The 57671-nt window shown below is 50.8% G+C and carries 46 protein-coding genes and 2 CRISPR repeat arrays (1 of these 48 only partly in view); of the genes, 8 read left to right on the top strand and 38 right to left on the bottom strand.

Annotation, left to right across the window (positions count from 1 at the left end; all coding sequences use genetic code 11):
- Positions 1-58 precede the first annotated feature (58 nt).
- From pncC to mltB, 5 genes are all read right to left on the bottom strand, one after another.
- Complete coding sequence (pncC, locus tag IX31_RS09065; protein WP_034457440.1) at positions 59-568, bottom strand: nicotinamide-nucleotide amidase; 510 nt, start codon at positions 566-568, stop codon at positions 59-61.
- 128 nt (positions 569-696) lie between these two features.
- Entirely contained in the window at positions 697-1575 is an 879-nt protein-coding gene (locus tag IX31_RS09070) for a metal ABC transporter substrate-binding protein (protein ID WP_034457442.1), read from the bottom strand.
- A complete protein-coding gene (locus IX31_RS09075; RefSeq protein WP_034457443.1) occupies positions 1572-2456 on the bottom strand; it encodes a metal ABC transporter permease in 885 nt (294 codons plus the stop codon). The genes IX31_RS09070 and IX31_RS09075 overlap by 4 nt, the downstream gene beginning before the upstream one ends.
- Positions 2453-3145, bottom strand: coding sequence for a metal ABC transporter ATP-binding protein (locus IX31_RS09080; RefSeq protein WP_034459921.1), 693 nt, complete (start codon positions 3143-3145; stop codon positions 2453-2455). Before IX31_RS09080 ends, IX31_RS09075 begins: the two co-directional genes overlap by 4 nt.
- 253 nt (positions 3146-3398) lie before the next feature.
- Entirely contained in the window at positions 3399-4472 is a 1074-nt protein-coding gene (gene mltB / locus IX31_RS09085; RefSeq protein ID WP_034457444.1) for a lytic murein transglycosylase B, read from the bottom strand.
- Between the two features lie 249 nt (positions 4473-4721).
- On the opposite strand from mltB, the gene mutS reads away from it, so the two are divergent.
- Complete coding sequence (gene mutS / locus IX31_RS09090) at positions 4722-7283, top strand: DNA mismatch repair protein MutS (protein ID WP_034457445.1); 2562 nt, start codon at positions 4722-4724, stop codon at positions 7281-7283.
- A gap of 120 nt (positions 7284-7403) precedes the next feature.
- On the opposite strand, the gene rpoS is transcribed toward mutS, so the two are convergent.
- The 12 genes from rpoS to cysD form a co-directional block, all read right to left on the bottom strand.
- The gene (gene rpoS / locus IX31_RS09095) at positions 7404-8396 is read right to left on the bottom strand and encodes an RNA polymerase sigma factor RpoS (RefSeq protein WP_034457446.1); all 993 of its coding nucleotides are present in this window, start codon (positions 8394-8396) and stop codon (positions 7404-7406) included.
- Between the two features lie 120 nt (positions 8397-8516).
- Positions 8517-9596: a murein hydrolase activator NlpD gene (nlpD, locus tag IX31_RS09100; protein ID WP_241767195.1), complete on the bottom strand. Its 1080-nt coding sequence runs from the start codon at positions 9594-9596 to the stop codon at positions 8517-8519.
- 305 nt (positions 9597-9901) lie between these two features.
- Positions 9902-10528 carry a protein-L-isoaspartate(D-aspartate) O-methyltransferase gene (locus IX31_RS09105; RefSeq protein WP_034457448.1) on the bottom strand — a complete coding sequence of 209 codons (627 nt, stop codon included), beginning with the start codon at positions 10526-10528 and terminating at the stop codon, positions 9902-9904.
- Positions 10522-11283 (bottom strand): 5'/3'-nucleotidase SurE, encoded by a 762-nt coding sequence (surE, locus tag IX31_RS09110; protein WP_034457449.1) that lies wholly within the window; start codon positions 11281-11283, stop codon positions 10522-10524. Before surE ends, IX31_RS09105 begins: the two co-directional genes overlap by 7 nt.
- Before the next feature lie 350 nt (positions 11284-11633).
- The gene (gene truD / locus IX31_RS09115) at positions 11634-12680 is read right to left on the bottom strand and encodes a tRNA pseudouridine(13) synthase TruD (protein ID WP_081908654.1); all 1047 of its coding nucleotides are present in this window, start codon (positions 12678-12680) and stop codon (positions 11634-11636) included.
- Positions 12680-13159, bottom strand: coding sequence for a 2-C-methyl-D-erythritol 2,4-cyclodiphosphate synthase (gene ispF / locus IX31_RS09120; protein ID WP_034457451.1), 480 nt, complete (start codon positions 13157-13159; stop codon positions 12680-12682). Before ispF ends, truD begins: the two co-directional genes overlap by 1 nt.
- Positions 13159-13869: a 2-C-methyl-D-erythritol 4-phosphate cytidylyltransferase gene (gene ispD, locus IX31_RS09125; protein ID WP_034457452.1), complete on the bottom strand. Its 711-nt coding sequence runs from the start codon at positions 13867-13869 to the stop codon at positions 13159-13161. Before ispD ends, ispF begins: the two co-directional genes overlap by 1 nt.
- Before the next feature lie 20 nt (positions 13870-13889).
- A complete protein-coding gene (gene ftsB / locus IX31_RS09130) occupies positions 13890-14204 on the bottom strand; it encodes a cell division protein FtsB (protein ID WP_034457454.1) in 315 nt (104 codons plus the stop codon).
- 184 nt (positions 14205-14388) lie between these two features.
- Positions 14389-14712: a DUF3561 family protein gene (locus tag IX31_RS09135; protein WP_034457456.1), complete on the bottom strand. Its 324-nt coding sequence runs from the start codon at positions 14710-14712 to the stop codon at positions 14389-14391.
- A gap of 51 nt (positions 14713-14763) precedes the next feature.
- Positions 14764-15369 carry an adenylyl-sulfate kinase gene (gene cysC / locus IX31_RS09140; RefSeq protein WP_034457458.1) on the bottom strand — a complete coding sequence of 202 codons (606 nt, stop codon included), beginning with the start codon at positions 15367-15369 and terminating at the stop codon, positions 14764-14766.
- Positions 15369-16796, bottom strand: coding sequence for a sulfate adenylyltransferase subunit CysN (cysN, locus tag IX31_RS09145; protein WP_034457460.1), 1428 nt, complete (start codon positions 16794-16796; stop codon positions 15369-15371). The genes cysC and cysN overlap by 1 nt, the downstream gene beginning before the upstream one ends.
- Before the next feature lie 11 nt (positions 16797-16807).
- Entirely contained in the window at positions 16808-17716 is a 909-nt protein-coding gene (cysD, locus tag IX31_RS09150) for a sulfate adenylyltransferase subunit CysD (RefSeq protein ID WP_034457462.1), read from the bottom strand.
- 395 nt (positions 17717-18111) lie between these two features.
- Here cysD and IX31_RS09155 point away from each other — a divergent pair, with 395 nt between their 5' ends.
- On the top strand, positions 18112-19155 hold the full coding sequence (locus IX31_RS09155; RefSeq protein ID WP_034457464.1) for an aminopeptidase: 1044 nt from the start codon (positions 18112-18114) through the stop codon (positions 19153-19155).
- Between the two features lie 229 nt (positions 19156-19384).
- A CRISPR array of direct repeats spans positions 19385-21792; the repeat unit is 29 nt; unit sequence CGGTTTATCCCCGCTGGCGCGGGGAACAC.
- 84 nt (positions 21793-21876) lie between these two features.
- Here IX31_RS09155 and cas2e read toward each other — a convergent pair.
- From cas2e to cysJ, 11 genes are all read right to left on the bottom strand, one after another.
- A complete protein-coding gene (cas2e, locus tag IX31_RS09160; protein ID WP_034457466.1) occupies positions 21877-22170 on the bottom strand; it encodes a type I-E CRISPR-associated endoribonuclease Cas2e in 294 nt (97 codons plus the stop codon).
- A 3-nt stretch (positions 22171-22173) separates the two neighbouring features.
- On the bottom strand, positions 22174-23088 hold the full coding sequence (gene cas1e / locus IX31_RS09165; protein ID WP_034457468.1) for a type I-E CRISPR-associated endonuclease Cas1e: 915 nt from the start codon (positions 23086-23088) through the stop codon (positions 22174-22176).
- 2 nt (positions 23089-23090) lie between these two features.
- On the bottom strand, positions 23091-23744 hold the full coding sequence (cas6e, locus tag IX31_RS09170) for a type I-E CRISPR-associated protein Cas6/Cse3/CasE (protein ID WP_034457470.1): 654 nt from the start codon (positions 23742-23744) through the stop codon (positions 23091-23093).
- The gene (cas5e, locus tag IX31_RS09175) at positions 23744-24478 is read right to left on the bottom strand and encodes a type I-E CRISPR-associated protein Cas5/CasD (protein WP_034457472.1); all 735 of its coding nucleotides are present in this window, start codon (positions 24476-24478) and stop codon (positions 23744-23746) included. Before cas5e ends, cas6e begins: the two co-directional genes overlap by 1 nt.
- Before the next feature lie 9 nt (positions 24479-24487).
- Entirely contained in the window at positions 24488-25543 is a 1056-nt protein-coding gene (cas7e, locus tag IX31_RS09180) for a type I-E CRISPR-associated protein Cas7/Cse4/CasC (RefSeq protein ID WP_034457474.1), read from the bottom strand.
- Positions 25544-25569: 26 nt separating this feature from the next.
- Positions 25570-26169, bottom strand: a complete 600-nt coding sequence (gene casB, locus IX31_RS09185) for a type I-E CRISPR-associated protein Cse2/CasB (RefSeq protein WP_034457476.1) — start codon at positions 26167-26169, stop codon at positions 25570-25572.
- Positions 26162-27724: a type I-E CRISPR-associated protein Cse1/CasA gene (casA, locus tag IX31_RS09190; protein WP_034457478.1), complete on the bottom strand. Its 1563-nt coding sequence runs from the start codon at positions 27722-27724 to the stop codon at positions 26162-26164. The genes casB and casA overlap by 8 nt, the downstream gene beginning before the upstream one ends.
- A gap of 26 nt (positions 27725-27750) precedes the next feature.
- Entirely contained in the window at positions 27751-30405 is a 2655-nt protein-coding gene (locus IX31_RS09195; RefSeq protein ID WP_034457480.1) for a CRISPR-associated helicase/endonuclease Cas3, read from the bottom strand.
- A 203-nt stretch (positions 30406-30608) separates the two neighbouring features.
- Positions 30609-32711: a CRISPR direct-repeat array (repeat unit 29 nt; unit sequence CGGTTTATCCCCACTCGCGTGGGGAACAC).
- A 345-nt stretch (positions 32712-33056) separates the two neighbouring features.
- Positions 33057-33791 carry a phosphoadenosine phosphosulfate reductase gene (cysH, locus tag IX31_RS09200; RefSeq protein WP_034459924.1) on the bottom strand — a complete coding sequence of 245 codons (735 nt, stop codon included), beginning with the start codon at positions 33789-33791 and terminating at the stop codon, positions 33057-33059.
- Between the two features lie 111 nt (positions 33792-33902).
- Positions 33903-35615, bottom strand: coding sequence for an assimilatory sulfite reductase (NADPH) hemoprotein subunit (gene cysI / locus IX31_RS09205; protein ID WP_034457482.1), 1713 nt, complete (start codon positions 35613-35615; stop codon positions 33903-33905).
- Entirely contained in the window at positions 35615-37420 is a 1806-nt protein-coding gene (gene cysJ / locus IX31_RS09210; RefSeq protein WP_034457484.1) for an NADPH-dependent assimilatory sulfite reductase flavoprotein subunit, read from the bottom strand. The genes cysI and cysJ overlap by 1 nt, the downstream gene beginning before the upstream one ends.
- A gap of 426 nt (positions 37421-37846) precedes the next feature.
- Between cysJ and queD the strand changes: the two genes are divergently transcribed.
- A complete protein-coding gene (gene queD / locus IX31_RS09215; protein WP_198528572.1) occupies positions 37847-38209 on the top strand; it encodes a 6-carboxytetrahydropterin synthase QueD in 363 nt (120 codons plus the stop codon).
- Between the two features lie 31 nt (positions 38210-38240).
- Here the strand turns inward: queD and queE are convergent, their stop codons facing one another.
- Positions 38241-38912: a 7-carboxy-7-deazaguanine synthase QueE gene (gene queE / locus IX31_RS09220; protein ID WP_034457486.1), complete on the bottom strand. Its 672-nt coding sequence runs from the start codon at positions 38910-38912 to the stop codon at positions 38241-38243.
- Between the two features lie 271 nt (positions 38913-39183).
- Here queE and IX31_RS09230 point away from each other — a divergent pair, with 271 nt between their 5' ends.
- From IX31_RS09230 to IX31_RS09240, 3 genes are read left to right on the top strand one after another with little or no spacing between them, the layout of a single operon-like run.
- Positions 39184-39897, top strand: a complete 714-nt coding sequence (locus IX31_RS09230; RefSeq protein WP_034457488.1) for a nucleoside recognition domain-containing protein — start codon at positions 39184-39186, stop codon at positions 39895-39897.
- Complete coding sequence (locus tag IX31_RS09235; protein WP_034457489.1) at positions 39890-40357, top strand: YjiG family protein; 468 nt, start codon at positions 39890-39892, stop codon at positions 40355-40357. Before IX31_RS09230 ends, IX31_RS09235 begins: the two co-directional genes overlap by 8 nt.
- A gap of 3 nt (positions 40358-40360) precedes the next feature.
- Entirely contained in the window at positions 40361-41473 is a 1113-nt protein-coding gene (locus IX31_RS09240; RefSeq protein WP_034457490.1) for a M20 family metallopeptidase, read from the top strand.
- A gap of 49 nt (positions 41474-41522) precedes the next feature.
- Here IX31_RS09240 and adhP read toward each other — a convergent pair whose 3' ends face one another.
- From adhP to rlmD, 6 genes are all read right to left on the bottom strand, one after another.
- The gene (gene adhP, locus IX31_RS09245; protein WP_034457491.1) at positions 41523-42539 is read right to left on the bottom strand and encodes an alcohol dehydrogenase AdhP; all 1017 of its coding nucleotides are present in this window, start codon (positions 42537-42539) and stop codon (positions 41523-41525) included.
- Between the two features lie 170 nt (positions 42540-42709).
- The gene (eno, locus tag IX31_RS09250) at positions 42710-44014 is read right to left on the bottom strand and encodes a phosphopyruvate hydratase (protein ID WP_034457492.1); all 1305 of its coding nucleotides are present in this window, start codon (positions 44012-44014) and stop codon (positions 42710-42712) included.
- A gap of 84 nt (positions 44015-44098) precedes the next feature.
- Positions 44099-45739 carry a glutamine hydrolyzing CTP synthase gene (pyrG, locus tag IX31_RS09255; RefSeq protein WP_034457493.1) on the bottom strand — a complete coding sequence of 547 codons (1641 nt, stop codon included), beginning with the start codon at positions 45737-45739 and terminating at the stop codon, positions 44099-44101.
- Positions 45740-45964: 225 nt separating this feature from the next.
- Positions 45965-46756: a nucleoside triphosphate pyrophosphohydrolase gene (gene mazG, locus IX31_RS09260; protein ID WP_034457494.1), complete on the bottom strand. Its 792-nt coding sequence runs from the start codon at positions 46754-46756 to the stop codon at positions 45965-45967.
- Between the two features lie 108 nt (positions 46757-46864).
- A complete protein-coding gene (gene relA, locus IX31_RS09265; protein ID WP_034457496.1) occupies positions 46865-49093 on the bottom strand; it encodes a GTP diphosphokinase in 2229 nt (742 codons plus the stop codon).
- A gap of 56 nt (positions 49094-49149) precedes the next feature.
- Complete coding sequence (rlmD, locus tag IX31_RS09270) at positions 49150-50463, bottom strand: 23S rRNA (uracil(1939)-C(5))-methyltransferase RlmD (protein WP_034457498.1); 1314 nt, start codon at positions 50461-50463, stop codon at positions 49150-49152.
- Positions 50464-50523: 60 nt separating this feature from the next.
- Between rlmD and barA the strand changes: the two genes are divergently transcribed.
- Together barA and IX31_RS09280 are read left to right on the top strand one after the other, a co-directional pair.
- The gene (barA, locus tag IX31_RS09275) at positions 50524-53283 is read left to right on the top strand and encodes a two-component sensor histidine kinase BarA (protein ID WP_034457499.1); all 2760 of its coding nucleotides are present in this window, start codon (positions 50524-50526) and stop codon (positions 53281-53283) included.
- 302 nt (positions 53284-53585) lie between these two features.
- Positions 53586-54848 (top strand): type II restriction enzyme, encoded by a 1263-nt coding sequence (locus IX31_RS09280; RefSeq protein ID WP_034457500.1) that lies wholly within the window; start codon positions 53586-53588, stop codon positions 54846-54848.
- Here IX31_RS09280 and IX31_RS09285 read toward each other — a convergent pair.
- The 3 genes from IX31_RS09285 to IX31_RS09295 all read right to left on the bottom strand — a co-directional run.
- Positions 54826-56019 carry a glycerate kinase gene (locus IX31_RS09285; protein WP_051880657.1) on the bottom strand — a complete coding sequence of 398 codons (1194 nt, stop codon included), beginning with the start codon at positions 56017-56019 and terminating at the stop codon, positions 54826-54828. The two genes, IX31_RS09280 and IX31_RS09285, sit on opposite strands and share 23 nt — an antisense overlap.
- Before the next feature lie 121 nt (positions 56020-56140).
- Entirely contained in the window at positions 56141-57475 is a 1335-nt protein-coding gene (gene gudD, locus IX31_RS09290) for a glucarate dehydratase (RefSeq protein ID WP_034457501.1), read from the bottom strand.
- 28 nt (positions 57476-57503) lie between these two features.
- Positions 57504-57671, bottom strand: partial view of an enolase C-terminal domain-like protein gene (locus tag IX31_RS09295; RefSeq protein ID WP_034457502.1) — the 3' portion only. 1173 nt of this gene lie beyond the right edge of the window; the window shows 168 of its 1341 coding nt (coding positions 1174-1341); the start codon falls outside the window, past its right edge; the stop codon is at positions 57504-57506.

Consider the following 57671-nt stretch of genomic DNA (forward strand, 5'->3'; position numbering starts at 1 on the left):
ACACGAATGCGCCACGCTGCTTACTATGCTGTTTTGTTGTGCCAATTATACTGTATGGTCATACAGTATCAAGCTTATTTTTGAGAAATTCTTCCCACAGGGTTTGCAGCGCGTATTCAGTAGCCTGGCGTCGAACGGCATCACGGTCACCCGCAAAAAGCTGGCAGTGGGCAATGGTGCCATCAACTTTTGAAGCGAAGCCAAACCACACCGTTCCGACAGGTTTTTCTTCACTACCGCCATTTGGCCCGGCAATACCACTGACAGCAACCGCGTAATCCGCAGCGGCCGCATAAAGCGCACCTTGTGCCATTTCACGCACTACGGCTTCACTAACTGCACCATGAGTTTCCAGCGTTCCGCTATCAACACCAATCATTTGGTGCTTAGCCTCATTACTGTAGGTAACAAAACCGCGTTCAAACCAGGCCGAACTGCCTGAAACATCAGTAATCACTTTAGCAATCCAGCCACCGGTGCAGGACTCTGCCGTGGTAACGGTCGCACCGAGTTGCCCGAGTGCTTCGCCAACCTGGTGGCTTAATTGACGCAATGTTTTATCTGTCATGTTGGCTCCGATTGTAGACATAACGCAGGGCTACACGATAGCACTTAACCACTCTTGCAGAGGATTACATTAGAGAACTCGAGGCACTTCCAGAAAAAAGAACGGCCAGCGAATGCTGGCCGATTAAATCACTTCATGCTGTTAGCGATAGTATCCACATTGTGCTTGAACGCCATTTCGTAAGTGCTGGCAGGTCCGTTTGCGGCTGACAGCGCTTCTGGATAAAGTTCACCACCCGGTTGGGCATCACTGGCAGCGGCAATTTGTTTTACCAACCGTGGGTCAGTCTGGTTTTCTATAAAGTAAGTTTTGATGTGTTGATCTTTGAGCTGTTTGATAAGCCCAGCCACGTCACTGGCGTTGGCTTCCGCTTCGGTCGAGAAGCCCACTGGCGCCAGGAAAGTCACACCATATTCCTGGCCAAAATACCCAAATGCATCATGGCTGGTAAGCACTTTACGCTTTGATTTCGCAATAGCTTCAAAGCGCGTTTTCGCCCAACTATCGAGCAGCTTCAGGCGGGTTACATACTCGGAGCCACGGTCATTGATTGCCGCCGCGTCTTGCGGGTCGGCAGCCACCAGCGCCTTCGTAATATTTTGTGCGTAGATTGCGCCATTTTCAGCGCTATTCCAGGCGTGAGGATCGGTAATTTGTTTTCCGTCATCGATCATCTTGCGCGTAGAAATACCTTCGGAGGCAACAATGACTTTGCCTTTATAACCTGATGCGCTGACCAGGCGGTCCATCCACCCTTCCATTCCCAGCCCGCTCACGATAACCACATCGGCTTTGCTTAACGCCACGCTGTCTTGCGGTGACGGTTCAAAGCTATGTGGGTCGCCATCTGGCCCCACCAGACTTTTCACCGTGACATGCTCACCACCGACTTGTTTTGCCATATCCGCCAACACGGTAAAACTGGCAACTACATTGAGGTTTTTCGCCAATGCAGCCTGGCTTGAGCATACCAACACCAATGACATCATCATCCCAAAACGTTTCATTTAATCCCCTTGCTTGTTGTTATCAATCCTCGACAAAGGCTACGAACCAGCCCGCTGCGCGAACCAAAAAGAATCGAGATAAAAAAGCCGACGCTCGCCGTCAGAACAATGGCTGGGCCAGCCGGCAATGCGGCAGCAAAAGACCATGCAAGTCCAATCCAGGCCGACAGCAAACCGCAGACAATAGCGATAAACATCGCCCCAGGCAGGGTTTTCGCCCAGCAGCGTGCCGAAACAGCGGGAAGCATCATCAGACCGACAGACATTAGGGTTCCGAGAATTTGAAACCCGGCGACTAAATTGAGGACTAACAACGCGAGAAATACACCATGAATAAGATGAGGAGCCAGGCGGTTATTGACCTGTAAGAAGCTGCGGTCGAAAGTTTCCATCACCAGCCCACGATATAAACCGGCCAGAATAAGCAACGTCACGCTGGCAATCACGCCAACAAAGATTGTTGACTGGCTATCCACCGCCAGAATGGAACCAAATAGAAGATGAAGTAGATCAACACTGGAACCACGTAATGAAATCAGCGTGACCCCCAACGCCAGCGAGCCAAGATAAAAACCGGCAAAACTGGCATCCTCTTTAAGATTGGTTCGTGAACTCACCAGCCCCGAAATTAGCGCCACCAGCACGCCTGCAACAAAGCCGCCAATTCCCATCGCAACCAACGACATACCGGCCAGTAAATACCCCACAGCAACGCCGGGCAAAATGGCGTGAGACAGCGCATCCCCCACCAGACTCATGCGTCGCAACAGTAAAAAAATCCCCAATGGAGCTGTGCTTATCGATAGTGCAAGGCAGGCGACAAGTGCGCGTCGCATAAAACCGTAAGCAATAAACGGTTCAAAGAAAAAGTGATAAATCATGCCGATAACGCCAGATTGATGCTTGATTTGCAGTAATGGGGCAATACTTCAGCGGTATCGCCCCAATGGAAATGGTCTTGCGTGAGTAACAGAACCTGCGGGAAGTGGCTGCTAACAAGCTCGTTATCGTGCAGCACCGCCATAACTGTCTGGCCCGCCTGATGCATCTGGCAGATAAGCGTCATCAAAAAATCACTGGTTTGCGAATCAACGCCGGTAAAAGGTTCATCAAGTAATACTAATGGCGCGTTTTGTACCAACAGGCGTGCAAACAGCATTCTTTGAAACTGGCCGCCGGAAAGCGTTTCGATGGGTTGCTTGCTTAATGTAGTAAGACCCACACGCTCAATGGCATCAGCTACTCGCAGACGGATTTGGCGATTCAGCGAGGAAAACAGACCTCTGGCGGGCCATGCTCCCATGCAGACCACATCATAAACAGTGGTAGGAAACTGCCTTTCCATTTCAGCAAGTTGTGGCAGCCATGCAATACGTGGACGCCCCTCATTAAAGGACAATTGCCCAGATACTGGTGACTGTAACTTCAGGATCGTCTTGAGAAGGGTCGATTTTCCTGTGCCATTGGCACCGATGATGGCCGTCATACTGCCTTTCACAATAAGGCCGGTTAATGGTGGTGTCACAGCCCTTCCCTGATAACCCAGTACTAACTGATTTAGCGAGATCATGGCAGTGCTATCGCCCAGCGAATAGCCAGCCATAACCCAGCCAGCAGAATTAAGACAGCGCAAAACCGGACAGGCGCGGCCATTGTGAATAGTGTCCGTATAGGAAGCATTGCAGGAAAACCACTTAACTTGATTTGTTATAACATAACATAAACCAAATCAAATGCATTGTAAATTCCTGATCGACGATCAGGAAAAACCTTCATAACAAACGGGAAGTAAACCCCGCCTCAGAATAAGGCGGGGGTAAAGATTACTGGACGCGAGCCAGCGCGACTGCCTGCCCGAGCTGCCAGACCGCCATTGCATAATGCGTGCTGTGGTTATAACGGGTAATTGTGTAGAAGTTCGGCAAACCGTACCAGTACTGGTAGCTATCACCCATATCCAGGCGAAGCAAGCTGGCTTCCTGATGGTTGCCCAGAGAAGCGGTTGGGCTTAAACCAGATTGCGCCAGTGCGGAAACGGAATATTTAGTTTTAAAACCGTTCGCAAGCCCCGGCACTTGGCCGTTGGCGGGAACCGCCACCAAATCACCTTTTACCCAACCATGGCCTTTGAAGTAGTTCGCCACACTGCCGATAGCATCTTCCGGGTCCCAAAGGTTTATATGCCCGTCACCGTTGAAGTCCACCGCGTACTCTTTAAATGCCGAAGGCATAAACTGGCCGTAACCCATCGCCCCAGCGAATGAACCTTTCAATGCAAGCGGGTCATCGCCTTCGTTACGCGCCATCAACAGGAAGGTTTCCAGTTCACCAGAGAAGTATTGTGCACGGCGAGGGTAGGCAAACGAGAGCGTAGCAAGTGCGTCGACAATCCGTGTTTTACCCATTACACGGCCCCAGCGCGTTTCAACACCAATAATGCCAACAATAATTTCTGGCGGCACACCATAAACCTGGAAGGCGCGTTTTAAAGTGTCGTCATATTGATTCCAGAACGCGACGCCATTTTGCACATTATCTGGGGTAATAAATTTGCCGCGATAGCGTAACCATGCACCGTTTGGACCTGCTGGTGGTGCAGTAGTCGGTGCCTGCTGGTCCATTAAGCGCAAGACGTAATCCAGCCGTTTGGCCTGAGAAAGCACTTCGTGCAATTGCTGGCGGTCAAAACCATGCTTATTCACCATTTTATCGATGAATTTCTCAGCTTCTGGATTGTTAGCAAAATCCCCCGTCTGCATAAACACATCATGCTGCGGTTGCAGCAAGAACCCTCCGCCAGGCGTGCCGGTTTGTTGAGGCTGGGTTTCAGTTTTCGGTTTGCTGCTACAGGCGGCGAGCAAAACAATAAGCGGAAGTAACGCAACGGAGTAACGCATGTGTTGGGATATCCATATAGCTAACGACGAATGTGTATTACTTATGGTAAATCAAAATCAGAGCGGTAGTAACAGACTCTGCGAGACGGCGCGAAGTTTTCCTGCCTTTTGGCAATGTGTGATCGCATAGTTATGTGGTGTAATAGCGAAGCTTTTCACGACTAATCAGCTTCATGAGATAATGTGAACACTAACAATAAGAAAAAATCACAATTAACTTTTAATTCAATGGATTAAAAAAGAAAAATTATGAGTACAACAGAAAATTTAGACGCCCACACTCCCATGATGCAGCAGTATCTGCGGCTGAAAGCCCAGCATCCTGAGATCCTGTTGTTCTATCGCATGGGCGACTTTTATGAGTTGTTTTATGACGATGCAAAACGTGCGTCGCAACTGCTCGATATCTCGCTGACTAAACGTGGTGCATCCGCGGGCGAACCCATTCCTATGGCGGGTGTTCCACATCACGCCATCGAAAACTATTTAGCCAAGCTTGTGAATCTGGGTGAATCCGCCGCCATTTGCGAACAGATTGGTGACCCTGCCACCAGTAAAGGTCCAGTCGAGCGCAAAGTGGTGCGTATCGTTACACCTGGCACCATCAGCGATGAAGCGTTACTACAGGAACGCCAGGACAACCTGCTGGCAGCAATCTGGCAAGACGGTAAGGGGTTTGGCTATGCCACTCTCGATATCAGCTCCGGGCGTTTTCGTCTCTCCGAGCCTGAAGATATCGAAACGATGGCCGCCGAACTTCAGCGTACCAATCCTGCTGAACTATTGTATGCGGAAGATTTTGCTGAGACGCGTTTGATTGAAGGTCGCCGTGGCTTGCGCCGTCGCCCGTTATGGGAGTTTGAAATCTCCACCGCACGCCAACAGTTGAATATGCAATTTGGTACGCGCGACCTGATTGGTTTTGGCGTTGAAAATGCCCATCACGCATTGTGTGCCGCGGGCTGCTTGCTGCAATACGTTAAAGATACGCAGCGCACTTCTCTGCCGCATATTCGCTCCGTCACCATGGACCGCCAGCAAGACAGCATCATTATGGATGCAGCAACGCGCCGGAATCTGGAAATAACCCAAAACCTGTCTGGCGGTTTTGAGAACACGCTAGCTTCTGTGCTCGATTGTACCGTCACGCCGATGGGCAGCCGCATGCTTAAACGCTGGCTGCATATGCCGATTCGCAATATCGACGTGCTGCAAAAACGCCAGCAGACCATTGCAGCCTTACAAGAGCGTACCGCTGAAATCCAGCCGGTGCTGCGTCAAGTTGGCGATCTGGAACGTATTCTGGCACGCCTGGCATTACGCACTGCGCGTCCACGCGATTTAGCGCGTATGCGCCACGCTTTCCAACAACTGCCTGAATTACGTGAAATGCTGGCCGACGTGCCAACAGAGTATGTGCAGACGTTGCGTGAAAATATGGGTGAGTTCACTGAGCTGCGTGAATTACTTGAACGCGCTGTTGTGGAAACACCACCGGTGCTGGTGCGCGATGGTGGCGTGATTGCTCCGGGATATCACGAAGAGCTTGATGAGTGGCGTGCGCTGGCTGACGGCGCAACGGATTATCTTGATAGGCTGGAAATCCGTGAGCGTGAAAAATTGGGGCTGGATACGCTGAAAGTCGGTTTTAACGGCGTGCATGGTTATTACATCCAGATTAGCCGCAGCCAGAGTCATCACGCGCCAATTCATTACGTGCGCCGTCAGACGCTGAAAAATGCCGAACGCTATATTATTCCTGAGCTTAAAGAGTACGAAGACAAAGTTCTCACGTCGAAAGGCAAAGCTCTTGCACTGGAAAAACAGCTCTACGATCAGTTGTTCGATACGCTGTTGCCGCATCTTGAAGCGTTGCAGCAAAGCGCTACTGCACTGGCAGAACTGGATGTTCTGGTTAACCTTGCAGAGCGTGCTTACAGCCTGAATTACACCTGTCCGCAACTGACCGATAAACCGGGGATTAAAGTTGTTGATGGTCGTCATCCCGTCGTTGAGCAGGTTCTTAGCGAGCCGTTTATTGCTAACCCGCTAAGTCTCGCACCACAACGCCGAATGCTAATTATTACTGGCCCAAATATGGGTGGTAAAAGTACCTATATGCGCCAGTCCGCCTTGATTGTGCTGCTTGCCTACATCGGCAGTTTTGTTCCAGCACAGCAGGCAGAAATCGGGCCAATCGACCGTATTTTCACACGCGTCGGCGCGGCTGACGATCTGGCTTCCGGGCGTTCAACCTTTATGGTCGAGATGACCGAGACGGCTAATATTCTGCATAACGCCACCGAGAACAGCCTGGTGCTGATGGATGAAATTGGTCGCGGGACTTCCACATACGATGGTCTGTCATTGGCCTGGGCGTGTGCCGAAAGCCTGGCTAATCGCATCAAAGCGCTGACCCTGTTTGCAACACACTATTTTGAGCTGACCACGCTGCCAGAAAAAATGGAAGGTGTGGCAAACGTGCATCTTGATGCTATCGAACACGGAGACACCATCGCCTTTATGCACAGCGTACAAGACGGTGCGGCGAGTAAAAGTTATGGTCTGGCCGTTGCGGCGCTGGCAGGTGTGCCAAAAGATGTGATTAAACGTGCACGCCAAAAACTACGTGAACTGGAGACGATATCTAACAATACCGCAGCCACCCAGGTTGATGGCACGCAGATGTCATTGCTGTCAGTTTCCGAGGAAACCTCGCCTGCGGTAGAAGCACTGGAAGCGTTAGACCCTGATTCGCTGTCGCCAAGACAGGCACTGGAGTGGATTTATCGTTTGAAGAGTTTGGTGTAGAAGTGTCGGATCGACCGACGAGATAGCGGCTACAGGGCGGATAAGCGTAGCGTCATCCGCCCTGAAAAAGGCATAAAAAAAGCGGCGACCTTAGTCACCGCTTTTTATTTGAAGAGTCGATTATTCGCGGAACAACGCTTCGATATTCAGCCCTTGAGTCTGCAAAATCTCACGCAGACGACGCAGACCTTCTACCTGAATCTGGCGAACACGCTCACGAGTCAGACCAATTTCGCGGCCAACATCTTCGAGTGTTGCAGCTTCATAGCCTAACAGGCCAAAACGACGAGCCAGTACTTCACGCTGTTTAGCGTTCAGTTCAAACAACCACTTCACGATGCTCTGTTTCATATCATCGTCTTGCGTGGTGTCTTCCGGGCCGTTGTCTTTCTCGTCAGCCAGAATGTCCAGCAGCGCTTTTTCAGAGTCACCACCCAGCGGGGTGTCTACTGAAGTAATACGCTCGTTGAGGCGCAGCATACGGCTGACATCATCAACAGGTTTATCCAGTTGCTCAGCAATCTCTTCCGCACTCGGCTCATGGTCGAGTTTGTGAGAAAGCTCACGAGCTGTACGCAGATAAACGTTCAGCTCTTTCACGATGTGAATCGGCAACCGAATCGTACGGGTTTGGTTCATGATTGCCCGTTCGATGGTCTGACGAATCCACCATGTTGCGTATGTTGAGAAACGGAACCCACGCTCTGGGTCAAACTTCTCAACAGCACGGATCAGCCCCAGATTCCCCTCTTCAATCAGGTCCAGCAAAGCCAGACCACGATTGCTATAACGACGGGCAATCTTAACCACCAGACGCAAGTTACTTTCGATCATGCGTCGACGAGAAGAAATATCACCACGCAGTGCGCGGCGGGCAAAATACACCTCTTCTTCGGCTGTTAATAATGGGGAATAACCAATCTCCCCAAGATAAAGCTGAGTTGCGTCAAGCACACGCTGAGTGGCCCCTTGTGACAACAACTCCTCTTCGGCTATGTCGTTATCACTGGGTTCCTCTTCTACGAGGGCTTTTTCGTCAAAGACCTCAACTCCATTCTCATCATATTCCGCGTCTTCATTTAACTCGTTAACTTTCAGCGTATTCTGACTCATAAGGTGGCTCCTACCCGTGATCCCTGGGCAAAGCACCTGGCACTTCATTCTTTAAGTCACATCTGCGTTACCGCGTTGATGCCACTTAAATCACTCTGCGCAGCTAAGTACTTTGCCGGCTTATCGCTGCGGTAAATAACGCAGCGGGTTGACGGATTTCCCCTTGTAACGAATTTCAAAATGTAAACGTGTTGAACTGGTTCCGGTGCTACCCATGGTAGCTATCTTCTGCCCCGCCGTGATTTCTTGTTGTTCCCGGACCAGCATTGTATCGTTATGGGCGTAGGCACTCAGGTAATCATCATTGTGTTTAATGATGATCAAATTACCGTAACCACGCAGCGCGTTACCTGCATACACCACTCGCCCTGAGGCAGTAGCAACAACAGCCTGGCCTTTGCTGCCTGCGATATCGATCCCTTTATTGCCACCTTCGGTAGCAGAGAAGTTCTCAATAATCTTGCCTTCAGTCGGCCAGCGCCAGGTTGAAATTGGCGCGCTATCGGACGTGCTGCTGGCAGTTGGTACGGTAGTCGTAGAGCTAACCACAGGTGCCGTAACCGGTGCTGTGACGACAGTCGCAGTACCTTTATTATTCGGCAACATTTTGTTAGCACTTTGTTCACCTGAGTCCTCAGAATACGTAATTACTGGCTTGGAAGCAACCACCGTGGTGGTATTTTGCGCAGCGATAGGCGCAACGCCTTGTGCGCTAGCATCTGCGGTGGTCACAGCATTTCCGCCGGTAATTGGCGTACCAGTAGAACTGCCAACTTGTAGGGTCTGTCCCACTTCTAAGCCATACGGGGCGGGGACATTGTTACGTTGCGCAAGATCACGAAAATCGTTGCCGGTTATCCACGCAATATAGAAAAGTGTGTCGCCACGTTTAACTGTATACGTGCTGCCGCCGGTATAGCTACCTTTAGGAATGTTCCCATACTGGCGGTTATAAACGATGTGGCCATTTTCAGTCTGTACTGGCGTTGAAACTACCGGCTGCGTTTGCATCGGTTGAATCATTGGTTGCTGTTGTACAGGCTGAATTTGCGAAGTCTGGCTTTGGGTGGACATTTTCGGTGGCTGGGTAATCAGCATTCCACCGGATGAACTACTACCGGCATTGCTGCTACCACCTACAGAACTGATAGGCGCCTGGCTGTTATTGCTGGTACAGCCAGCTAACCAAAGGCTAACCAGCGACAACGCTGCAATACGGCGTAAAGTAAAAGTTGGGCTTCCCGCGCTCATTTATCCCCCAAGAAAAACAATCATATGCTTATGAAAATACGGCAGAACTGACACTTATACCCATCATCCTTCAAGCTGCAGGGGTGGTTGGCTGTAGACGCTCACCCCAGTGACTTACTTAAGTAAGCTCCTGGGACTCTCATCCTGACCGCCTACCTGCAACTCGAATACTAATGGGTATACAACCAGATACCAAAATTCGCTGCGCGTTACGTTACGCCAAAACCCTTAGAAAAAAACAAGATATTTCCGGGTTATGCCAGCTCGCCCTTCACTAAGGGCACAAAACGAACGGCTTCTACCGTATCAATGACAAATTCCCCATTCTGGCGACGAATACGCTTCAGAAATTGCCGATCTTCGCCTACAGGGAGAACCAAAATTCCGCCTTCATCCAGTTGTGCTAAGAGTTCACTGGGAATCTCCGGCGGTGCTGCCGTAACAATAATAGCGTCAAATGGGCTGCGCGCATGCCAGCCCTGCCAGCCATCACCGTGACGGGTTGAGATATTGTGTAGATCGAGTTGCTTCAAGCGTCGTCTTGCATGCCATTGCAAACCTTTAATGCGTTCAACTGAACAAACATGATGCACCAGATGCGCCAGAATGGCAGTTTGATACCCGGAACCCGTACCAATTTCCAGCACACGACAATCAGGAGTCAGTTCAAGTAACTCGGTCATTCTTGCAACCATGTAAGGCTGCGAGATGGTTTGGCCTGAGCCAATGGGCAATGCCGTGTTTTCCCATGCTTTGTGCTCAAACGCTTCATCGACAAATTTTTCCCGCGGCACCTGTGCAATGGCCTCAAGCACTTTTTCGTCCTTGATACCTTGATTGCGAAGCTGTTCGAGAAGGGTTTGTACGCGTTTGCTTACCATTGCTCGTCCACTCCTGATTTGCTCAACCAGTGGCTAACCACCTCACGAGCGCTGTGAGCGGTTAAGTCGACATGCAACGGCGTGACAGACACATAGCCTTCATCAACCGCAGCGAAATCGGTATCCGGCCCTGCATCAAATTTGTCACCCGGAGGCCCGATCCAATACAGGGTGTTACCGCGTGGATCTTCTTGCGGAATCACTTTATCTGAAGGATGGCGGCTACCACAGCGTGTGACACGAATACCCTTGATTTGATCAAGTGGCAAATCAGGCACATTAATATTTAAAATGCGCCCGGTTCGCAGCGGCTCGCGCATTAGCGCGCGCAGAATCGTACAGGTTACCGCCGCGGCAGTTTCATAATGTTCATGGCCATTAAGAGAAACAGCCAGCGCAGGAAGACCTAAATGGCGCCCTTCCATTGCCGCCGCAACGGTGCCGGAGTAGATAACGTCATCACCCAGATTTGGGCCGGCATTAATCCCGGAAACTACCACATCAGGACCTGGACGCATTAACGCATTAACGCCAAGATAGACACAGTCAGTCGGCGTGCCCATCTGCACGGAAATATCGCCGTTTACAAGAGTGAAAGTACGCAATGAAGATTCGAGCGTCAGTGAGTTTGATGCCCCACTGCGATTACGGTCGGGGGCGACCACCTGCACGTCAGCAAATTCCCTTAGTCGGGTCGCCAACACTTGAATGCCCGGCGCATTAACCCCGTCATCGTTACTCAAAAGTATTCTCATATTAAATTTACAAAGCTTCTTTTATACGAAAAAGATAAAACCACATGTTGGCCCCTGATATCACAACGCTCTGCGCTTTTTTAGACTAAAAACGGCCCAACGTGTTGTTTTATCCCATTCTGCTGATTTTAGTGCACCTGTCATGAATTTGTTGCAGTTTTTGTAACATTCACCACAAAGCCTAACCCAAGAGGTTACTATACAATCCAATGTTGACTAAATCACCTGCTGTGGTCTGAGGATCGCGCCGAAAACAAGAGGTTGTGGGACTTGGAGAAGTAATGTTAATGCGGAGTTTAAAACAAAAAAAAGCGGGTAGTGTCATTACCCGCTATGAATGTGCTCTACCGTTACTCGGCAATATCCGCGTAACCGCCCGGCGCGTTCATTAATTCACGCACGACGCTTGTGGCAAAACTTCCGGCAGGCAACCAGAAATTCAACTCAACGGTGATGTCATCCCACCAGTTCCAGCTCAGTTCTTTAGGCATAACCAGCATCGCGCGGCGGGCCGCTTCAACACGTTCACGCACCAGTAACCCCTGCAAATCTGTTTCACCGGCAACACAATTTTGCTCAAATTCCAGCGCGGCATTTTGTGTACCCCAGGCACCATCACCCGGCAGTGGTGCGGTAATCAGTAGTTCGCCATTATCGACACGGGTTTGCAGCTCAGGCATTTCTTCAGGTGTTGCGACAAACCAGCTACCGCGCCCAGCAAGTTGCAGTGCATCGCCGTCGATAACCTGGTTAAAGTCGGGTTTCTTCAGCCTTTCGCTGACAATCTGGTTAAACATGGCGCTACGAGCTGCGGAGAGATAAAAACTGCGCTTATTACGATCGCGAATAGGCGCATTAGTTTGCGCCCAGCGCACAGCCTGGTGCAGGTTGTTTCCAGCAATACCAAAACGCTGGCTGCCGAAATAATTCGGTACGCCAGCATGTAGAATTGTATTCAGACGCTGTTCAAGCTCAGCACGATCGCTCACTTCACGCAGTACCAGCGTGAAGCTATTACCTTTCAGTGCCCCTAAACGCAATTTACGGCGGTGACGGGCATATTCCAGCACCTGGCAGCCTTCAAGCTCAAACCCGCTCATATCCGGCATCTCTTTACCCGGCAGGCGGACGCAGAACCACTGTTCGGTTACTGCATGCTTGTCTTTCTGCCCGGCAAAGCTCACTTCTCGGGCTGGAACCTTCAGATACTTCGCCAGTGCATCAGCAACAAAACGGGTGTTACAGCCATTTTTCAGGATGCGTAAGAGTAGTTGCTCACCGTCACCATCCGGCCCAAAACCCAGGTCTTCGATAACCACGAAGTCCTCTGGACTGGCTTTGATTAAACCGGTGCCTTGCGGCTTGCCGTGCAGCCAGGTCAGGTTCTGCATATCCATTATTTGCGCGCCTTATGCAGCAGAGCGACAGCTTCGCAAGCGATGCCTTCACCACGACCTGTAAAACCGAGTTTCTCAGTAGTGGTCGCTTTTACGTTCACATCGTCCATATGGCAGCCGAGATCTTCGGCAATAAACACGCGCATCTGTGGGATGTGCGGAGCCATTTTCGGAGCCTGCACAATAATCGTCACATCGACGTTACCCAATGTGTAGCCTTTCGCCTGAATACGACGCCACGCTTCACGTAGCAGTTCACGGCTGTCGGCACCTTTAAATGCCGGATCGGTGTCCGGGAATAATTTGCCGATATCACCCAGCGCGGCAGCACCTAACAAAGCATCCGTTAATGCGTGCAAAGCGACATCGCCATCCGAGTGTGCAAGCAGCCCCTGTTCGAACGGCACACGTACGCCACCAATGATAATTGGCCCAGGGCCACCAAAAGCGTGTACATCAAAACCATGTCCAATACGCATTATTCATTCTCCGTTTGGGTTAACCGCGTGAGGTAAAACTCCGCCAGCGCCAGGTCTTCAGGACGAGTCACTTTAATATTATCGGCGCGGGCGCTAATTAATTCGGGATGGAAGCCACAATACTCAAGAGCCGAGGCTTCATCTGTAATCGAGGCGTGTTCATCAAGTGCGCGCTGCAAGCAGGTTCGCAGTAATTCCAGAGGGAACAGCTGTGGCGTTAAAGCATGCCAAAGGTCTTCGCGATCAACGGTGTGAGCAATCAGGCTTTTGCCTGGCTCTCCGCGCTTCATGGTGTCGCGTACCGGTGCTGCCAGAATGCCGCCGATTTTGCTGGTCTCGGTGATGGCCAACAAACGCGCTAAATCATCCTGATGCAAGCATGGGCGCGCAGCATCATGCACCAGAACCCATTGCGCACTCTGCACGACATTCAGCCCGGCAAGTACCGAGTCAGCACGCTGTGCACCGCCATTTATCACGGTGACATCAGGGTTTGAGGCAAGGGGCAATGAGGCAAACCAGCGGTCGGTCGGGCTAATGGCAACAACGACATGAGCCACGCGAGGGTGAGCCATCAGGCTCGCCACTGCGTGTTCAAGAATAGTTTTATCGCCGATTTTTAGATATTGCTTAGGACATTCCGTTTGCATGCGGCTGCCGATACCTGCTGCCGGCACCACGGCAATTACGTCCGGGGAGGAGTCTGCCATGTAGATTCACTTACGCTTGATTATCGGTTGTTCTGCCCTGTAGTGTTGCCCAGGCGCTTAGAACTATCGGGTACCAGGCGGTAGAAGGTCTCACCTGGTTTAGTCATACTTAATTCGTTACGCGCGCGTTCTTCAATAGCTTCCTGCCCGCCATTAAGATCGTCAATTTCCGCAAACAGCTGATCGTTACGCGCTTTGAGCTTAGCGTTCGTCGCTTGCTGTGCAGTAACGTCGTCACTCACTCGCGTGTAGTCATGTACGCCGTTTTTTCCAAACCACAGCGAATACTGCAGCCAGACCAACAAGGCCAGCAATAGCAGCGTTAGTTTACCCATCCTGCCCCCTGAAAAACGGCACAATCATCGCACAAAATTTTATCGAGCTTCGCTCTGGGCACAAGGCGGCCCTTCGTATTTGCGGCAGAATTTATCACAGAAAGCGCCAACATGCGCGTTTGCAGGTGAGTTAGCGGACATGCAGCCATAAATAGTCTGTTACGGTTTGGCGAATATTTTAAGATTAACCCATCAGCCATAAGAATAGGATGCCGAACATTAGCGTTACGGCAAGCACCGTAGCAATGCAGCTAAAGATCAAACGGCCTTGTAAAAGAGAGTGCAGCGCAATTCCCACAACGACCGCTACAGGCAGCAAAGCGAGGAAAAATGGCCAGGTATAGAGGAAGAAAAACAGCGTGTTAGGGCCATAAATCAGGAAAGGAATACCCAGCGCCAATAGCCATGACAAAAAACCGATAAACGCACCGGCCAATGACCAGGTTGTCTCTTCGGTACCAGGGCTTGCTTCAGCCGATGTAATTGCCATGTTAGTGCCATTGCGCATAACGAATCCGTAAACCCTGCAAGCCAGGCACGTTACGCGCCTGGCAATGTCTTAGGTTTTGATAATAACGTTACGACGCAACAGGTCTAATAATTGGGCTATCAAATTTGTTACTAATTGTTCGCCGTCTAAGTGTATTTCCGGATTCACTGGTGCTTCATAGACTGAGTCAATTCCGGTGAAGTTACGTAACTCACCTGCCCGGGCTTTTTTATACAAACCTTTAGGATCGCGCGCTTCACAAATAGAAAGTGGTGTATCGACAAACACTTCAATAAACCGCCCTTCTCCGACACGATCGCGCACCATCTGGCGCTCAGCCCGATGTGGCGAAATAAAGGCGGTCAACACGACTAATCCCGCATCCACCATCAAGTTGGCAACTTCACCAACACGGCGGATATTTTCTTTACGATCGTCGTCGCTGAAACCCAAATCGCTACACAAACCGTGGCGTACATTGTCACCATCAAGCAAGTAAGTACTCACGCCAAGTTTATGCAGCGCTTCTTCCAGGGCACCAGCCACAGTGGATTTACCCGAACCGGAAAGCCCGGTAAACCACAGTACCGCACCACGGTGCTGATGAAGACTCTCACGTTGCTCAGCCGTTACCGGATGGGCATGCCAGACGACGTTTTCGTCGTGCTCAGCCATTACTTGCCTCCCAGCAAATCACGCGCACCCCAGTGTGGGAAGTGACGACGCACCAGTGCATTCAGTTCCAGCTCAAACGCACTAAACGCTGACGGCTCCTGATAAACCTCTTCTTGTGGCTCACGCACCATGCCAGCGCCCACGGTCACGTTGGTCAGTCGGTCGATGAAAATCAACCCACCAGTGACCGGGTTTTCCTGATACTTATCCAGCACCAGTGGTTCATCGAAGGTTAAATCCACCAGGCCAATGCCGTTTAATGGCAGGCTTTCTACGACACGCTGCGTCAGGCTGTTAATTTCGACCTGGTAATGAATGTTGTCGACACGAGCACGGGTTTTCTTCCCGGCCACTTTAATGTCATAGCTTTGGCCCGGCACCAGCGGTTGTTCTGCCATCCACACCACATCGACTTTTGCTGTCTGCACCGCAGGCTGCGTATCACTGGCATCAACCAGCAAGTCGCCACGGCTGATGTCGATTTCATCTTTGAGCACTAATGTGATGGCTTCACCCGCAGCAGCTTGTTGCAAATCTCCATCAAAAGTGACGATTCGTGCAATGGCAGACTCAACACCCGATGGCAGGACTTTAACGCGTTGCCCAACATTCACGGTGCCTGATGCCAGCGTTCCCGCATAACCACGGAAATCCAGATTTGGGCGGTTGACGTATTGCACAGGGAAACGCATCGGCTGTTGTTCAACGATACGCTTCACTTCTACCGTTTCCAGAAGTTCCAGAAGCGTAGGGCCGGTGTACCACGGCATGTTAGCGCTTTGCGTTGCAACGTTGTCGCCTTCAAGTGCCGAAAGTGGCACAAAGCGAATATCCAGATCGGACGGCAGTTGTTCTGCAAAGGTCAGGTAATCTTGTTTGATCTGCTCGAAACGCTCTTCACTGAAATCGACCAGATCCATTTTATTCACCGCCACCACCAGGTGTTTGATCCCAAGCAGCGTGGAGATAAAACTGTGGCGCCGCGTCTGATCCAGCACGCTTTTACGCGCATCGATCAATAAGATCGCCAGGTCGCATGTTGAAGCACCGGTCGCCATATTGCGGGTGTACTGCTCATGCCCCGGGGTATCGGCAATAATGAATTTACGCTTTTCGGTGGAGAAATAACGGTAAGCCACATCGATAGTAATGCCCTGCTCGCGCTCGGCTTGCAGGCCATCCACCAGCAAGGCCAGATCCAGTTTCTCGCCCTGCGTACCGTGACGTTTGCTGTCAGTATGCAGCGAAGAAAGTTGGTCTTCATAAATCTGGCGCGTGTCATGTAGCAAGCGGCCAATGAGCGTACTTTTGCCGTCATCCACGCTACCGCAGGTCAGAAAACGCAGCAGGCTTTTATTTTGTTGTGCGTGCAGATAGGCTTCAACGCCGCCTTCATCCGCAATTTGTTGTGCAATAGTGGTATTCATCTGGCGGCTCCTTAGAAATAACCCTGGCGTTTTTTAAGCTCCATCGAGCCTGCCTGGTCGCGGTCAATTGCCCGCCCTTGACGTTCACTGGTGGTCGAAACCAGCATCTCTTCGATGATTTCCGGCAATGTCTGCGCGTCGGATTCAACGGCACCGGTCAGCGGCCAGCAGCCCAGGGTACGGAAGCGCACCATTTTCTGCTCAATCACTTCACCAGGTTGTAAATCAATGCGGTCATCGTCAACCATCAGCAACATGCCATCGCGCTCCAGCACCGGACGCGGTGCTGCCAGATACAACGGAACGATTTCGATATTTTCCAGGAAGATGTACTGCCAGATATCCAGTTCGGTCCAGTTTGAAAGTGGGAACACGCGAATGCTCTCACCTTTATTAATCTGGCCGTTGTAGTTGTGCCACAGTTCAGGGCGCTGGTTTTTTGGGTCCCAGCGATGGAAACGGTCACGGAAGGAATAGATACGTTCTTTGGCGCGGGACTTTTCTTCATCACGACGAGCGCCACCAAAAGCGGCATCAAAGCCGTATTTACTCAGAGCCTGCTTCAGCCCCTCAGTTTTCATGATGTCAGTATGTTTTGCGCTGCCATGCACGAATGGGTTGATACCCATCGCCACCCCTTCCGGGTTTTTATGCACTAACAGCTCGAAACCGTAGTTCTTCGCGGTACGGTCACGGAAGTCGTACATCTCGCGGAATTTCCAACCGGTATCAACATGCAGCAACGGGAAAGGAAGCGTACCAGGATAGAAGGCTTTACGAGCCAAATGCAACATCACCGAGGAGTCTTTACCGATGGAATACATCATCACCGGATTGGCAAATTCGGCGGCGACCTCACGGATGATATGGATGCTTTCCGCCTCCAACTGCCGTAAGTGTGTAAGTCGTTTCTGGTCCATAAACATCCCTTAGCCGAGGTTTAGTACGGAGGGTCATAGAACCTCCCAGTAGGCGTGATTATTGCAACCAGTCTGGACACGGACAGCGCGGAGCAACCGCAACGTACACATAGCCCAGGTTCAAAATGGCAAATAAAATCGCCCTAATGGGACAGGTTCTTAGCCCACCGTTTAAAAATTCATTAGAGGGACTATACGGCTGAGGATTATTTGTAATGAAATTACGAATTGGAATGAGTAGTTCCACAAAGGAATAACGCCATAGAAATGCAAATCACAAAATGTGCTGAACCAGCGATTTAACGTGGCTTTCAGAGCAATTGAAATTGTGTAACGCCCATCACAGTTTCATACTATGCGGGCAAAAAATTTTCCTGGTTGAAAGGACCTCCACTATGTTTTCCGCAATGCGCCACTCGCTAACCAGCCTGGCGTTAAGCATTTGCTGTACCTTGCCCGCTGTTGCCAACACAACGCCAATGGGCAAAATTGCCAGTCAACAAACACGCCACATTGCTACGGTATTCCCAGGACGCATGACCGGTAGCCCCTCGGAAATGCTGGCCGCAGACTACATCAAGCAGCAATTTAGCCAGCTTGGTTACCAAAGCGATATTCGCCGCTTTAACACTCGCTATTTGTACACCACCAAAGATGGCCATCAGAGCTGGCATAATGTCAGTGCAAGTTCTGTCATTGCTGCACGTGAAGGAATTGAACCGCAGCAAATCATTATCATGGCGCACCTCGATACCTATTCACCGCTCAGTGATAACGATGTAAATAACAATCTTGGTGGTTTAACGCTGCAAGGTGTTGATGACAACGCTTCAGGGCTAGGCGTTATGCTTGAGCTTGCAACCCGCCTGAAAGATATTCCAACGCGCTATGGCATCCGTTTTATCGCCACCAGTGGTGAAGAAATTGGCAAACTCGGTGCGGAAGATGTTCTTAAGCGTATGAGTGCCAGCGAGAAGAAAAATACATTGCTGGTGATTAATCTCGACAACCTGATTGTCGGCGACAAACTCTATTTCAATAGCGGTAAATCAACACCAACAGCGGTCAGTAAACTGACGCGCGATCGTGCGCTAAAACTGGCGCGCCAGTTGAATGTTAAAGCCACGACTAATCCGGGCCTTAATGCCAAATATCCGAAAGGAACCGGTTGTTGTAGCGATGCTGACGTGTTTGATGAAGCTGGCATTCCCGTGCTTACTGTTGAAGCAACTAACTGGTCACTAGGCAAGAAAGATGGTTATCAGCAACGAGCGAAAAGCAAAGCCTTCCCGGATGGGACAAGTTGGCATAATGGATTATTCGATAACCAACAGTATCTGGATAAGTGGCTACCAACGCGCATCGAGAAACGCAGCCATGATGTGATGCGAGTGATGCTGCCACTGGTGAAAGAGTTGGCGAAAGCGGGGAAAAAGTGAAACAAAAAAGAGGGTGCAATTCACTACTGCATCTTAAAAGTGCCCCATTTCAGACCAAGTACCGCTTTCATTTGAATTAATGCAATAGGCCTCGCTGACAAGCGGTTCCGCTCGCTTTCAGATAAAGCTTCAATTTGCATTTTGGCGGGGTCCATCTGAGCTTTCGCCTTCTCATTTTTAGACGATTTAACCAACATTGCACTAATACCAGAAAAATACTCCCCACAAACAGGTGTTCCCCGCTCGCGCGGGGAACACAAGTCTTTCTGCTTGAAATATGGGTCGCCCATCGGTTTATCCCCGCTGACGCGGGGAACACAAGGCATAACCGGCGGCGTTGCTCATGATTTGCGGTTTATCCCCGCTGGCGCGGGGAACACATTCAGGCGCAGTATCGCGCAGAGGGCATTAACGGTTTATCCCCGCTGGCGCGGGGAACACCATGGCATGATGTACCGGGATAAATTCATCCGCGGTTTATCCCCGCTGGCGCGGGGAACACGACGTATCAACACGCATCAGCAAGACCCGATACGGTTTATCCCCGCTGGCGCGGGGAACACTTCTTTTTGCCCTTCGTTTTGATATAGGTAATCGGTTTATCCCCGCTGGCGCGGGGAACACCTATACATCGACATTAACCGCACGCGCGGCGGCGGTTTATCCCCGCTGGCGCGGGGAACACGAATCCCTGCACGCTCTCACTCATTCCGCTAACGGTTTATCCCCGCTGGCGCGGGGAACACGTGTTTTGAATTAGCGATAAGATCCCCTAGCTCGGTTTATCCCCGCTGGCGCGGGGAACACTTTATCGCTCAAGTGGGTCATGAATCAGGCGGCGGTTTATCCCCGCTGGCGCGGGGAACACGGAGTACGGGCATACGCCCATGTAGCTGATCTCGGTTTATCCCCGCTGGCGCGGGGAACACCAACAAACCTCCTGCCATATTCATTGCGCTATCGGTTTATCCCCGCTGGCGCGGGGAACACGCATTCTCGGATGGTTTTTTCCAACGGGATGCCGGTTTATCCCCGCTGGCGCGGGGAACACGTTAGCCACGCGGAGTGGTGCGATGATAAGCACGGTTTATCCCCGCTGGCGCGGGGAACACTAAGCGTTCGGGTTATGGGGGAATGTATCCCCCGGTTTATCCCCGCTGGCGCGGGGAACACCACTGTTCCGGTACCCGTTCCGTCAGCCCAACCGGTTTATCCCCGCTGGCGCGGGGAACACTTCCTGTAATGTCGTGAGACTCATGCGTCGTCCGGTTTATCCCCGCTGGCGCGGGGAACACGCAAGCCTCGATCACCGTGTCGACGTTGTGCGCGGTTTATCCCCGCTGGCGCGGGGAACACATTATCCCAATCCACGGCACGCTGATTAACCGCGGTTTATCCCCGCTGGCGCGGGGAACACTTTTGGTGTATTCAGAATGCGCAAAGCGCCGCCGGTTTATCCCCGCTGGCGCGGGGAACACAGCCGCAATCACTGACATGGCAGCCATAATCGCGGTTTATCCCCGCTGGCGCGGGGAACACCAGCGCCTGAACTGGATCAACACTTCCCGCCGCGGTTTATCCCCGCTGGCGCGGGGAACACTTCTACAGATAGTTTTCATGACATTTATAGCTCGGTTTATCCCCGCTGGCGCGGGGAACACAGATCTACAGTATTGACGAAGCATTTTGTGACCGGTTTATCCCCGCTGGCGCGGGGAACACGTAGATCCTCAGAAGAAAATTATTGATAGTCCCGGTTTATCCCCGCTGGCGCGGGGAACACGGCTTTATCAGCCACATCGGTCAGATTTTTATCGGTTTATCCCCGCTGGCGCGGGGAACACCAAATTCGAGCGTTCCAATTACGGATAGTGTGCGGTTTATCCCCGCTGGCGCGGGGAACACTATACGATTCTGGCGACACCGTGTCGTTTAACCGGTTTATCCCCGCTGGCGCGGGGAACACCTGAATTGATTGATCCGCCTGCATTTGCTCCGCGGTTTATCCCCGCTGGCGCGGGGAACACGATTTGTTTGTTATTGGTCATATATTCCATTCCGGTTTATCCCCGCTGGCGCGGGGAACACATTACCCGAGCCACCTCCACCGGTTACGCCCCCGGTTTATCCCCGCTGGCGCGGGGAACACCCCTGATTGATGATTTGAGGAACGAGCGCAATCGGTTTATCCCCGCTGGCGCGGGGAACACAAAGCAAGAAAGCACACCGCAAAGATGTAGCGCGGTTTATCCCCGCTGGCGCGGGGAACACACCTGCGCATTAGTCATGCCGAGCTCATGCGCCGGTTTATCCCCGCTGGCGCGGGGAACACGAGCCTCCGGGAAGTGATAAGTAATTTCACATCGGTTTATCCCCGCTGGCGCGGGGAACACATTTGAGCTTTCTAGGTGGCTAGTTATGTTTCCGGTTTATCCCCGCTGGCGCGGGGAACACGGTCACTGGTGTTAGTTGGCTGTGCGTGAGGACGGTTTATCCCCGCTGGCGCGGGGAACACACCTCAACTATAAAGCGTTTAAACCGCGTGGCCGGTTTATCCCCGCTGGCGCGGGGAACACATACTGGAAAGCAGAACCGGGCCACCCAGGGACGGTTTATCCCCGCTGGCGCGGGGAACACTCTAAAACTATATTACTGTTCTAAAAGGAATTTTTAAGACAAAAAAATTCCACCAACTTTTCTTAATTTTTAAAGAACTCTAACTCATTGATTCTCAACGGGGTAAAATGAAACTAACCTAAGCCCATCAAGATCCACCGGCATCCTTCTGTTTTCTCCCCATGTCTGGAAATCAAAACCGGACTCATTGTTAACTGCCCATGCCATAACAACATTTCCCTCATCAGCCAGCATCGTGATTTGCTGCCATATCATTTCGCGCACCTTGCGGGAGGTATCTCCCACGTATACACCTGCTCGAACTTCCAGTAGCCATACCGCAAGCCGTCCGCGCAAACGTGGGGGAACATTTTCCGTGACAATCGTTAACATACTCATACGTCACCCACGGTGCCCAATATCGCCTATTGATGAAGGCTCTGGGATAGCTGGAGGTTGCGAATCTGCAAAAGGAGCGGGAACATCGATTTCGCCCGCAGCAAGCACTTCTTCTATTAGTGGGATGAGCCGCGCCAGTGTTTTTTGGCTGCGGAAAACATCACGACAAGCGAGGCGAACTTCCTTGTCCGGGCTATGAGGTGTTTTTGCTGCGATCTCAAAGGCTACAGGAACTACTCCCTCAAATTTCACGATGTCTGCAATATCATAGACAAATGAAAGTGGTTTACCTGAATGGACAAAACCGATAGCCGGTGCATAACCCGCAGCCAGAATGGCCGCTTCAGTTATTCCATACAAACAGGAAGTAGCGGCGCTGATGCATTGATTTACCACATCCCCTTTCTCCCAGTCTTTAGGATCGTAACGTCGGCCATTCCATTTCACACCATAGCGCTTAGCCAATAACGAATAGGTCTGACGAACTCTGGCACCTTCAATGCCCCGTAACTGTTCGACGGATCGCCTGCTGGGGGCCGGTTCACCAAACCTCAGTTCAAACATCTTACGAACAACTTTCAGGCGCAGATCCTCATCCAGCGCCAGTTTTGCCTGATACAGCAATCGATCCGACCGAGCACCACCCGGCTGGCCACTGGCATACATACGCACTCCGGCTTCACCCACCCAGACGAGCAAAGTGCCCGTGGTTGCGGCCAGACGAACCGCTGCGTGTGAAATTCGCGTGCCAGGTTCCAGCATAATGCAGGCTATCGATCCCACCGGGATATGCGTACGTATCCCGGTTTTGTCGATCAGAACGAAAGCGCCATCCACAACATCTATTTGTCCATATTGCAGAAAGATCATTGAGGTGCGGTCTTTCAGAGGGATGGGTGATAAGGGGATGTAACTCATATTTATCTCCGGCGGATCAACATCAGTCCACAGCCCAGCGCTTTGCTTTTACCCAAGCCGTTCTTTAGCGTCTGCATAAAGAGTGGGGGATTCGTCACCGTCAGGCTTCCCGCAAAATCCACGGTTGTGAACGTAATGGGATGTTCGCCAGATTTACGCACAAAGCGCTGGCGCTGCTGGCCAACAATTTGTATTTCCTGCGCTTCAACAACAAAACCCCCTCTTTCGCCCTGTGCTTTTAGCCACGTAAATGCGGCCTTCTCCTGTAACTCCGCAATTTCATCCGGGGCAGCACCTTGCAATTTAGCCTGGTATTTTGCATCCATTAATACGTCGCTTCGTTTACCGTTGCGCGTCACTACCGGATTGGCCCGCAGGGCAAATGTGAGTTCCATCCCCTCTGCTAATTGCGGATCGAATGGCTTACTGCTGATGGAAAACAATGAGTCTTCGGCAAAAGGAGCGACATCCGAGAGCAGATAAAAACTCGCCCCTTGTGGGGTTGCCTCATGGCGGAATAAAAACCCTCTTTCATCCTGTTGAGTGAAAAGCTGCCATAACCATTGATGGCTGGCATAGGGCTGAGCAACCTGCCATTTTTGCCACATGGCAGGAGTCAATTTTGTTAAATCAAGTGATACTCGGGAAAGAAACATCAGCACTCCTCCGTGAGATAGCCGGAATGCTGTACGCGAGTGGTAAATTGCCAACGATTCCGGCTGACGGGCTGATCGCCGCGCTGTTGTGTGGCAAATTCAGATACGCCCTGTTGTTCGCCTTCCCAGACGCAAAATAACTGTGCTGAGCGGATCGCTGCCAGCTCTTCACAATTAAAACCGTAGTTGCTGTCTGCATAAGCCTTATGAAACACTTCCCCCAATGTTCCGTCGATAATCTGCGGATTCAGTGGCAAAGCGGGCGGGCAAGATTTTCTCCCCAGATATAGCGGAAATACGGGAGCCATTAACGCGCAAGCTAATTCATCAAGCGTGTAAGGTGCATCAGGTGTTTCCTGCACCGCTACGTGATAAAAGGCATCGCAGCGGTATTCTCGCGAAGTCAGCATCGTGCCAGGCTCTTCCGATGAGAGGATCAGTTCATCGCGTCGGGTGTAATAGCGGCGTTTGCGATTCTCTTTCGGCATCTGCACCGTGTGGTAATCACGCAACCATTGCTCACGCGGCGAAAGAGGCCTGATGGCAAAATGGTAGTGTTGATTCATGCACTGGAGCTGCTGCTCATTTTCGCGCTTAATACCCAGCGCTGCCGCCAGCAAGCCAAGCAGAGCAGAACGGCTGGGGATCGTTGCTGTGTGGCGAACTTCACCCACCGCAACCTCACCCCAGGAAACCAGCGGCGCATAGAGTTGAAAGATCAGATATCGGGACATCATCTCTCCTTACTGGCTAACAAAGTTCAGCAATTCCTGAAGTGTGCCGTCACCAGATTCCACATTCATTTCATACCGCTGTTCTTCATTACGCTGCCCGTAAGCGCGAGTGAATTTCTGCTGTTGCTGCTGCAAACGCGTTATTGCCTGAGCATGCTGATCTTCACCACGCACCGGGCTGAAAAATGCGACAGATAATGCGCGCGGCTGCTGCGTACCCTTTTCGGCCATGACATACGAAGCCCAGGCGCGGGAAGCAAAACTGTTTTGCTTACCACCAGGTGAAACGGTTAACGCCGTTTCGGTCAATGCTCTCAAGGTACGCTGGACCAGTTCTTCATTACCGTTAAGGTTTTCCAACAATAAATCGCGGCTAATGCAGATATAGCTATAGAACAGCGCCGAGGCGAAACCCTGCTCACCCATATGAGCGGAACCTGAATCCTTTTTGCCGTTAAGGTCGTCAACGGCGGTAAAGAAATCTTCCTCAACCGTTACTGCGCTGACTCCCAACGCATGTGCCACCTGGCAGGCCGCCTCTACGTTGAATTCAGGCTTTGAAGCTAACATGCGGCCAAAGAGTGCAATATCCACCGCCTGCGCATTCGCGCGCAGCAGGTTGAGCTCTTCAGGATTTGCTTCGCGATTCTCAGTAATCAGCACTGCCAGTAATTTTTGAATGTGCTGCTGCTCTTCCGGGCTGGCATGAACCAACTGTTCAATTTCAAGGTTTTCTTCTGCGCTGGCGCCTTTATCACTTTTCAATTTGCCGAACTGTTCGGCAATTTTCCCGGCGATTGAAAGCGCCATTTTTTCCGCAACACCTTCATTACGTAGCTGTTTATAGATTTCAGGCCCCAGGCGACGGGTGCGGGTACCGATATAACCACTTAACGCATCTTCAAAAACATCGGAAGTACGCCAGGCCCGTTTCAGGCTTTGCGACGAAACGCGCAGGCGCTCCACGCCGCCCATGATGGCGGTTTTTGGGCGACCGGTATCGTCGCGATTTAAATTAGATGGGGCATAAGCGGTAAGAATGTGAAGCTGAATAAACGTTGTCATGATAATTATTCCATTAATTCCAAAGATTATTTTTCGGTTGCCAGCAAATACTCGCTGGCCCAGCGCACACTGAAACGGTTAAAAGGATTACTGTCGACAGGCTGGTTTTCTTCCCGCTGCTGCCATTCACGCATCCAGAGGAAAATCCCGTCTGCTAACGAAACGATATTGATCCCCTTTTCACCCCTTAGCTTCACGGCACGGGTGAGTTGGCTGCACAATTCAGCCGGTGTTCTGACGGCGAGCAGACGATCAAAGCGCAAACGCGAAAGGCATGGAGTTGAACCATTTATCTTTTCGCCGAGCTGTCGCGCGAAACTTACTTTTGGCTCATCAAAACGTGCGTGGGCTACAACATAAGCAATCATTGCCAGGGCGAAGGTATCGCTCTGCTTCAGACGTGCGCTTGTAGAAAGTGACTGATTGAGTTGAAAAAATGCCGCCGTGGTTAACGCTCCAAAAGGCTGGGCACAGCGGCGTAACTCTGCACGCCAGGCGCGGCCATTCGTCGCAACACCCTGACGCTGATTATTGCGCTCCTGCAAAAAATCAAACCAACGACGCAGCGCCTTAGCAGCATCCGGATCGGTGAGTACCACCGGTTTTGCGGTATCGATGTCAAACATCCTGCTTCTCCTTGTGCTCTTGTGTTAACTGGAGCAACTCTTTTAAGCACTTCTGTTTAATGAAATTTTTATTAAGATTGAGTCGAGCGCGCAGAATACGCGTGAGATCGGCCACCTCGTCAGGATTGGTGAATGCACGCTCATCGAATGCATGGAACAGATAATCGCGCAATGAAGCCTGCCAAAGACGCAAAGCATCACGCGCTTGCGGGAATGTAGCCGACGGGTATTGATTAAGGGTTTTCCACAAATTGCTGAAATCGGCTTCGGTTTGCTGCCAGAAAGCAATATCAATGAAGCTAAAATCCCCTTTCGCTTCTTTTGGGGTCGTGAACCACGCCTCTTTTAGCGCGTAGCGCAGCAGCGGCAGAGTGCTGGTTGCAAGTTCAACAGCCGTTTGCAGCAGTCCCTTCAGTTCATCCTGATGAGCTTTTGGCAAGGTGGATAACGCCAGACGGTGCTCATACCAGCAACGCGCTTTGGCATTATCCATGTCATATCCGAAACACCATAAATTGGTCAGCTGTGGCACGGTATTCATACGAATAACTTTTGCCGGAAACGTGCAGTTGAGCTTCTCTTCCGACTCTACAACCAAACCCAGCCAGTCTTTGTACGCAAGCCCGCCAGGCTGCCCTTTTAAAGGGATCATTGGCGCACTGGCGTCTTTCGCAGCTCGCCGATAAGGTGAGAGAGGATGAATCCAGGTGTCGTATTGCACGCCATAGTTTTTACTGCGCATTCTGGTCAGCAAGGCTTCGTGCGTCTCGCCACATAAATCGCATATCCCCGACGTCGTTTGGCTGAAATCAATCTCAAGACGGCGCGGCATTCCCCAATAAGCCTGAAGAGGATGGGCATTTTCTGGCGTCACAATGTTTTTGGGGGTTTCGCTGCTGCGGGTCGCAGCCAGCCACGGGAAAATCAGAGGCAACTGCTCTTTTTCCCACTTATCACGTGCGGGAAAAACATTTAGCCAAAGCTTTCTCCACAACGCTTCATCCGTTTTTTGCGGAACCAATAGCGTAGTCATTGGCCCCCCGCCACGCATGCTGGTGCGGAACCCGGCTCCGGCAGCAGGAGAGTTGGTCTGTACTGTATACAAGGCCATTGCGGCACAGTGCGGGCAAAATTGTTGGTAAACACTTCGTTTGACGAAATGATCTTTATTGAGCTTTAGCGTATTTCCGCCCGGCGCATCCACCAACAACCCTGCAATCGATGAAGATTCAACGGGTAAGGTTTCTAAATCCTGCAAAAATGCCGGCTTTTGTGGACCGAAATTAAATGCCTCCGCAATCCTTTCCAGTGCGTTATGCCAGTCTGCTGGTGCAACGCCCTCTTCCCAAACTTCATCCCACTCCTCTTCATCTCGGGGCGGCGTCACGGTCTGCATCAGGCCAATCAGCAATTGATAAGAGGCCCCCTGAAAATCCGCACGCGGCCACACCAACTCCACAATGTCATTATCAAAAAGCTGCTGTGGCGATATTTTCCTGCGCTGCCCGGAGCGGTCGATAACGGGTAGCCAGGGGTCAGCGATCAGTGAAAACATAGGTTCTCTCCTGCATAAAATCCCTCTTAATTTTTTGAATAGTCCAGCAAACCTGATTCTTTACTGTAAAACTCTGCAACCTTGTTCCGCTCCAGAAGTGCCACCTGAGCAGCGGGATTGCGGATAGTTAGTCGCATTTTTTCCAGCGCCTCGCCCTCCAGATGCGGGATTTTCTGAGCCAGCGTTTTCCACAACGAAGGCCGGATGGACAAGCGACTTTGTTCCCAGGGGTACGCATCCCCTTCCGCATAAGGTTCGCCATCTTGCCAGGTGAGATAGAGATCAACCGTGTCTTCACTCAAACGAGTCGCCAGCTCAACATCATCCCAAGGGTGATCACTGGCTTTACGTGCATAGCCCTCATCGCGCCACAGCAGCGTTTGAGCGGCAATTCCACTGGCGCTGAAGCTTTTACCCATTGCCAGATCGCTTGCGGGCTGCAGAGCAGACGGGGCAGCAATCCATTCCGCATACACACTTTCGACTAGTTCACGGGCATCTTCAGGCATCCGAATCCCCCCTTTCTCCCGGAGAATATGCTGTGTGCGCCACAGACAAGCGTGATCGGCATAGACAAAACTCGTCCCCGGGATAGATTCTTTTAACCAGTCAGATTCAGGGTCGGTCTGCCAGGTGGGTGCCAAAATATGGAGTACCGGAGGGATTCGCGTTCCACGCTGATGCCGTTGCAGGCGACCTGCTCGCTGGATAAGTAAGTCGATCGGGGCCAAATCGCTAATCATCACGTCCAGATCAATATCCAGGCTTTGTTCAATAACCTGTGTGGCGATAAGAACCTTGCCGCGCCGACCGGCTGCGGTGCTTTCTTTACCAAATTGGTCCAGCGCCTGAGTTTCGACCTTCATCCGGTCAACAAAAGCAAAACGGCTATGGAACAGCAGTAAATCCTCTTCAGGAATAGTTCCGCACTCCTTCAACTGGCGATAAACCTCAATCGCTTCATCCACAGTATTTCGGATCCAGCAAATGCATTGCCCGAGACTTACTGCCTGTTTGATTAGATCAACGGCCTGTTGCGTTTCTGTGAGCCACGCAACCCCCACCTCACGGGAAACTTCAGGGCGCGTGGGGGTAAAGCTTTCGTGAAGCGCTTCGGTAGTCAGCAGAGAAAACCAGGGATATTGCGCGTCCGGAGTTGGGGTGGGTAATTTGCCCCCCGTTCCTTTCTGGAATGCGCGCAGAAGCTTGTTACGCAATGAGTAAGGCAATGTGGCGCTGAGGATGATTGCACTCCCGCCCTGGGCCGCATGGAAGGTGAGCAAACCTTCCAGAAGACGAACCATATAGCTGTCATAAGCATGGACTTCATCTAAAATCAGTAACTTGCCAAAAAGGCCAAGTAACCGCAGTGACTGATGTTTAAAAGGCATCGCCGCCATCAATACCTGATCGAGCGTACCAACACCGACTTCAGCCAGTAGCGATTTTTTCCGCGAATCCGCAAACCAGGCATTGCAGGCGCTGCTGGCGGAACTTTCGCCAGCCTCATAGCTAAGCTGCCCACGATTCTCCCATCCCCATAATGAGTGGTTAAAATCGTCGGACATATGGCGCGCACCATGCGCCAGAACCAGCGAAGGCAAACTGCCTGGCGTAAACAAAGCCCGATACGCCAGAGAGAGGCGGCGGAACATGGCGTTTGACGTCGCCATCGTGGGAAGCCCGACATAAAGGCTATCGCTCTTTCCGGCTGACATCAGGCGGTGCGCCAGAATAAGTGCAGCTTCCGTTTTCCCGGCACCAGTAACATCTTCGAGAACCAGCAACTGCGGGCCTGGGGCAGAAATATCGACGTCTAACGCTTTTTGCTGAAGCGGTGTCAAATGTTCAATAAAGGGGAATAACGCCTGATAAGAGTCAAAATTCTGTACTTTGGAAGGGGTGGGTAAGTGCTGCAATGCTTGTTGCGCCTGGATTTGGGCTTTTTGCCAGTAATCAGCGAGAGGCAATACATCACTCACCTGGGGAAAATAAGACTGGTTTGAACCAAGCCAATCGGCCAGCACCGCCAGCCCAGCCAGCAGCCAACTGCTCTGCTTCAACTTATCTCGCCAGTCTCTGTCAGCAAAGAATTCAGGTATGGCATCAACGCCTACTAACAACGCCAGGTCAGCAAGCCAGTTTTCGGCGGCGATTTTATCCTCTTCAGTAAATGCCTGAGTTCCTTTGACTTCAGTTTCTGGCGGTTTTCCATGGTGCCCCGTCGCGATGCTAAACCAGCAATCAAGCGCATAACTGGCTTTCTTTTTTTGCTCACAAACAGGAATGGCGCTGCAAAGACCTTCCTGCCAGCGAGGTGAAAGATAGTTTTTCCACAGCCAGTAACCCAATGAATCATGGCGTGCGCAGTATGCTTTGCCGCTCACGGCTGGAACTAATAATGGATGTACCCCGCTAAATAACTGCTGGAAGCCGCGAGCAAATTTTCCAAGATCATGAGCGCCAAGAATCCATGCAAACCAGCGAGCCGCTTCATCACGCTTAAATCCAAGCTCGGCAAAAATATCCGCTGCATGGAAGTGATTGTTCATCACCATCTGCCAGCCACACGCGGCAACATCCAGACTGTGCCAGGGCAACAAATGATAAGCCGAATTATCAGTATCGCTTTTGCGATTCGTTTTTCCCCAATAGTGGAAATAATCGGATTGCTGATTCATTTATGGTAGCCAGATAAATATTATTGCGATCAATAGAACGTGAATTGATTTTTTAATTTTTGATATCAATCAGATATTTTTTTGTATTTAAAATATTTTTATGTGCATAAATGGATATATCCCAAATAATTTGAGTGGCAAGACACAAGGCTTCAACCTTTTGAACAGCATTTGCGCTGGATTGCCGGATGAAGCTGCAGGCGCTGTTTATCCCTACTCGCCTGGGGAACACAAAATACAGGTCGTTGGTCGCCTCGGTTCTGGCGGTTTATCCCCACTCGCGTGGGGAACACGGGCACCAATCGTCTCTATCGGGGCTGTATTCGGTTTATCCCCACTAGCGTAGGGAACACAATGGATGCCGCCGCTATTGAAGCGCTTTCCGCGGTTTATCCCCACTCGCGTGGGGAACACATTCCCAAGTTGTGTTAATCTCAGCGTGTCTCCGGTTTATCCCCACTCGCGTGGGGAACACGCTATTGATTACATCATCGCCGCTAGAAACCACGGTTTATCCCCACTCGCGTGGGGAACACATTTACAAAGAACTCCAGGTTTTCCGATTCTGCGGTTTATCCCCACTCGCGTGGGGAACACTCTCTTCGTATTTGCCTCCAGACAGAAGCAGTCGGTTTATCCCCACTCGCGTGGGGAACACGTAGCCAGTCGGGGTAAGCAATAGCCATTTACCGGTTTATCCCCACTCGCGTGGGGAACACTTGCAGCAAATAACAGGGCGTTCGCAGAGCGCCGGTTTATCCCCACTCGCGTGGGGAACACTTGCGGGCAACGTGAATGTCAGGCCGGTATGACGGTTTATCCCCACTCGCGTGGGGAACACTTGTTCAGCTGATTATCATAATTAGTTGCCAGCGGTTTATCCCCACTCGCGTGGGGAACACGGAGAGCTTCAGCCCTTCATTGAGGCCAATCTCGGTTTATCCCCACTCGCGTGGGGAACACTAAACCAGTGGCTTTCCGCAGGCTATACAGGGCGGTTTATCCCCACTCGCGTGGGGAACACGGTCGTGACCGAATCAAAGCGGCTAATAATTACGGTTTATCCCCACTCGCGTGGGGAACACATCAGCGGATTCAGCATGCGCAGGCCGTGCAACGGTTTATCCCCACTCGCGTGGGGAACACCAGTTATTTACGCGATTCAAGATCGTATAGAACGGTTTATCCCCACTCGCGTGGGGAACACCGTATCGGGAAACCAGATTCTGTTCGAATACCGCGGTTTATCCCCACTCGCGTGGGGAACACCGGGATGGCCAGCAGACGTACACGGCGACAAACGGTTTATCCCCACTCGCGTGGGGAACACCGGGATGGCCAGCAGACGTACACGGCGACAAACGGTTTATCCCCACTCGCGTGGGGAACACCGGCTGATTGTTTAGCCGCTGCAGTACCATTTCGGTTTATCCCCACTCGCGTGGGGAACACTCGAGACGGTCGACTGACTCCGATAATACCTGCGGTTTATCCCCACTCGCGTGGGGAACACTCACTGCAAGAGTGTCAGCCATTCATCATTTCCGGTTTATCCCCACTCGCGTGGGGAACACAGATAGGCGAGTTTTCAAAGGTTGAATCCACACGGTTTATCCCCACTCGCGTGGGGAACACGTAAGCAATACAAAAAAGCCCCATTAAAGGGGCGGTTTATCCCCACTCGCGTGGGGAACACGCCAAGCCCGTTGGGGTTGTATCCGCGCAAACCGGTTTATCCCCACTCGCGTGGGGAACACACACGGTAAACCAAATCACGGCTCTGTTTTCTCGGTTTATCCCCACTCGCGTGGGGAACACGTTTGATATTCTGACCGATAAAGACGGCAAGGCGGTTTATCCCCACTCGCGTGGGGAACACAAAGCGCAGGCCATCACGACGACGAGCGCCACCGGTTTATCCCCACTCGCGTGGGGAACACGTATGGCTGACCTTGCTGATGATGAAATAGCGCGGTTTATCCCCACTCGCGTGGGGAACACCGGTAACTCATTTGGTTTTGTTCTATATGACTCGGTTTATCCCCACTCGCGTGGGGAACACGAGCCAATCGGGAATGTCTCCGAGTGTGCTTTCGGTTTATCCCCACTCGCGTGGGGAACACATCCTGACCCAAATCGCTATCAACCCCTACACCGGTTTATCCCCACTCGCGTGGGGAACACGTTTGCTGGCGTTCTGCGGCCTGAGCATCGCGCGGTTTATCCCCACTCGCGTGGGGAACACATTGAAGGATTTGAGTCTGAACCCGATGCTTTCGGTTTATCCCCACTCGCGTGGGGAACACTCTTAAAATATCATACTGATCTATAAAGTTTTTTTAGCTTTAAAAAAATCCACCGATTTTTCCAGATTTTTAAGGTGCGATAACGCTTTGAATTTAAAAATATAAATTATTACTCATACAGCGAATTACGATATTCACCGAATATTTCAAGCTTATCTGACTGGCCAACCAGGTTTTACCATCAGAAGTGAATTAATTAACCATTAATTATTCAGGTAGTTATTGATTAACGTCAGATTGATATAAAGGGAGTTACACAAAGGAGGGAATCGTTCAATCACAACAATAAAGATGAAGTAACTCCCGACCCTCTCCCTTCAAAGAGAGAAAGTCGGAGCTAAAAAATCAGCCCTCGTGCAAACCGCACTCGCGCTTCAAACCAAAGAAACGTGTCTCTTCTTCTGCCATACCCTCTTCCCACTTACGCGTGGTGTGAGTGTCGCCCACAGAAAGATAGCCCTGATCCCATAGCGGATGGTATTTCAGGCCATTAGCGGTAAGGTATTGGTAAACCTGGCGGTTGTCCCAGTCGATTATCGGCAGGATTTTAAACACTTCACGTTGAATCGCCAGCACCGGTAAATTGGCCCGGCTGCCAGATTGCTCACGACGCAGACCAGCAAACCACGTTTGGCCGTCCAGCTCGCGCAGCGCACGGTTCATTGGCTCAACCTTGTTGATGTCATTGTATTTCTCAATGCCTTCAACGCCCTGTTCCCAAAGTTTGCCGTAACGCGCTTCCTGCCACGCCGCACTTTCCTTCGCACTGAATACTTTCAGATTCAGTTTCAGCTTGTCGGTCAGCTCATCAATAAACTGGTAGGTTTCCGGGAACAGATAGCCGGTGTCAGTAAGAATGACGGGGATGTCCGGGAACTGTTGAGTCACCAGATGCAAAGACACCGCAGCCTGAATGCCAAAACTTGAAGACAGCACAAACTCGCCCGGCAGGTTTTCCAGCGACCAAGTGACACGCTGCTGAGCCGTGAGCTTTTCGAGCTGGTTGTTGACCTCGCCCAGCGCCATTATGCGCTCGACTTTCGGCAGTTCATTCAACGCTTTTAGATCGAGTGCGGCCATAAGTTCCTCGCTTGTTGCTTGAATCATGGTGGATGGCGCCTGCGGCTTATCCACCCTACAAGAGCCTTTTGGAGGTCGGATAAGCGTGAGCGTCATCCGACATTAAAATGGCTAGTCCCACAAATCCCGAGCCGGGTCCAACACCGGGCGAATAATCCCGCTGCGGATGGTGAAATCACCAAAGCCTTCATCAGCTTCACGCTCTTTCGACCAGCGCCCGACCAGTTCATCAATCGATGCCAGAATTTCCGGTTCGGTGATGTTTTCTCGGTACATACGCGGAATGCGCGTGCCGATACGGTTACCACCGATGTGCAGGTTGTAACGCCCAGGCGCTTTGCCTACCAGGCCAATTTCAGCCAGTAACGCGCGGCCACAGCCATTAGGACAGCCAGTAACACGTGTGACGATGTGTTCGTCCGGCACGTTGTGCTTTTCCAGTACTTCTTCAACTTTAGTCACAAACTGCGGCAGGAAACGTTCAGCTTCTGCCATCGCCAGTGGACAAGTAGGGAATGCGACGCAGGCCATCGAATTTTCACGCTGTGGTTTCACCGCGTTCATCAGCCCGCTTTCTTTTGCAATCTTCTCAATTGCCGCTTTTTCGCTGGCAGGAACACCCGCAACGATCAGGTTCTGGTTTGCCGTCAGGCGGAAATCGCCTTTATGGATCTTCGCGATCTCCATCAGGCCGGTTTTCAGCGGGCGATCCGGGTAGTCCAGGATACGGCCATTTTCGATAAACAGCGTCAGATGCCATTTGTCGTCGATGCCTTTTACCCAACCGATACGATCGCCACGCCCGGTAAATTCATACGGGCGTGTTGGCTCGAATGTAATCCCGGCACGACGTTCGACTTCGGCTTTAAACACATCAACACCGACGCGCTCAAGGGTGTATTTGGTTTTGGCATTTTTACGATCAGTACGGTTGCCCCAGTCACGCTGTGTGGTGACAACCGCTTCAGCGACAGCCAGCGTGTGCTCAAGCGGGATATAACCGAACTCGCTCGCGGTACGCGCGTAAGTCGCTTTGTTACCGTGTTCGATGGACAAGCCACCGCCGACTAACAAGTTGAAGCCCACCAGCTTGCCGTCTTTCGCGATGGCGATGAAGTTCATGTCGTTAGCATGAAGATCGACGTCGTTCTGCGGCGGCACCACGACCGTGGTTTTAAACTTACGCGGCAAATAGGTTTCACCTAAGATCGGCTCTTCATCAGTGGTCGCGACTTTCTCTTGATCCCACCAGATCTCCGCATAAGCGCGTGTTCGTGGCAGCAAATGTTCAGAGAGTTTCTTCGCCCACTCGTAGGCTTCCTGGTGCAGTTCTGACTCAACCGGGTTAGACGTACAAAGCACGTTACGGTTGACGTCGTTGGCAGTAGCCAGCGCATCCAGTCCGACTTCGTGCAGCATTTCATGTGCCGGTTTCACGTTCTTTTTCAGAATGCCGTGGAACTGGAAAGTCTGGCGGTTGGTCAGGCGAATGCTGCCGTAAATGGTTTTATCTTCGGCAAATTTATCAATGGCTCGCCATTGCTCGGTGGTGATAATCCCACCAGGCAGACGGCAGCGCAGCATCATGGCATGACGCGGCTCAAGCTTTTGCTCCGCACGTTCAGCACGAATGTCGCGGTCATCTTGCTGATACATACCGTGGAAGCGGATCAGCAAGAAGTTGTCGCCTCTGAAGCCACCGGTCAGTCCGTCCTGCAAATCTTCCTGAATGGTGCCACGTAAATAGTTGCTTTCGCGTTTCAGGCGCTCGGCATCAGACAGTTTGCCTTCGACCACTAATGGTCCTGGGTGTTTTTCGCTCATTAGTAGACATCTCGCTGATAACGGCGCTCAACGCGCAGCTCACTTAAAAATTCATCTGCCGTTTCGGTATCCATGCCACCGAACTCGGCTACCACTTCCAGTAATGCCTGCTCAACGTCTTTTGCCATGCGATTCGCATCGCCGCAGACGTAAATGTGGGCGCCTTCATTAATCCAGCTCCACAGTTCCGCGCCTTTTTCGCGCAGTTTATCTTGTACGTATATTTTATGTTCCTGGTCGCGCGACCAGGCGAGATCAATGTTGGTCAGCAGGCCGTCTTTGACGTAGCGCTGCCATTCAACCTGATACAAGAAATCATCAGTAAAGTGTGGGTTGCCGAAGAACAACCAGTTTTTACCACCTGCACCGTCGTTTTCACGCTGCTGCATGAACGAACGGAACGGGGCAATACCAGTGCCTGGGCCAATCATAATCACCGGCGTTTCCGGGTTAGCTGGCAGCCGGAAGTTATCGTTGTGTTCGATGAACACACGCACTTCACCCTCTTCTTCAAGGCGATCGGCCAGGAAACCAGAAGCGCCCCCCGTGCGAGCACGGCCTTCGATGTCATAACGCACAACGCCAACAGTAATGTGAACTTCGTTTTCAGCTTCAGCCTGCGACGATGCGATGGAATACAAGCGCGGCGTCAGTGGGCGCAGCAGTTCAATCAGTTGTTCAGCCGTTAATTCTGCTGGCGCATAACGCACCATGTCGACAATCGGCGTGTTATGAGCAAAGTGTTGCAGCTTAGTTTTATCACCCGCTAAATCCAGCAGCGCTGCATTGCGGGTAATCTGCGCGTATTTCTCAACAATGTTGGCAGTGTTGATAGTAAGCTCGAAATGCCACTCCAATGCTTCGCTCAATGGAAGGGTTTTACCATCAACAGTGACGCTCTCGTCACCTTTGAGCCACAGCAGTTCAACCAGTTCTTTCACCAGTGCAGGATCGTTTTGATACCAGACACCCAGCGCATCACCAGGCTGATAACGCAAGCCTGAATCACCTAAATCAATTTCGAAATGGCGCACGTCTTTTTCAGAGTCACGACCGGTGATTTTCTGGTTAACCGCAAGCGTTGCGGTCAGCGGCGCTTCTTTAGTGTAGGGGCTTGAGAATACTTCGTTGACCACACCCGTCGCAGTCACTGCCGCTTGTGCAGGTGTTTCGGCCGGCACGCGAGATTTCAGGACATCGACAATTTTTGCCCGCCACTCGGCTGCTGCTGGCTGGAACTCAACATCACAATCCACGCGGTCTAACAGGCGCTCACCACCAAGTTCCGCGAGTTTATTATCAAAGTCTTTACCTGACTGGCAGAAGAATTCGTAGGACGTATCGCCAAGGCTGAATACGGCAAATGCAGTGGCTGGTAGTTTTGGCGCTTTTTTCGAGAACAGGAATTTGTGCAACGCCACAGCTTCTTCAGGCGGTTCGCCTTCGCCTTGCGTTGAAGTGACGACAATCAGCAGTTTTTCCTGGGCAATTTGTTTGAATTTGTAGTCGCCCGCGTTAACCAGGTTAACGTTCAGTTTTGCTGCCAGTAAATCATCGCGCAATTGTTCGCTCACGCGCCGCGCATTACCGGTTTGCGATGCAGAAATCAGCGTTATAACTGGAACGTCTGCCGCAGGTGCCTGAGCCGTGGTAACAGCGCTCGGTTGTTGATTGATCATCCCCCAGAAATAGCCGGATAACCAGGCCAGTTGCGTCTGGGAGAAATCGGTTGTCGCCGCCTGAAGGCGTGCCAATTGCTCCGGTGTTAGCGGAAGCAAAGCGGTCGGTGGGGCCTGAGTTGTCATGCTTTTTGGGTTCCAGTAGCAAAAGGTCCGTTTTCATCAATCTACCCGTCATACTTCAAGTTGTGGGGGTGTTGGCTGCACTCACTTACCTCAGTCACTTACTTAAGTAAGCTCCTGGGGATAAGCTCCCTTGCCGCCTACCCACAACTCGAATTATTTAGGGTATAAACGGGAATAAGGTAAGGGTAACCATCAGGATAATAACAATTAAAGAAGGGATAGAAATATCAAATAACCAAAATGACTAACCGCTTTTAGGGGTAATCCATAACGTTAAAAGTGGTTAATTAACCATTTGATTTATATGAATTTAAATTAATAAACATACCTAAAATGGAGCTTTAGCCAATGATGATAGTTTTAGTTAATGCTTAAAATAGTGGATTCCGGTACTATGCGGCGGTTTTTCGTCCTATTGAGATAGTAATAATGACCACCACTCTGTTTAAAGATTTTACCTTCGAAGCCGCTCACCACCTGCCGCATGTGCCAGAAGGCCACAAATGCGGTCGCCTGCATGGCCACTCCTTTATGGTGCGTCTGGAAATCACCGGCGAGGTTGATCCTTATACCGGCTGGATTATGGATTTTTCTGAGTTGAAGGCGGCATTTAAACCGACTTATGACAGACTGGATCATTACTATCTGAATGATATTCCTGGGCTGGAAAACCCAACCAGCGAAGTGCTGGCGAAATGGATCTGGGATGAAATGAAGCCGCTTGTGCCGCTACTAAGCTCAGTGATGGTAAAAGAAACCTGTACCGCCGGTTGCGTGTATAAAGGTTAAAAGAAAGGCACCTTACGGTGCCTTTTTTGTTTTAAGCGATATTCAAATATTTGTGAGTTTGCATCGAAAGTCGCCAGTTGCGGGCAATACAGGTTTCAATACACAGACGCGTCGCATCTTCTTTCTGGCTGATTGGCTGGAGTGCAATAATCCGTTTTTTATCATCGACCAACGTCGCCAGCAGTTCATCTAACGCTTCAACATCACGCATACGGCCAACCGGATGTTTAATCTCGTCGGCACGTTCTAACGCTTGAGACAACACATCATATCCCCCACGCATATTCACTTTTGGTGAAACGGTAACCCAGGTTCCCGCAGTACAACGCACTTCGTGCGTGCCGCTGGTTTCAATCTGGCAGCTATAACCGTGGTGTTCAAAGAGTGAGGTCAGGGGCGTGAGATCGTGAATACAAGGTTCGCCACCGGTAATCACGACATGGCGGGCGGTATAGTCCTGGCGCTGGAAAATCGCCAGCAGATCTTCGGCACTGGCATTCCCCCATTTATCGCTTTCTTTGGTTTTAGCCAGAATGCTGAACAGAGAGACTTCACGATCCGCGAGTTTATCCCAGGTGTGTTTAGTATCGCACCACGCGCAGCCCACTGGGCAGCCTTGTAGGCGAATAAAAATGGCGGGCACACCAGTAAAATAGCCCTCCCCTTGCAGGGTCTGGAACATCTCGTTAATCGGATACTGCATAGTCTTCTCAGATATAGGTGTAAAGAGTAATTATCGCAGAAGTGACGGCTGAGATCATGCGTAACGCGGCTGCTGCAGAAGATGTTCCAGAATCAACCTTAGAAAATGCCAACAAATACTTATAAAACAAGCTTATTGTGCTTACCATCACAACAATCACCCTTGCTATGCCTCTATCCCACACAGCTTGATCATCGTCATGTTCCCATTCAAGAGACGCTTTTAGCATCGCTCATGCATTCTCCAAATCAATAACATAAGGAAGTGATCTATGGAAAACCCGGTTCATTCAGAGAACCAGCGCGTTGGGCCTGGTGCTTATATCGCGTTGTTGTTCGCGATGGTGTTCTTTTCCGGTCTGTTGGGTGGCAAAGAGTGGTATGGCGTTTTCGACTTCACCACACTAAACGGTGCCTTTGGCAAAGTCGTCACGGATGTGAATCTTCAGGGTGACGCAGTCGACGCAGCTAAAAGTGCATTTCGTGGTAAAGGTGGCAATGGCGCAATGGATGGGTTTCTGTTCGCCTTTGGCCTGATCCCGGCGGTAATGTTTGCGCTGGGGATGATCAATGTTCTGGAGCATTACGGTGCACTCAATGCCGCTCGTAAACTGTTAACACCGCTATTACGTCCACTTCTCGGCATTCCTGGTTCAACGGGTCTTGCGTTAATTGGTAGCCTGCAAAGTACTGATGTTGGGGCATCTTTAACGCGCGTGCTGGCCGATGAAGGGCAAATAACGGATAAAGAAAAAACCATATTCACTATGTTCCAGTTTTCCGCTGGCGCCATGATCACTAACTTTTTCTCGTCCGGCGCCGTACTGTTTACCTTAGTAGCCATTGATGGAACTCATGCGGTACCAGCCTCTATAGGCCTGTGCGTAGCGGTGATGTTTATCATGAAAATTGTCGGTGCGAACGTAATGCGCCTGGTTCTGAATGTCACCGAGCGTAAGCAAAGCACGGAGGTGCAGCATGGCTGATACCACCAAACCGATGATCACTGATGTGTTTGTCGCCGGTGCACGAAAAGGCTGGAATATCGCAACCACCAGTACACTGCCAAACGTGCTGATGGCATTCATCATTATTTATGCTCTACAGATTACTGGCGCACTCAATGGCCTGGCCTTGATATTTGGACCACTGATGAAAATCTTTGGCCTGCCTGGTGAAGCAGCGGCAGTGCTCATTGGTGGCTGGATGTCGATGGGAGGTGCCATCGGTGTTGCTATCAGCTTATTTGAAAAAGGCATTCTCACTGGCGCACATCTGGCTATTCTCGCCCCTGCCATTTATCTGATGGGCTCACAGGTTCAATACGCCGGTCGCATTCTTGGCGTCGTCGGCATCCCGGCAAAACGTATCCCTCTAATGATCGCAATTTCGGTGCTGAACGCATTTGGCGCCATGTTAATTATGCGACTTATGATTCTGGAGTAACCCATGGATTTAAAAAAGTATCTTCAAGAACTAAAGAAAGTTGTCAACATCGACTGTGGAACAGCAACAATTGATGGCGTGGAGGAAGTCAGCAGAATTATTCAGCACTGGTATCACGACGAAAATTGGCAATGCGACAGAGTCTCACTCGGTGAAAAAGTTGGGCCTGGATTATTTGCCACCAACAAACCCGATGCTGAACAATATGACGTGCTACTCGTCGGGCATATGGATACCGTATTCCCAGTCGGAACGGTAGCTGAGCGCCCTTTCCGCATTGAAGGAAACCGTGCATACGGCCCTGGCGTTTCCGATATGAAAAGTGGACTGCTGAATATTCTCTGGGCGTTGCGCGAAATGGATAGAGCGACGCTGGCGCGGTTATCTATTGGCGTGGCGATGAACCCGGATGAAGAAACCGGTTCTGCTCATTCCCATCACTGGATAGGTGAACTGGCAAAACGCAGCCGCTATGTCTTGGTATGTGAAGCCGCCAGGGCTGATGGCTCGCTGGTGAAAGCACGCAAAGGCATTGCAGGATATAAATTAACATTCAAGGGTGTAGCGTCACATGCGGGTAATGACCCGGAATCTGGTCGCTCCGCGATTAAAGCGCTGGCGCGCGCCGTTCTGGAAATCAGCGATCTGGCGGATATGTCTAAAGGCACAACTATCAATGCCGGTGTGATTTCTGGCGGTGTCGTGGCAAATATCGTACCTGAACACGCGGAGATGATTGTCGATGTCCGCTTCCAGGACAACGATGAATATGCGCGAATCCATGCTGCAATCCAGGCTTATGGCCAGCGGGAATTCGAGCGCGATGTGAAAACAGTTGTTCAACAGCAAGCGCATAAACCAGCTATGTCACCAACGGCAGATACTGAAAAACTGATGCAAATTGTTGAACAGGCCGGCGCTGCCGAAGGCATCGATGTGCGTTGGAAATCTGTGGGTGGTGGCTCCGATGCTAACCATACCGCCGCATTAGGTGTCCCGTCGCTTGATGGGTTTGGCCCGATCGGCGCAGGTTTCCACAGTGCGTCAGAATATCTGGAGATAGACAGCATCGAGCCGAGAATTCGGCTGCTTAAACGCGTGATTCAGTCGCTATAAAATCAAATGGCCGGGGAAACCCGGCCATATTTAGTTTGCCCGGCAACGCTTACTTCTTCGTTTTAAAATCAATCACCATGCGGCCTTTGATTTTACCCTCTTCCATTTCCTTGAAGATCGCATTGATATCTTCAAGCGGGCGCATCGTCACTTTAGGAACCACTTTCCCTTCGGCTGCGAACTGGAAGGCTTCGGCCAGATCCATGCGAGTTCCTACTAACGAACCGACAACTTCGATGCCATCAAGCACCAGACGCGGGATGTTGAGGCTCATGGACTCAGAAGGTAGCCCAACGGCAACAATACGAGCGCCAGCACGAACAGCATCTACTGCGGAGTTAAATGCCGCTTTTGCTACAGCGGTAACCACAGCAGCATGTGCGCCACCTACTTTTTCCTGAATAACTTTTGCCGCATCTTCATTACGCGAATTGATGACTAAATCTGCCCCACATTCTTTGGCAAAATCGAGTTGTGCATCATTCACGTCAATAGCGATAACTTTGGCATTGAACACATTCTTTGCGTATTGCAGCGCAAGGTTACCAAGTCCACCTAAGCCATAAATCGCAATCCACTGCCCAGGTTGAATATGTGAAACTTTCACTGCTTTGTAAGTTGTCACACCCGCACAAGTCACGCTGCTGGCTGCGGCAGATTCGAGGCCGTCGGGGACTTTTACCGCATAGTCAGCAACAACGATGCACTCTTCAGCCATGCCGCCATCGGCGGTATATCCGGCATTCGTTACGCTACGACACAGCGTTTCGTTACCAGTATTACAATATTCGCAATTTCCGCATCCACGGAAGAACCAGGCGACACTTGCACGGTCCCCCACTTTCAGCGAAGTCACACCTGGGCCGATAGATTTCACTACCCCGATACCTTCGTGACCCAGCGTAATGCCAGTCACATCACCAAAGTCTCCATTTTTCACATGCAAATCGGTGTGACAAACACCGCAACACTCCATCGTCAGTAATGCCTCGCCGTACTCAAGTGGACGAACGGGCTTATCTATGATGCCGACAGAGTGGTCTTTGTTAACAACTGCAGCTTTCATGGCGGTCTCCTGACCTGTGAGTGAAATAACCCACTAATCCTGGTCGAGAGCACAAGTAACCGCAAACTGCATCCCCGGTTTATGCGAGAGCGGCTCAGATTTCGTGAAAAATGCGCACAAAAAAACCCGCCGAAGCGGGTTTTTTAATCAGAATTTAAAGCAGTAACGAATTACTGACCTTTAACTTCTTTCAGACCGTTGAACGGAGCTGGTGTGCCCGCAGCAGCCAGGGCTTCTTCGATACGAATCAGCTGGTTGTACTTAGCAACACGGTCAGAACGGCTCATAGAACCAGTTTTGATCTGGCCTGCAGCAGTACCAACAGCCAGGTCAGCGATGGTAGCGTCTTCAGTTTCGCCTGAACGGTGAGAGATAACTGCAGTGTAGCCAGCATCTTTCGCCATTTTGATCGCAGCCAGAGTTTCGGTCAGAGAACCGATCTGGTTGAATTTGATTAGAATGGAGTTAGCGATACCGTTGTCGATACCTCTTTTCAGGATTTTGGTGTTAGTAACGAACAGGTCGTCACCAACCAGCTGAAGTTTGTCGCCCATAACTTTAGTCTGGTATGCGAAACCATCCCAATCAGACTCGTCCAGACCGTCTTCGATAGAAACGATTGGGTACTGTTTGGTCAGCTCTTCCAGGAAGTGGGTGAATTCTTCAGAGGTGAAAGCTTTGTTGCCTTCGCCAGCCAGAACGTATTTACCGTCTTTGTAGAATTCAGAAGCAGCACAGTCCATAGCCAGAGTAATGTCTTTACCCAGCTCGTAACCTGCAGCTTTAACCGCTTCAGCGATTACAGCCAGTGCTTCAGCGTTGGAACCCAGGTTTGGCGCATAGCCACCTTCGTCACCAACAGCAGTACCCATACCTTTAGATTTCAGAACTTTAGCCAGGGTGTGGAACACTTCAGAACCCATACGGATGGCTTCTTTCAGAGTTTTAGCACCAACTGGTTGAATCATGAACTCCTGGATATCAACGTTGTTGTCTGCGTGCTCGCCACCGTTGATGATGTTCATCATAGGCAAAGGCATAGAGAATTTGCCTGGGGTGCCGTTCAGTTCAGCGATGTGTGCATACAGCGGCAGGCCTTTAGAGGCAGCAGCAGCTTTAGCAGCAGCCAGAGAAACAGCCAGGATTGCGTTAGCGCCGAAGTTGGATTTGTTTTCGGTACCGTCCAGGTCGATCATGATCTTATCGATGTTTGCCTGGTCTTTCGCATCTTTACCAGTTACAGCCGCAGCGATCGGGCCGTTAACTGCAGCAACGGCTTTCAGAACGCCTTTGCCCAGGAAGCGAGATTTGTCGCCATCGCGCAGTTCCAGCGCTTCGCGGGAACCAGTTGAAGCACCTGATGGTGCAGCAGCCATACCTACGAAACCGCCTTCCAGATGAACTTCAGCTTCAACAGTCGGGTTACCACGGGAGTCGATGATTTCACGACCGATGACTTTAACGATTTTGGACATTAGATTTTCCTCAGTACAAGTTAAACTAAAACTCCAGACAAACAACGCGCGAAACATTCGCGCGTTGTCGTTCTAACTATCTGCTTACTTCGCCTGACGCTTCTGGTACTCACCGGCAGCTTTAACAAAGCCTGCGAACAGTGGGTGCCCATCACGCGGAGTAGAAGTAAATTCCGGGTGGAACTGGCAAGCAACAAACCAAGGATGATTTGGCACTTCGATGATTTCTACCAGTTGGTCATCACCGGAACGGCCCGCAACGCGCAGACCTGCTGTTTCGATTTGCTTCAACAACATGTTGTTGACTTCATAACGATGACGATGGCGCTCAGTAATGGTCGGCTCACCGTACATCTGGCGCACCAGACTACCATCGCTCAACTGACACTGCTGGCCACCAAGACGCATAGTGCCGCCTAAGTCGCTCTTTTCAGTACGAACTTCAACGTTACCTTCTTCGTCACGCCACTCGGTGATTAAGGCGACCACCGGGTATTTACAGTCTGGCACAAATTCAGTTGAGTTGGCGTTAGCCATGCCTGCAACGTTTCGTGCGAACTCAATCAGCGCAACCTGCATACCTAAGCAAATGCCCAGATACGGAATGTTTTGCTCACGAGCATAGCGCGCGGTGGCAATTTTGCCTTCCACTCCACGGTAACCGAAACCGCCAGGGATAAGGATAGCATCCAATCCCTTCAGCACTTCTTCAGCACCGCGAGTTTCAACATCCTGCGAGTCAATCAGCTTGATGTTAACGGTCAGACGATTTTTCAAACCACCGTGTTTCAATGCTTCAATCACAGATTTGTAGGCATCTGGCAGTTCAATGTACTTGCCGACCATACCAATCGTAACTTCGCTTGTTGGATTCGCTTCTTCATAAATAACTTGTTCCCATTCGGACAAGTTAGCTTCAGGAACGTTCAAGCTGAATCGTTTACAAATATAATCGTCCAGCCCCTGTGATTTCAACAGGCCTGGAATTTTATAGATGGAATCAACGTCTTTTAGAGAAATAACCGCTTTCTCCGGCACGTTACAGAACAATGCAATTTTTGCACGTTCGTTAGCCGGAACAACGCGGTCTGAGCGGCAAATCAGCACATCTGGCTGAATACCGATAGAAAGCAGCTCTTTTACAGAGTGTTGAGTCGGTTTGGTTTTCACTTCACCAGCAGCAGCCATGTATGGCACCAAAGTCAGGTGCATATACAGCGTGTGCTCACGACCCACTTCAACTGCCATCTGGCGAATCGCTTCGAGGAACGGCAGGGATTCGATATCACCTACAGTACCGCCGATTTCAACCAGCACGACATCGTAACCTTCGCCACCTTCAAGGATGCGTTCTTTGATAGCGTTAGTGATGTGTGGAATAACCTGGACTGTTGCGCCCAGATAGTCGCCACGGCGTTCTTTACGCAGAACGTCTGAGTAGATACGGCCAGTGGTGAAGTTGTTACGACGCGTCATTTTGTTGCGAATGAAACGCTCGTAGTGACCTAAATCCAGGTCGGTTTCAGCGCCGTCTTCTGTAACGAACACTTCCCCATGTTGAATAGGGCTCATGGTACCCGGATCGACGTTGATGTACGGATCGAGTTTCATGATGGATACGTTGAGGCCACGGGCTTCGAGAATAGCTGCGAGGGAGGCTGCGGCAATGCCTTTACCCAGAGAGGAAACGACCCCGCCGGTCACAAAAATATAGTTCGTTGTCATGCTGAACCTGAGAAGTTAGGTTTAAAGACGATGGGAGTACCAGGACGGGAAAGTAGTATACCCGAACAGTATCGGCGCCACAAACTTTCATTCTGTCTGCTAAGCCCTGACCTCGCACTTTGTCAGGGCACTGAAAATAGCCCGTCTGGTAGAAATGTTTTTGACTCAAATCAAGAGCTTGTTAAATCGAAATTGCCATAAAATGCGCTTGACCACAAAAACGTGTTAGATATCAGTTTCCTGGCGTTTAACTTCCTGCCAGACTCCTTCCATGATTTCCAGGTCAACTCCGGTCATAGTCAGGCCTCTGGCGGCAATAATCTCTTCTACCTGACGGAAACGGCGCTCGAATTTGAGGTTGGCTTTTTGCAAAGCTGTTTCGGCTTTGGTGCCTAAATGGCGAGCAAGATTGACGGTGGCAAACAATAAATCACCGACTTCCTCTTCCAGTTTGGCTTCATCAACGACGACTTGTTTAGCTTCAAACATCACTTCGTCAATCTCTTCATAGACTTTGTCTAATACCGGGCCAAGCGTGGTCCAGTCGAAACCGACCGTTGAACAACGTTTCTGGATTTTATGCGCTCGCATTAATGCGGGCAGCGCGTGAGGGATATCGTCGAGCGCAGAATGTTGCGCTTTTTCAGCACGCTCATCGCTTTTGATTTGTTCCCAGCGCTCCAGCACTTCGGTGCTGTTTCCTGCGGTACCGTCGGCAAAAATATGTGGGTGACGGCGCTCGAGTTTATCGCTGATAGCTTCACAGATGTCGTCGAAATTAAAACGCCCTTCTTCTTGAGCCATTTGTGCGTAAAACACCACCTGGAACAGCAAATCGCCCAACTCACCGCGTAAATCATCAAAATCTTCACGATTGACAGCGTCGAGCACTTCGTATGTTTCTTCGAGCGTATAGGGTGCGATGGTCGCGAAGGTTTGCTCATTGTCCCACGGACAGCCAGTTTCCGGGTCGCGCAAGCGCTTCATAATGCCCAGAAGGCGGGTAATTTGATTCAATGTCGATCCTTTACATTTTGCGTAGGTTGGATAAGCAAAGCGCCATCCACCAAATAATGTCGGATGGCGCTCGCGCTTATCCGACCTATAAGATCACAGGCCCAAAAATCAACCGTGCAACCGCTTCGCATCAATAATATCGGGCACCTGGTTTAGTTTGCCCAGCACACGGCCCAGCACCTGAAGGTTGTAGATTTCGATATTCATGTCGATGGTTGCCAGTTGCTGTTTGGTATCGCTGCGGCTTGCCACCCCTAAAACATTCACCTTTTCATTCGCCAGAATGGTGGTGATGTCACGCAGCAAACCACTGCGATCGTTGGCGGTGACGCGCACCACCAGCGAGTAGCCGCTGGAATAGCTTTCGCCCCATACCGCATCAACAATACGTTCTGGTGCATGGGATTGCAGCTCAGCAAGCTGGTCGCAGTCGGCACGGTGAATCGAAATACCGCGTCCCTGAGTGATAAAACCGACAATCTCATCACCAGGAATCGGCTGGCAGCAACGCGCAATGTGGTGCATCAGGTTGCCGACACCTTCAACAACCACGCGGCCATTATCTTTGCTGCGCGATTGCGGCGTGTGCGGTTTCTGCTTCAGCTGGCGTAGCGCTTGCTCGTCCTGCTCAGCTGCGGTCGGCTTGTTAAACTGCGCTTGCAGGTAGTTACTCATCTGGTTGAGACGAATATCACCGCCACCAATTGCCGCCAGTAACTCTTCGATATCGTTGAAGTTATAACGTGGTAGTAATGATTTCTCGGCCTCTTTCAGGCTGATACCCAGATGTTCAATTTCATCATCAAGGATCTGCCGCCCAGCCAAAATATTTTTGTCGCGATCTTGTTTACGGAACCAGTTGTGGATTTTAGCTCGCCCGCGACTGGTAGTGATGTAGCCCAGATTTGGGTTTAACCAATCACGACTTGGGTTAGGCTGTTTCTGGGTGATAACTTCGATTTGATCGCCCATTTGCAACTGGTAGGTAAACGGCACAATGCGCCCACCAATTTTGGCTCCGATACAACGATGCCCAACATCACTGTGGATGTGGTAAGCAAAATCGAGTGGCGTGGACCCCGCCGGTAAATCCACCACATCGCCTTTTGGCGTAAACACATACACGCGGTCATCAAATACCTGACTGCGCACCTCATCCAGCAGTTCACCGGAATCCGCCATCTCTTCTTGCCAGGCGATCAGTTTACGCAGCCACGCAATGCGATCTTCATGACCGGAACTGCCGCTTTTGGCATTACCCTCTTTGTATTTCCAGTGGGCAGCAACGCCCAGTTCCGAATCTTCATGCATCTGCTTGGTTCGGATCTGGATTTCAATGGTCTTGCCGTTTGGCCCCAACACCACGGTATGAATCGACTGGTAACCGTTAGGTTTGGGGTTAGCGACATAGTCATCGAACTCGTCAGGCATGTGGCGATAATGCGTGTGCACGATACCGAGGGCCGCATAGCAATCCTGCAAACGTTCAGCCACTACGCGCACGGCACGCACATCGAACAGCTCATCAAAGGCGAGGGATTTCTTCTGCATCTTGCGCCAGATGCTGTAGATGTGTTTAGGGCGGCCATACACTTCAGCCTTAACGCCCTCTTCTTTCATCGCTTTGCGCAGTGCGCTAACAAAATCGTCGATGTAATGCTCACGGTCGATACGACGTTCGTGCAGCAATTTCGCGATTCGTTTGTATTCATCAGGATGCAGGTAGCGGAAGCAGTAATCTTCCAACTCCCATTTGAGTTGACCAATACCGAGACGGTTAGCGAGCGGTGCATAAATATTGGTGCACTCTTTTGCCGCCAGAACACGTTCGTCTTCCGGAGCGTCTTTGACTTCGCGCAAATGGGCAATTCGCTCTGCCAGTTTGATAACCACGCAGCGGAAATCATCTACCATTGCCAACAACATGCGACGAACGTTATCGACCTGTTCAGCAGAAACTGAATCTGTATGTGCGGCTTTAAGTTGGCGAATCGCAGCCATATCGCGCACACCGTGAATCAGCGTCACAACCTGGTTATCAATGCTTTCGCGCATCACCTCTTCGGTGACCACGCCCGCATCAGCAAGAGGGAACAACAGCGCAGCTCGCAGTGTGTCATTGTCCATGCTCAGCATCGACAGGATTTCCACCATCTCGACGCCGCGCCATAACAGCAATTCTGCGTCAGGATGGCCTTTGGTCTGTTGCTCGCAATACCGCCAGGTTTCGGCTAAGCGTTCACATGACTGCTGGTTGGTGATCCCGAGGCTCGCAATCCATCTATCGGGCGCAAATTCGCCAGCTTTATTGAGATGTGCACTTCTTACCGCAACCATTGTCCGTCCTCTTCGGTGGGGTACTAAAATCAAATAGCTCGATTTGATTTAACCACTTAATTTCGCTCAAACAGCGCCATCGACTCCAGGTGTCCCGTGTGCGGGAACATATCCAGCATGGCGAGTTGGCGCAGTTGGTAACCTGCTTCCAGCAATGCCTCGCTATCACGAGCAAGTGTCGTCGGATTACATGAAACATAGACCACTCGGCGAGGTGCGAGTGCAATCACATGCTGCATGACACCGGGTGCCCCCGCTCGTGCAGGGTCGAGCAATATTTTGTCAAACCCCTGAGCAGCCCAGGGTTGACGAGTCACATCATCTTCAAGGTTTTCATGGAAGAATGTGACATTTTTCAGTGAATTACATTGTGCATTATATTCACCTTTCGCGACCAGCGCAGCAACGCCTTCCACCCCGACGACACTTTCGGCACGCGTTGCGAGTGGGAGCGTAAAATTTCCCATTCCGCAGAACAAATCCAGTACGCGGTCAGTTGGCTGAATATCCAGCCACTCGATAGCTCGGGCGACCATCTGCTGGTTCACGCCATCATTCACCTGAATGAAATCCCGTGGGCTGAACGTTAAGCGTAGCCCGTCTGAATGATAGCAAGGTTCGTCATGACCCAGGGCCGTAAGTGTCTCACTGTCCGGCGCTAAATACAGCGTGACGCCATGAGAATGCGAAAAGCGTTCCAGTTTTTGTCGGTCATCATCATGAAGTGCATCTAAATGGCGCAACACCATAAGCGGGCCATTATCTGCATGGACCAATTCAACATGCCCTAAACGTCTGACCGCTTTTAATTCTGACAAACATTGGCGCAATGGTTCCAGTAACGCTTCAAGTTGGGGCGCCAGAACCGGGCAATGGTGAATATTCACCAGCTCACTGTCCTGAGATTTGCGAAACCCCATTTGTAAGGTCTGTGTTTTAGGCAGGTAATTCAACCCTAACCGCGCACGGCGGCGATAACCCCACGGCGAACCGGAAATAATTTCGCTCACTGGTGCAGGACTCTCACGCCCACCCATCATACGTGCCAGCGCACGGGATTTTGCTTGCTGCTGTAATTCAATGCTGGCATGTTGCTGCTGGCAACCACCACAAACACCAAAATGCGGACAACGTGGCGCTACGCGCTGTGGGCTGTCATTTAAGCGTCGCTTAACTTTAGCCTGCGCAAAATTACGTTTGTCTTCAGTAATCGTAACTTCAACCTGTTCACCAGGCAGTGCGCCCTGGATAAAAAGCGCTTTACCGTTATGCCTTGCAACGCCCTGGCCAAACGGGTCAAGATCATTAACATTCACGGTTATGATTTGACGAGTCGTAACCCGTCGCTTTGCAGAGTAGAATTGCGCCATGAGCCTGAGTGCTCTCTTAAAATATTAACTATTGCTTCAATTGTCCCATATCGGAACCCCATGACCAACTACAGCCTGCGCGCGCGCATGATGATCCTGATTCTGGCGCCGACATTAATGATCGGTTTATTGCTCAGCATCTTTTTTGTCGTCCATCGATACAACGACTTGCAGCGTCAGCTAGAAGACTCTGGTGCCAATATTATCGAACCACTGGCGGTCGCAAGTGAATATGGCATGAGTTTTCACAGCCGGGAGTCGATTCGCCAGTTGGTCAGCGTGTTGCACCGCCGCCATTCCGATATCGTGCGAGCAATTTCAGTGTTCGACGAAAACAACAAACTGTTTGTTACCTCTAATTATCAGCTAAATGCTGCTGCATTGAAGCTTCCTAATAATGAAAAACCGCCGCACAGTTTAAGCATCTCGCGGCACGGCGATTCGATTATTCTGCGCACACCGATTATTTCAGAGAGCTACTCCCCGGACGAATCTGAGGTAACCGATGCCAAACCGGCAGGCAACACACTCGGTTATGTCGCCATCGAGCTCGATCTCAAATCCGTTCGTTTGCAGCAGTATCGGGAAATTTTTATCTCGACGTTGATGATGTTGTTCTGCGTCGGTATTGCGATGCTGTTTGCCTACCGTCTGATGCGCGATGTCACCGGGCCAATTCGTAATATGGTGAATACTGTCGACAGGATAAGACGCGGGCAGCTCGATAGCCGTGTCGAAGGTTTCATGCTCGGCGAATTAGATATGCTGAAAAATGGCATCAATTCGATGGCAATGTCGCTCACCGCTTATCACGAAGAGATGCAGCACAATATTGACCAGGCCACTTCCGATCTGCGTGAAACCCTTGAGCAGATGGAGATCCAAAACGTGGAGTTGGACCTGGCGAAGAAACGTGCCCAGGAAGCGGCTCGTATCAAGTCAGAATTCCTTGCCAATATGTCTCACGAATTGCGTACACCGCTTAATGGCGTAATTGGCTTCACCCGTTTGACGCTGAAAACGGATTTGAATGCCACCCAGCGCGATCACCTGCATACCATTGAACGCTCGGCCAATAACCTACTGACAATCATTAACGACGTGCTTGATTTCTCGAAACTGGAAGCGGGTAAACTGATCCTTGAAAGCATTCCTTTCCCGCTGCGTAATGCGCTCGATGAAGTCGTCACTCTGCTTGCCCATTCGGCTCATGATAAAGGGCTGGAATTAACGCTTAATATCAAAAATGATGTGCCGGATAACGTGATTGGGGACCCACTACGCTTGCAGCAGGTGGTGACAAATCTGGTGGGTAATGCGATTAAGTTTACCGAAAGCGGCAATATCGATCTCGTGGTCGAAAAGCGCTCTCAGGGTAATAATAAAGTACAAGTTGAAATGCGGATCCACGATACCGGCATCGGTATTCCCGAACAGGAGCAATCGCGTCTCTTCCAGGCGTTTCGTCAGGCAGATGCCAGCATTTCACGGCGCCATGGCGGCACCGGCCTGGGCCTGGTTATTACACAGAAATTGGTTACCGAAATGGGAGGGGATATTTCCTTCCACAGCCAACCAAATCAGGGTTCTACCTTCTGGTTCTATATCAACCTGGATTTGAATTCCAATGCCGTCCTGGATGGTTATTCAACCGAAAACCTGGCCGGGAAACGCATCGCCTATGTGGAACAAAACGCCACTGCGGCACAAAGCACGCTCAATATTCTGGCGAATACTCCGCTTGAAGTCGTCTACAGCCCGTCGTTTTCGACCCTTACTGAAGGTCACTACGATATTATGCTGCTGGGTATTCCCGTTACGTTCCACGACACGTTAACCATGCTAAATCCTAAGCTTGCAAAAGCGGCCGCCATGACAGATTGCCTGATTTTCGCATTACCAAGTCATGCACAAGTCGATGCGGAGGCGCTTAAAAAACAAGGTGTGACTGCTTGTCTGCTAAAACCTGTCACCTCGACCCGTCTGTTGCCACTGCTCGCTGAACACACTTTTGATGCACGTTCCACTACGGTTGAGAGTATTGAAAACAAGAAACTCCCACTGACTGTAATGGCGGTTGACGATAACCCTGCCAACCTGAAACTGATTGGCGCATTGCTTGAAGATCATGTGCAGAACGTCGAACTGTGCGGCAGCGGTGTGCAGGCCATAGAACGTGCAAAACAGATGCAGATAGACATTATCCTGATGGACATTCAGATGCCGGAAATGGATGGTATCCGCGCCTGTGAATTAATTCGCCAGATGCCGCACCACCAGCAAACACCGGTAATTGCCGTGACAGCACACGCCATGGCGGGGCAAAAAGAGAAGTTGCTAAGCGCCGGGATGAATGACTACCTTGCCAAACCAATCGAAGAGAAAAAACTTTATAGTTTGCTGATGCGTTATCAGCCGGGGGCAATCACCGCTCCTACGCTGGTTGCAAATGTAGAAACTACGCCGCAAATCAGCCATCAAAATCAGACGCTGGATTGGGCACTTGCGCTACAACAGGCTGCAAACAAACCCGATCTGGCACGCGATATGCTGCAAATGCTGTTAGCGTTCTTGCCTGAAGTACGCAACAAAGTTGAAGAGCAACTGGTGGGAGAAAACCCGGAACAGCTGGTGGATATCATTCACAAACTTCACGGCAGTTGTAGCTACAGCGGCGTGCCACGGCTGAAAAACTTGTGCCGAACACTTGAGCATGAGCTGCGTAGCGGCGTGAAACCAGAAGATCTTGAGCCTGAACTCTTTGAACTTCTTGATGAAATGAATAATGTCGCCAAAGAAGCACAGCGAATGTTGGGTTAACTACGGTTGAACTAACGAATAATTTCCCTCAACGCTTGTCAGTTAAAAACCTCGGACAATCCCCTCACGAATAGGGGATTGTCCGAGATGATGTGGCTTGACTGAACTGCATTCGACCATTTTCCCGCTTTTTTATCAGGTTGCATAAAAGTCACATCCTTCTCTTAATTCGCTAAAAATTAGTTAATGGATTGTTTTAAATAGATTTATAGAGAAAACTTCTTCAGTATTTAAATCCCCCAAGAGCATAATCATTTCCAGAAAAATAATTTGTATTCCAATAGCTGGATGTAGGGTTTTAGATGTTAGCTAATGATGTTGTAGATTCTCTGATCGCGCGCTGGCGCGCGGATAGCAGTAGCACCTGGCAGAACTGGTTCCTGTGGGAAGAACGTATCAAGAACTTTCGTACCATTCGCCGGGGTTTACAGATGGTGGTGGCGGAAATTGAAGCTGATTCGTTTGGCAACGCTTATCGTGAATCATCATTAGAAACAGTGGTGCATTCCATTGCTGAACAACGGCAAATTTTTAAGGGTGCCGATCACGCGTTTCTCTGGAAACCAAAACTGAGAATTCCCGACATCTACGAAGACCGGAAGAATCAGCAAGCATTTGGTCACTTTCTGAAAACCTGCCTGCACATCACAACTCAGGATGGCATCGTTAATGCCATTCATGAGCTAAATCGCTGCAAAATTAAAGGACTCGGCCCAGCCTGTGCCAATCTGCTTTATTTCCTGCACCCAACGCTTGCGACCCCGTTTAACACCGCAATAGTGAAAGGCTACAACCTACTGACCGGAAGCAAGGTAAAACTTGGCTGTTGGGAACAATATCTGGCGATGCGTAACGGCATCATCAAGTTTAACGAGCAACATCGGCGCGATTTTTCCAATGATTTAGGGGCTGTCGCGGGCTTCTTGTTTGATCTCGGTTGCGGACGCTACCCGTTACCCGCGACAGAGTTAAATTCACCTGAAGCAATAGCGCTATGGCAAGCGGAGTTGGCAAAGATTCAGGAAGAGAGCCTGGCATCGCGAAAATTACTGGAAAAGTCATCAGAACAGACACATACCCACACTCGAGTACAATCCTGGCTGCGCGATGTTGGCCAGGCATTAGGCTATCGCATCTGGATTGCCAATAATGACCGTACCCGATTACATGAAGGTGGGCAGTTAGGTGATGGCTGTCTGGCCTGTTTGCCCGACCATCTCAACAGCGTCAATCTTATTGATGTGCTGTGGTTGGACAGCGACTCACAAAAGGTGATTGCGGCATTTGAAGTCGAACATACCTCAACTATCTATTCAGGCATTGTCCGGATGCTGGATTTAGCATTAGGTGTTCCCGATCACACTGACACCCATTTTTTCCTCGTCGCTCCAGGTTCGCGTGAAAAAGATGTTCGTGCGCAATTTTCCCGCAGCGCATTTAACCGCGTAAGGGAACTCGATATGCGCTATCTACCGTATGAAGTGCTTGATGAGCATCGCGAGGCCATCTGCCGTTTTGGTAGCGGGATGAAAGCACTGGATGCTATCGCGTTGCGGCTGGAATAGTTTTCACTTTACCGGGAGAAACGCTCTTCTCCCGGTAGTTTTGCCCCACAGCAAGCACAGTCGCAATATTGCGCGCAGCCATCCGCAGGTTATCTCCTGCGTTATCCAGAGCTTCTTCCAGGGTGCAGATGCTGTATAAGACACTAAATACGGCATCCAGCCCGTGGTCATACACCACACCAACATCCGCCGTTAAACACCCGGCAATGCCAATCACTGGCTTGTTGTAGCGCTTCGCGACTTTCGCCACGCCAATCGGTACTTTGCCGTGAATTGACTGACTGTCGATACGCCCTTCTCCGGTAATCACCAGATCTGCATCGCGCACCAGTTCATCAAGTTTCAATGCTTCGGTGACTATATCAATGCCTTGTCTCAATTCGGCGCCACAAAAAGCATACAGTGCCGCCCCCATACCACCCGCTGCGCCACCGCCAGAAAGCGTCAGCACATCAATATCAAGGTCTCGGGAAATAATTTTTGCGTAGTGATCCAGAGCCTGGTCAAGTTCACTAATCATCTCCGGTGTGGCACCTTTTTGTGGGCCAAACACCGCCGTAGCGCCCTCTTTACCAGTCAGTAAATTGGTAACGTCACACGCGACTTCAATACGGCACTCTTTAAGCCGTTTATCCAAGCCTGAAATATCAATGGATGCAAGCCTTGCGACTTCGCTGCCGCCCAATCCCAACGGCTCATCGCTGCTATCAAGTAAACTCGCGCCGAGCGCCTGCACCATGCCAATACCGCCATCGTTGGTGGCACTGCCGCCAATGCCAATCAGAATGCTTTTCACGCCACTGTCCAGCGCGCAACGAATCAGCTCACCCGTTCCCCAGGATGTGGTTTTTAGTGGGTTACGCAATTCAGCAGGAACTTGTTCCAGGCCACTCGCCGCCGCCATCTCAATAAAAGCCTGCTGTTTATCGCCAGAAATTCCGTAAAACGCCTGAATCGAGTCACCCAACGGCCCCGTGACACTCACTTCAATGATTTCACCGTTTGTTGCGGCAACCATCGCTTCTACTGTGCCCTCACCTCCATCAGCGACAGGCAATTTCACATAATGGGCATTCGGGAACACCTCCCGAAAACCGGCTTCAATATGTGTCGCCACCTCAAGAGCACTGAGGCTCTCTTTGTAAGAATCTGGTGCGATGACAATTTTCATATGCCGTCCGCTGCTACAGTCCTGAACGTCAAATTAATGTCGGATGTCGCTACGCTAATCCGACCTACAAAACCTCTTTCGTTGAAGAACCCACCATCGGTTTCGATATTAAGGATAGAATCTATCTCACCATGCACGGGCGCTTATTATTAAACGTCCATTCCGGGATCAAGTACTGCATCGCCATCGCATCATCACGTGCGCCCAAACCGTGCTGCTGGTAAAGCTCATGCGCTTTCATCACTTGATCCATATCCAGCTCTACCCCCAAACCTGGTGTGGCTGGCACCTGCACCATGCCGCCTATGATTTCAAATGGCTGCTTAGTCAAGCGTTGGTTGCCTTCCTGCCAGATCCAGTGAGTGTCGATGGCGGTGACTTTGCCAGGCGCTGCTGCTGCCACGTGGGTGAACATCGCCAGAGAAATATCGAAGTGGTTATTGGAGTGAGAGCCCCAGGTCAGGCCAAACTCATGGCACATTTGCGCGACGCGCACCGAACCTTGCATGGTCCAGAAATGCGGGTCAGCTAAAGGAATATCGACAGATTGCAGCGATAACGTGTGGCCCATTTGACGCCAGTCGGTGGCAATCATATTGGTTGCAGTAGGCAGGCCTGTCGCACGGCGGAATTCAGCCATAATTTCACGACCTGAATAACCTTGTTCCGCGCCACACGGATCTTCTGCATAGGCCAGAACGCCACGCAATTGCTTACCGATACTAATCGCTTCGTCGAGTGACCAGGCACCATTTGGGTCAAGTGTTACACGGGCCTGCGGGAAGCGTTTTGCCAACGCCGTTACCGCTTCAGCCTCTTCGCTACCAGCTAATACGCCACCTTTAAGTTTGAAGTCGTTAAAGCCATATTTCTCGTAAGCCGCTTCTGCCAGACGCACGACGGAATCAGGTGTCATGGCTTCATCATGGCGAATACGGTACCAATCGCATTTCTCGTCGGGCTGACTCTGATAAGGCAGCGGAGTTTGTTTGCGATTGCCCACGAAGAACAGATAGCCCAGCATTTCGACTTCGCTACGCTGTTGCCCGTCGCCCAGTAAAGAAGCCACGTTCACACCGAGGTGCTGGCCAAGCAAATCCAACATAGCGGACTCAATACCCGTGACAACGTGGATTGTGGTGCGCAAATCAAATGTCTGTAAACCACGGCCGCCGGAATCACGGTCGGCAAACTCGGCACGCACCAGGTTGAGAATGTTTTTATACTCACCCAGCGTTTTACCAATCACCAGCGCGGCCGCCTCTTCCAGAGTCTGGCGAATCTTTTCACCACCTGGAATTTCACCCACACCCATATGGCCGGAGTTATCTTTGATAATCACAATATTGCGGGTGAAGAACGGTGAGTGTGCGCCACTCAGGTTCATCAGCATACTGTCGTGGCCCGCAACGGGAATAACCTGCATCGCTGTGACTATCGGGGTAGAAGTTGTCATGTTACTTATTCCTTTTCATCAAGATGAATTAGTTGCGGCCAAACGCCGGGCGTTTACGGTCGAATGTCCAGCCTGGCACCAGGTATTGCATTGCCGTCGCGTCATTGCGCGAACCACCCGGAAGGGATTTATACACTTCGTGGGCTTTCTGCACCTGCTCCCAGTCAAGCTCAACACCTAAGCCTGGTGCATCCGG

The organism is Buttiauxella noackiae, assembly GCF_000737905.1.
GTDB classification, from domain to species: Bacteria; Pseudomonadota; Gammaproteobacteria; order Enterobacterales; family Enterobacteriaceae; genus Buttiauxella; species Buttiauxella noackiae.

Coding starts and splice junctions, on each gene's coding strand:
- pncC (WP_034457440.1), bottom strand. CDS start 568: ATGACAGATAAAACATTGCGTCAATTAAGCCACCAGGTTGGCGAAGCA.
- IX31_RS09070 (WP_034457442.1), bottom strand. CDS start 1,575: ATGAAACGTTTTGGGATGATGATGTCATTGGTGTTGGTATGCTCAAGC.
- IX31_RS09075 (WP_034457443.1), bottom strand. CDS start 2,456: ATGATTTATCACTTTTTCTTTGAACCGTTTATTGCTTACGGTTTTATG.
- IX31_RS09080 (WP_034459921.1), bottom strand. CDS start 3,145: ATGATCTCGCTAAATCAGTTAGTACTGGGTTATCAGGGAAGGGCTGTG.
- mltB (WP_034457444.1), bottom strand. CDS start 4,472: ATGCGTTACTCCGTTGCGTTACTTCCGCTTATTGTTTTGCTCGCCGCC.
- mutS (WP_034457445.1), top strand. CDS start 4,722: ATGAGTACAACAGAAAATTTAGACGCCCACACTCCCATGATGCAGCAG.
- rpoS (WP_034457446.1), bottom strand. CDS start 8,396: ATGAGTCAGAATACGCTGAAAGTTAACGAGTTAAATGAAGACGCGGAA.
- IX31_RS09105 (WP_034457448.1), bottom strand. CDS start 10,528: ATGGTAAGCAAACGCGTACAAACCCTTCTCGAACAGCTTCGCAATCAA.
- surE (WP_034457449.1), bottom strand. CDS start 11,283: ATGAGAATACTTTTGAGTAACGATGACGGGGTTAATGCGCCGGGCATT.
- truD (WP_081908654.1), bottom strand. CDS start 12,680: ATGGATATGCAGAACCTGACCTGGCTGCACGGCAAGCCGCAAGGCACC.
- ispF (WP_034457451.1), bottom strand. CDS start 13,159: ATGCGTATTGGACATGGTTTTGATGTACACGCTTTTGGTGGCCCTGGG.
- ispD (WP_034457452.1), bottom strand. CDS start 13,869: ATGGCAGACTCCTCCCCGGACGTAATTGCCGTGGTGCCGGCAGCAGGT.
- ftsB (WP_034457454.1), bottom strand. CDS start 14,204: ATGGGTAAACTAACGCTGCTATTGCTGGCCTTGTTGGTCTGGCTGCAG.
- IX31_RS09135 (WP_034457456.1), bottom strand. CDS start 14,712: ATGCGCAATGGCACTAACATGGCAATTACATCGGCTGAAGCAAGCCCT.
- cysC (WP_034457458.1), bottom strand. CDS start 15,369: ATGGCTGAGCACGACGAAAACGTCGTCTGGCATGCCCATCCGGTAACG.
- cysN (WP_034457460.1), bottom strand. CDS start 16,796: ATGAATACCACTATTGCACAACAAATTGCGGATGAAGGCGGCGTTGAA.
- cysD (WP_034457462.1), bottom strand. CDS start 17,716: ATGGACCAGAAACGACTTACACACTTACGGCAGTTGGAGGCGGAAAGC.
- IX31_RS09155 (WP_034457464.1), top strand. CDS start 18,112: ATGTTTTCCGCAATGCGCCACTCGCTAACCAGCCTGGCGTTAAGCATT.
- cas2e (WP_034457466.1), bottom strand. CDS start 22,170: ATGAGTATGTTAACGATTGTCACGGAAAATGTTCCCCCACGTTTGCGC.
- cas1e (WP_034457468.1), bottom strand. CDS start 23,088: ATGAGTTACATCCCCTTATCACCCATCCCTCTGAAAGACCGCACCTCA.
- cas6e (WP_034457470.1), bottom strand. CDS start 23,744: ATGTTTCTTTCCCGAGTATCACTTGATTTAACAAAATTGACTCCTGCC.
- cas5e (WP_034457472.1), bottom strand. CDS start 24,478: ATGTCCCGATATCTGATCTTTCAACTCTATGCGCCGCTGGTTTCCTGG.
- cas7e (WP_034457474.1), bottom strand. CDS start 25,543: ATGACAACGTTTATTCAGCTTCACATTCTTACCGCTTATGCCCCATCT.
- casB (WP_034457476.1), bottom strand. CDS start 26,169: ATGTTTGACATCGATACCGCAAAACCGGTGGTACTCACCGATCCGGAT.
- casA (WP_034457478.1), bottom strand. CDS start 27,724: ATGTTTTCACTGATCGCTGACCCCTGGCTACCCGTTATCGACCGCTCC.
- IX31_RS09195 (WP_034457480.1), bottom strand. CDS start 30,405: ATGAATCAGCAATCCGATTATTTCCACTATTGGGGAAAAACGAATCGC.
- cysH (WP_034459924.1), bottom strand. CDS start 33,791: ATGGCCGCACTCGATCTAAAAGCGTTGAATGAACTGCCGAAAGTCGAG.
- cysI (WP_034457482.1), bottom strand. CDS start 35,615: ATGAGCGAAAAACACCCAGGACCATTAGTGGTCGAAGGCAAACTGTCT.
- cysJ (WP_034457484.1), bottom strand. CDS start 37,420: ATGACAACTCAGGCCCCACCGACCGCTTTGCTTCCGCTAACACCGGAG.
- queE (WP_034457486.1), bottom strand. CDS start 38,912: ATGCAGTATCCGATTAACGAGATGTTCCAGACCCTGCAAGGGGAGGGC.
- IX31_RS09230 (WP_034457488.1), top strand. CDS start 39,184: ATGGAAAACCCGGTTCATTCAGAGAACCAGCGCGTTGGGCCTGGTGCT.
- IX31_RS09235 (WP_034457489.1), top strand. CDS start 39,890: ATGGCTGATACCACCAAACCGATGATCACTGATGTGTTTGTCGCCGGT.
- IX31_RS09240 (WP_034457490.1), top strand. CDS start 40,361: ATGGATTTAAAAAAGTATCTTCAAGAACTAAAGAAAGTTGTCAACATC.
- adhP (WP_034457491.1), bottom strand. CDS start 42,539: ATGAAAGCTGCAGTTGTTAACAAAGACCACTCTGTCGGCATCATAGAT.
- eno (WP_034457492.1), bottom strand. CDS start 44,014: ATGTCCAAAATCGTTAAAGTCATCGGTCGTGAAATCATCGACTCCCGT.
- pyrG (WP_034457493.1), bottom strand. CDS start 45,739: ATGACAACGAACTATATTTTTGTGACCGGCGGGGTCGTTTCCTCTCTG.
- relA (WP_034457496.1), bottom strand. CDS start 49,093: ATGGTTGCGGTAAGAAGTGCACATCTCAATAAAGCTGGCGAATTTGCG.
- rlmD (WP_034457498.1), bottom strand. CDS start 50,463: ATGGCGCAATTCTACTCTGCAAAGCGACGGGTTACGACTCGTCAAATC.
- barA (WP_034457499.1), top strand. CDS start 50,524: ATGACCAACTACAGCCTGCGCGCGCGCATGATGATCCTGATTCTGGCG.
- IX31_RS09280 (WP_034457500.1), top strand. CDS start 53,586: ATGTTAGCTAATGATGTTGTAGATTCTCTGATCGCGCGCTGGCGCGCG.
- IX31_RS09285 (WP_051880657.1), bottom strand. CDS start 56,019: ATGAAAATTGTCATCGCACCAGATTCTTACAAAGAGAGCCTCAGTGCT.
- gudD (WP_034457501.1), bottom strand. CDS start 57,475: ATGACAACTTCTACCCCGATAGTCACAGCGATGCAGGTTATTCCCGTT.